The 57,671-nt window shown below is 57.0% G+C and carries 50 protein-coding genes, 1 tRNA gene and 3 pseudogenes (1 of these 54 cut by a window edge); 22 read left to right on the top strand and 32 right to left on the bottom strand.

Annotated elements, in window-relative coordinates; translation table 11 throughout:
* The 8 genes from E4P82_RS06535 to E4P82_RS06505 all read right to left on the bottom strand — a co-directional run.
* Positions 1–221: the start of an ISAs1 family transposase gene (locus E4P82_RS06535; RefSeq protein WP_169248136.1), read on the bottom strand. It extends 334 nt beyond the left edge of the window; 221 of the gene's 555 nt are visible here — the first part of the coding sequence; the start codon lies at positions 219–221; its stop codon lies off the left edge, out of view.
* A gap of 7 nt (positions 222–228) precedes the next feature.
* Positions 229–366 carry a hypothetical protein gene (locus E4P82_RS06530; RefSeq protein ID WP_169248135.1) on the bottom strand — a complete coding sequence of 46 codons (138 nt, stop codon included), beginning with the start codon at positions 364–366 and terminating at the stop codon, positions 229–231.
* A gap of 30 nt (positions 367–396) precedes the next feature.
* Positions 397–774 carry a transposase family protein gene (locus tag E4P82_RS06525; protein ID WP_169248134.1) on the bottom strand — a complete coding sequence of 126 codons (378 nt, stop codon included), beginning with the start codon at positions 772–774 and terminating at the stop codon, positions 397–399.
* Positions 775–811: 37 nt separating this feature from the next.
* Positions 812–1,261, bottom strand: a complete 450-nt coding sequence (locus E4P82_RS06520; protein ID WP_312914276.1) for an FMN-binding negative transcriptional regulator — start codon at positions 1,259–1,261, stop codon at positions 812–814.
* Positions 1,233–1,409, bottom strand: a complete 177-nt coding sequence (locus E4P82_RS23100; protein WP_312914294.1) for an FMN-binding negative transcriptional regulator — start codon at positions 1,407–1,409, stop codon at positions 1,233–1,235. Before E4P82_RS23100 ends, E4P82_RS06520 begins: the two co-directional genes overlap by 29 nt.
* A 474-nt stretch (positions 1,410–1,883) precedes the next feature.
* On the bottom strand, positions 1,884–2,495 hold the full coding sequence (locus tag E4P82_RS06515) for a BRCT domain-containing protein (protein WP_169248133.1): 612 nt from the start codon (positions 2,493–2,495) through the stop codon (positions 1,884–1,886).
* 643 nt (positions 2,496–3,138) lie between these two features.
* The gene (locus E4P82_RS06510) at positions 3,139–3,345 is read right to left on the bottom strand and encodes a hypothetical protein (protein ID WP_169248132.1); all 207 of its coding nucleotides are present in this window, start codon (positions 3,343–3,345) and stop codon (positions 3,139–3,141) included.
* Between the two features lie 86 nt (positions 3,346–3,431).
* Positions 3,432–4,223: a restriction endonuclease gene (locus E4P82_RS06505; RefSeq protein ID WP_169248131.1), complete on the bottom strand. Its 792-nt coding sequence runs from the start codon at positions 4,221–4,223 to the stop codon at positions 3,432–3,434.
* A 325-nt stretch (positions 4,224–4,548) separates the two neighbouring features.
* Here E4P82_RS06505 and E4P82_RS21840 point away from each other — a divergent pair, with 325 nt between their 5' ends.
* The 9 genes from E4P82_RS21840 to E4P82_RS06465 all read left to right on the top strand — a co-directional run bounded on the left by E4P82_RS21840 (position 4,549) and on the right by E4P82_RS06465 (position 14,587).
* Positions 4,549–5,319: a glycoside hydrolase family 108 protein gene (locus tag E4P82_RS21840; protein WP_246327393.1), complete on the top strand. Its 771-nt coding sequence runs from the start codon at positions 4,549–4,551 to the stop codon at positions 5,317–5,319.
* Positions 5,217–6,251, top strand: coding sequence for a glycine cleavage system aminomethyltransferase GcvT (gcvT, locus tag E4P82_RS06500; protein ID WP_312914292.1), 1,035 nt, complete (start codon positions 5,217–5,219; stop codon positions 6,249–6,251). The genes E4P82_RS21840 and gcvT overlap by 103 nt, the downstream gene beginning before the upstream one ends.
* Positions 6,252–6,316: 65 nt before the next feature.
* Positions 6,317–6,727: a glycine cleavage system protein GcvH gene (gene gcvH / locus E4P82_RS06495; protein ID WP_169248164.1), complete on the top strand. Its 411-nt coding sequence runs from the start codon at positions 6,317–6,319 to the stop codon at positions 6,725–6,727.
* Between the two features lie 17 nt (positions 6,728–6,744).
* The gene (gcvPA, locus tag E4P82_RS06490) at positions 6,745–8,100 is read left to right on the top strand and encodes an aminomethyl-transferring glycine dehydrogenase subunit GcvPA (protein ID WP_169248129.1); all 1,356 of its coding nucleotides are present in this window, start codon (positions 6,745–6,747) and stop codon (positions 8,098–8,100) included.
* Between the two features lie 64 nt (positions 8,101–8,164).
* Complete coding sequence (tpx, locus tag E4P82_RS06485; protein WP_169248128.1) at positions 8,165–8,665, top strand: thiol peroxidase; 501 nt, start codon at positions 8,165–8,167, stop codon at positions 8,663–8,665.
* Between the two features lie 53 nt (positions 8,666–8,718).
* The gene (gcvPB, locus tag E4P82_RS06480) at positions 8,719–10,173 is read left to right on the top strand and encodes an aminomethyl-transferring glycine dehydrogenase subunit GcvPB (RefSeq protein WP_169248127.1); all 1,455 of its coding nucleotides are present in this window, start codon (positions 8,719–8,721) and stop codon (positions 10,171–10,173) included.
* 5 nt (positions 10,174–10,178) lie between these two features.
* Complete coding sequence (locus tag E4P82_RS06475) at positions 10,179–10,541, top strand: diacylglycerol kinase (protein ID WP_169248126.1); 363 nt, start codon at positions 10,179–10,181, stop codon at positions 10,539–10,541.
* Between the two features lie 140 nt (positions 10,542–10,681).
* The gene (locus tag E4P82_RS06470) at positions 10,682–11,869 is read left to right on the top strand and encodes an ATP-binding protein (protein ID WP_169248125.1); all 1,188 of its coding nucleotides are present in this window, start codon (positions 10,682–10,684) and stop codon (positions 11,867–11,869) included.
* Positions 11,870–14,587, top strand: coding sequence for a tetratricopeptide repeat protein (locus tag E4P82_RS06465; RefSeq protein WP_169248124.1), 2,718 nt, complete (start codon positions 11,870–11,872; stop codon positions 14,585–14,587).
* Here the strand turns inward: E4P82_RS06465 and E4P82_RS06460 are convergent.
* Both E4P82_RS06460 and E4P82_RS06455 read right to left on the bottom strand, forming a co-directional pair.
* The gene (locus E4P82_RS06460; RefSeq protein WP_169248123.1) at positions 14,532–17,651 is read right to left on the bottom strand and encodes an efflux RND transporter permease subunit; all 3,120 of its coding nucleotides are present in this window, start codon (positions 17,649–17,651) and stop codon (positions 14,532–14,534) included. The genes E4P82_RS06465 and E4P82_RS06460 overlap by 56 nt on opposite strands.
* Before the next feature lies 1 nt (position 17,652).
* On the bottom strand, positions 17,653–18,672 hold the full coding sequence (locus E4P82_RS06455; protein ID WP_169248122.1) for an efflux RND transporter periplasmic adaptor subunit: 1,020 nt from the start codon (positions 18,670–18,672) through the stop codon (positions 17,653–17,655).
* Positions 18,673–18,943: 271 nt separating this feature from the next.
* Here E4P82_RS06455 and E4P82_RS06450 point away from each other — a divergent pair, with 271 nt between their 5' ends.
* Positions 18,944–21,682: an ExeM/NucH family extracellular endonuclease gene (locus E4P82_RS06450; protein WP_169248121.1), complete on the top strand. Its 2,739-nt coding sequence runs from the start codon at positions 18,944–18,946 to the stop codon at positions 21,680–21,682.
* Positions 21,683–21,796: 114 nt separating this feature from the next.
* Here E4P82_RS06450 and E4P82_RS06445 read toward each other — a convergent pair whose 3' ends face one another.
* Positions 21,797–23,194 (bottom strand): MFS transporter, encoded by a 1,398-nt coding sequence (locus E4P82_RS06445; protein WP_169248120.1) that lies wholly within the window; start codon positions 23,192–23,194, stop codon positions 21,797–21,799.
* Between E4P82_RS06445 and E4P82_RS06440 the strand changes: the two genes are divergently transcribed.
* The 6 genes from E4P82_RS06440 (at position 23,184) to E4P82_RS06415 (ending at position 27,465) form a co-directional block, all read left to right on the top strand.
* Positions 23,184–23,627, top strand: coding sequence for a hypothetical protein (locus tag E4P82_RS06440; RefSeq protein ID WP_169248119.1), 444 nt, complete (start codon positions 23,184–23,186; stop codon positions 23,625–23,627). The two genes, E4P82_RS06445 and E4P82_RS06440, sit on opposite strands and share 11 nt — an antisense overlap.
* Positions 23,628–23,721: 94 nt before the next feature.
* A complete protein-coding gene (locus tag E4P82_RS23095) occupies positions 23,722–23,952 on the top strand; it encodes a colicin E3/pyocin S6 family cytotoxin (RefSeq protein WP_312914268.1) in 231 nt (76 codons plus the stop codon).
* A complete protein-coding gene (locus tag E4P82_RS06430; RefSeq protein WP_169247943.1) occupies positions 23,945–24,259 on the top strand; it encodes a hypothetical protein in 315 nt (104 codons plus the stop codon). The genes E4P82_RS23095 and E4P82_RS06430 overlap by 8 nt, the downstream gene beginning before the upstream one ends.
* Positions 24,226–25,227: an ImmA/IrrE family metallo-endopeptidase gene (locus E4P82_RS06425; RefSeq protein WP_169248118.1), complete on the top strand. Its 1,002-nt coding sequence runs from the start codon at positions 24,226–24,228 to the stop codon at positions 25,225–25,227. Before E4P82_RS06430 ends, E4P82_RS06425 begins: the two co-directional genes overlap by 34 nt.
* A gap of 281 nt (positions 25,228–25,508) precedes the next feature.
* Entirely contained in the window at positions 25,509–25,736 is a 228-nt protein-coding gene (locus tag E4P82_RS06420; RefSeq protein WP_169248117.1) for a hypothetical protein, read from the top strand.
* A gap of 112 nt (positions 25,737–25,848) precedes the next feature.
* On the top strand, positions 25,849–27,465 hold the full coding sequence (locus tag E4P82_RS06415; protein WP_169248116.1) for an RNA-binding domain-containing protein: 1,617 nt from the start codon (positions 25,849–25,851) through the stop codon (positions 27,463–27,465).
* Positions 27,466–27,669: 204 nt separating this feature from the next.
* On the opposite strand, the gene E4P82_RS06410 is transcribed toward E4P82_RS06415, so the two are convergent.
* The 4 genes and pseudogenes from E4P82_RS06410 to E4P82_RS06395 all read right to left on the bottom strand — a co-directional run bounded on the left by E4P82_RS06410 (position 27,670) and on the right by E4P82_RS06395 (position 33,116).
* Positions 27,670–27,924, bottom strand: a complete 255-nt coding sequence (locus E4P82_RS06410) for a hypothetical protein (protein WP_169248115.1) — start codon at positions 27,922–27,924, stop codon at positions 27,670–27,672.
* Positions 27,925–28,561: 637 nt separating this feature from the next.
* A pseudogene (locus tag E4P82_RS06405) lies at positions 28,562–29,847 on the bottom strand (ammonium transporter).
* A gap of 522 nt (positions 29,848–30,369) precedes the next feature.
* Complete coding sequence (locus E4P82_RS06400) at positions 30,370–31,788, bottom strand: mannose-1-phosphate guanylyltransferase/mannose-6-phosphate isomerase (protein ID WP_169248114.1); 1,419 nt, start codon at positions 31,786–31,788, stop codon at positions 30,370–30,372.
* The gene (locus E4P82_RS06395) at positions 31,785–33,116 is read right to left on the bottom strand and encodes a UDP-glucose dehydrogenase family protein (protein WP_169248113.1); all 1,332 of its coding nucleotides are present in this window, start codon (positions 33,114–33,116) and stop codon (positions 31,785–31,787) included. The genes E4P82_RS06400 and E4P82_RS06395 overlap by 4 nt, the downstream gene beginning before the upstream one ends.
* Before the next feature lie 137 nt (positions 33,117–33,253).
* Between E4P82_RS06395 and uvrD the strand changes: the two are divergent.
* The 3 genes and pseudogenes from uvrD to E4P82_RS06380 all read left to right on the top strand — a co-directional run bounded on the left by uvrD (position 33,254) and on the right by E4P82_RS06380 (position 38,067).
* Positions 33,254–35,438 (top strand): annotated as a pseudogene (gene uvrD / locus E4P82_RS06390) (DNA helicase II).
* Positions 35,435–37,288, top strand: coding sequence for a GspE/PulE family protein (locus E4P82_RS06385; RefSeq protein WP_169248112.1), 1,854 nt, complete (start codon positions 35,435–35,437; stop codon positions 37,286–37,288). The pseudogene uvrD and the gene E4P82_RS06385 overlap by 4 nt, the downstream one beginning before the upstream one ends.
* A 179-nt stretch (positions 37,289–37,467) precedes the next feature.
* Entirely contained in the window at positions 37,468–38,067 is a 600-nt protein-coding gene (locus tag E4P82_RS06380) for an OmpW family outer membrane protein (protein WP_169248162.1), read from the top strand.
* Positions 38,068–38,125: 58 nt separating this feature from the next.
* Here E4P82_RS06380 and E4P82_RS21835 read toward each other — a convergent pair whose 3' ends face one another.
* The 6 genes from E4P82_RS21835 to E4P82_RS06350 all read right to left on the bottom strand — a co-directional run bounded on the left by E4P82_RS21835 (position 38,126) and on the right by E4P82_RS06350 (position 45,024).
* On the bottom strand, positions 38,126–38,674 hold the full coding sequence (locus tag E4P82_RS21835) for a heavy-metal-associated domain-containing protein (RefSeq protein WP_246327392.1): 549 nt from the start codon (positions 38,672–38,674) through the stop codon (positions 38,126–38,128).
* Positions 38,675–38,803: 129 nt separating this feature from the next.
* The gene (locus tag E4P82_RS06370; protein WP_169248160.1) at positions 38,804–39,298 is read right to left on the bottom strand and encodes a GNAT family N-acetyltransferase; all 495 of its coding nucleotides are present in this window, start codon (positions 39,296–39,298) and stop codon (positions 38,804–38,806) included.
* A gap of 119 nt (positions 39,299–39,417) precedes the next feature.
* Positions 39,418–40,164 (bottom strand): SAM-dependent methyltransferase, encoded by a 747-nt coding sequence (locus E4P82_RS06365; protein WP_169248111.1) that lies wholly within the window; start codon positions 40,162–40,164, stop codon positions 39,418–39,420.
* Between the two features lie 326 nt (positions 40,165–40,490).
* A complete protein-coding gene (locus E4P82_RS06360; protein WP_169248110.1) occupies positions 40,491–40,874 on the bottom strand; it encodes a hypothetical protein in 384 nt (127 codons plus the stop codon).
* A 392-nt stretch (positions 40,875–41,266) separates the two neighbouring features.
* On the bottom strand, positions 41,267–43,429 hold the full coding sequence (locus E4P82_RS06355; RefSeq protein ID WP_169248109.1) for an AMP-binding protein: 2,163 nt from the start codon (positions 43,427–43,429) through the stop codon (positions 41,267–41,269).
* A 2-nt stretch (positions 43,430–43,431) separates the two neighbouring features.
* Positions 43,432–45,024: a peptide chain release factor 3 gene (locus E4P82_RS06350; RefSeq protein ID WP_169248108.1), complete on the bottom strand. Its 1,593-nt coding sequence runs from the start codon at positions 45,022–45,024 to the stop codon at positions 43,432–43,434.
* A 2,105-nt stretch (positions 45,025–47,129) separates the two neighbouring features.
* On the opposite strand from E4P82_RS06350, the gene E4P82_RS21830 reads away from it, so the two are divergent.
* Positions 47,130–47,285 carry a hypothetical protein gene (locus E4P82_RS21830; RefSeq protein WP_246327391.1) on the top strand — a complete coding sequence of 52 codons (156 nt, stop codon included), beginning with the start codon at positions 47,130–47,132 and terminating at the stop codon, positions 47,283–47,285.
* A gap of 256 nt (positions 47,286–47,541) precedes the next feature.
* Positions 47,542–48,222 carry an SDR family oxidoreductase gene (locus E4P82_RS06340; protein ID WP_169248107.1) on the top strand — a complete coding sequence of 227 codons (681 nt, stop codon included), beginning with the start codon at positions 47,542–47,544 and terminating at the stop codon, positions 48,220–48,222.
* 93 nt (positions 48,223–48,315) lie between these two features.
* Here the strand turns inward: E4P82_RS06340 and E4P82_RS23540 are convergent.
* The 5 genes and pseudogenes from E4P82_RS23540 to pcnB form a co-directional block, all read right to left on the bottom strand.
* Positions 48,316–48,492 (bottom strand): annotated as a pseudogene (locus tag E4P82_RS23540) (IS982 family transposase); the annotation flags it as partial.
* A gap of 406 nt (positions 48,493–48,898) precedes the next feature.
* Positions 48,899–49,753: a pantoate--beta-alanine ligase gene (gene panC / locus E4P82_RS06330; RefSeq protein ID WP_169248105.1), complete on the bottom strand. Its 855-nt coding sequence runs from the start codon at positions 49,751–49,753 to the stop codon at positions 48,899–48,901.
* Positions 49,754–49,772: 19 nt separating this feature from the next.
* The gene (gene panB, locus E4P82_RS06325) at positions 49,773–50,591 is read right to left on the bottom strand and encodes a 3-methyl-2-oxobutanoate hydroxymethyltransferase (protein WP_169248104.1); all 819 of its coding nucleotides are present in this window, start codon (positions 50,589–50,591) and stop codon (positions 49,773–49,775) included.
* Positions 50,592–50,695: 104 nt separating this feature from the next.
* Positions 50,696–51,193 (bottom strand): 2-amino-4-hydroxy-6-hydroxymethyldihydropteridine diphosphokinase, encoded by a 498-nt coding sequence (folK, locus tag E4P82_RS06320; RefSeq protein ID WP_169248103.1) that lies wholly within the window; start codon positions 51,191–51,193, stop codon positions 50,696–50,698.
* Between the two features lie 17 nt (positions 51,194–51,210).
* The gene (gene pcnB, locus E4P82_RS06315) at positions 51,211–52,563 is read right to left on the bottom strand and encodes a polynucleotide adenylyltransferase PcnB (protein ID WP_169248102.1); all 1,353 of its coding nucleotides are present in this window, start codon (positions 52,561–52,563) and stop codon (positions 51,211–51,213) included.
* A 76-nt stretch (positions 52,564–52,639) separates the two neighbouring features.
* Between pcnB and E4P82_RS06310 the strand changes: the two genes are divergently transcribed.
* Positions 52,640–52,715: transfer RNA gene (locus tag E4P82_RS06310), tRNA-Glu, on the top strand.
* Positions 52,716–53,033: 318 nt separating this feature from the next.
* Here the strand turns inward: E4P82_RS06310 and E4P82_RS06305 are convergent.
* From E4P82_RS06305 to E4P82_RS06280, 6 genes are all read right to left on the bottom strand, one after another.
* Entirely contained in the window at positions 53,034–53,720 is a 687-nt protein-coding gene (locus E4P82_RS06305) for a putative bifunctional diguanylate cyclase/phosphodiesterase (RefSeq protein ID WP_169248101.1), read from the bottom strand.
* Positions 53,721–53,799: 79 nt separating this feature from the next.
* On the bottom strand, positions 53,800–54,024 hold the full coding sequence (locus E4P82_RS06300) for a diguanylate cyclase (protein ID WP_169248100.1): 225 nt from the start codon (positions 54,022–54,024) through the stop codon (positions 53,800–53,802).
* On the bottom strand, positions 54,017–54,460 hold the full coding sequence (locus tag E4P82_RS06295) for a diguanylate cyclase domain-containing protein (RefSeq protein ID WP_169248099.1): 444 nt from the start codon (positions 54,458–54,460) through the stop codon (positions 54,017–54,019). Before E4P82_RS06295 ends, E4P82_RS06300 begins: the two co-directional genes overlap by 8 nt.
* A 365-nt stretch (positions 54,461–54,825) precedes the next feature.
* Positions 54,826–54,957, bottom strand: coding sequence for a HAMP domain-containing protein (locus E4P82_RS23535; protein ID WP_420887068.1), 132 nt, complete (start codon positions 54,955–54,957; stop codon positions 54,826–54,828).
* Positions 54,958–56,088: 1,131 nt separating this feature from the next.
* A complete protein-coding gene (locus tag E4P82_RS21825) occupies positions 56,089–56,364 on the bottom strand; it encodes a type IV pilin protein (RefSeq protein ID WP_312914288.1) in 276 nt (91 codons plus the stop codon).
* Between the two features lie 875 nt (positions 56,365–57,239).
* Complete coding sequence (locus tag E4P82_RS06280) at positions 57,240–57,455, bottom strand: hypothetical protein (RefSeq protein ID WP_169248097.1); 216 nt, start codon at positions 57,453–57,455, stop codon at positions 57,240–57,242.
* Positions 57,456–57,671: the final 216 nt, after the last annotated feature.

Genomic DNA, 57,671 nt, shown 5'->3' with positions numbered 1-57,671 from the left:
TCGACCAAAGTGCAAAAATGAGCGTGCCAATCCTCGGTGCCGACCTCAAGCGGTAAGTACCAAGTCTGAGTTAAACGCCGTTCGATACGGTGATGGCGACCGATCTCGTGGGTGTGGTGCCGGTCCTGGGGTGGCTGTGCGAGATAGGTCTCGGTGAGGTGTTGGAGCAGCGTGGGCTGGTTGGCTTTCACGGGTACCAGGAGGTGATTACCGGTCGCCATGACGGATTCAACTGTTTTTTTGGCAATGCAACGCGTCGAGGGTGAACAGCCGCCCGGTGAGACCGAGTTCGTGAATGAGTTGCCGCGCCGCCGGAATTTCATGGGACTTGTCGGCCGCGCCGATCAGCACATGCCCCAGGATCAACGTCCGGTCCGTGGTCAGGGCGCTGAGAACTTACAGCGCCTTCTGATCCTGGAACCGATCAAAACTGCCGCGCAAGGTTTTGCCATCCAGCGCGATCAGGGTCCGGTCAGCCGGTGAACCGGCGAGCACCGCCGCGTGACCCCGAAAAGCGCTTTCAACATCGACGGGGTCTAACCCCCGCAAGGCGTAGCGGATCGCGGTATGGGCCGGCGCTCGTTTCCAGTGCAGCCCGCAGAGTGCGTTCAACTGCGGTAGCCGAGCCGCGATGAAGCGCTGAATCTTGCGGTACGACGTGGCGTCCGACAGGATCGCGAGAATGCTGAACAACAACAAGTGCTCCAAGCCATACCGCCGACCTTGGGGACGGCGATGATCGGGTATCGCGGCGAGAAAGATCGGCAAGAGCATCAGTGCATCCTATGATCTGAAAAATCCGTAGAATGCATCAGTTGAGAAGCATTGAACAGCCCTGTGTTTCTACCAAAGCAGCCATTGCTTCTGATTCCGGAAGGCTGCTTGCCTTCAAACCTGAAATTACGCCGACTTGATCTTGCGCTGGTTGGTTCTGGCTGACTTTCCATTTACCAAGCAACTTTGTGATTACCATTTCTACACCAACTATGGCCGCCATGATTCTTTCGATATATTCAGGTGGTGCGTCGGAGACCGCCCATGGTTCTGGAAAGGACGATTCATTGTGCTCGGTGAGAGCATCAAGTTGTGCACGCAACCACGACGCATTATCTACGACGCGCAGAACGCCATAAGCATGCACGACGGCATAATTCCAGGTGGGCACAACCTTTCCGATGGCGTACCACGAAGGCGTTATGTAGGAGTCGGGACCATGGAAGATGGTCAACGTTTCAATGCCATCGGAAATTTCTCCAAACAATGGATTCGCTCGGGCTATATGGACCCTGCAACGCGCCATAGGGTGCTGGCGACTGAGACAAATGCAGCGGAATGTGATTTGCGTTTAGCCCATTTGAAGAGTGTGTAACCAGAGTCGCCAACAGATATGCACGGATAAGCTCGTGCATGACATCGATTCGCGGCTCTTCAAATTGCTTAGGAATATACATGCTCTATCCTTTGCTCGCTAACGTCGAACCAAGCGGCCGGCATGTCAGCGACGGTCGGCTTCAGCGAGGGGTTAGGTGCCATGCTATGCCCAGTTGTATGTGGAAAGAAGCATAAATGCCAACGCTGTAGGAATTGCGCAAACGATAGCCCACATCAAGCTATGCCAACCCATAACGACCGACACCAGGACCAAGAATCCGGAAACAAAAGCAGCGGCGCAAGCGGTAAACCCGAAGATATATGGATCTATGTAAGATGCGATGGCCAATCCCAACGCAGATATCAACGCCCAAGCCAAATAGAAAGTACGACTGGAAAGAATCGCTCTGATCTTCACCGATACCGCACTTCATAGCACCTAACGATCAAGCTCACCTGGCGAAAACTATATCGCGGTTTTTGGTCTGGTGGAGCGCCTCGTTAGGCGATATTTATGAAAGACCACCTTCATTTACCCAATGCTCTTCAGTGATAATTACAAGGGGCATACCTTCTTCTCGATATTGCATGGCTTTTTCTATTTTTCTGCCATATGTTTCATGCGCCCAGCTATCGGTAACATAAGTACCCAGTACTAGATAATTAAGTTTCTTTGTTACCCCTTTTGCATTTACTCCGCCAAGTGACTCTATTGCAGCCTGACATTGTTTTCTCGTGCCATATGCACAAGTGCCTGTAAAAAGAAATTCCATACCTTCAAATGTTACAGATGGGAGTGGACGGTCTATTGGGAGAGATGTTGTTTTTGCTAACTCACCTATTTCAGATGGTTCGCCATTAATTTTATGCAGGATACTGAGTAGCTCGGCAGATTCATCTAGATCTAAGACCCCATCCTCCAGCATAGAATTAACTTTATCTAGTAGATTTATTATTACCGGGTTGTCTGTATTTTGACGGGCTTGAATTAGCCAGCTTAAGAGAAATTCGGCTTCTAATTGATTTATTTTACCATCAGCCACGAGACCTTTACTTATCCCTATAAGTGTATCGATTTGTCTGTCATCGATACTTTTTCGGTTAAACTTGGTAAACAAATCCATCAAGAGCCTCCAATTTTCTTGCGCCTAACAAATTATTATACGGTTCTGCTTATCTTGCTCCATGGCAAGATAAACGGATCGGACCAGGATCGAACCCCGAACTGCGCCCCTCACCCCGAACCGCACCGGGCATTGTTCGTTCAGTTGACGACTGTCCAATCATAGCCCCGCGCGGTGACGCTTTCTAGCCACTTTTTTCCCGCTCCTCATTCATAACCGTCACCCTCCACAGGCTTTTTTTCGTCCCGCCCGCCGAAAACTCGCTTGTCAAGTTGAAATGAACATCGTTTAATTCATCGTCGTTCAATTGATGGGGAACGCTGATGGAAACCTTTGACCGTTGCGTACGCGCCATTTTGTCGGAGGAGCGCAGTGGAATTTGCGATCCGTGTTGATTTTCTTTGTTAGCCAATAATTCACGCTAATTTATCCGAATGGGAGCCAACAACCCAAACAACAAATAGAATTGCAGAAAAAAGTGAAGGCAATGACCTGTGCTGGAATTAGCCTATTTGTCCATTTGCCGAGAATATCCGTTTGGCTCCTCAATGCATCAATTTCCACTTCTTGTTCTTTTGAATCGCGATACCTAGCGATTCTGGCAGTTAAGCGTGCATCGCGTAACCGAACCAGAACGACAACGCTACCAATCACAAGTGAAAAAAATAGCTAAGAAACCACTAAAGATATATGCATATGACCAATCTATTTTTGCTACATCTTCATCAACTAGAACTGACGCCTGAAACGCTAGTATGGCTGCGGCATATGCCAAAAAATGAGAATTGACGGCTGTACGGCTTTCTCGTGCATACCCTTGCCAACGAATCATTGCTTCTTTATCTAACATGCTTTTTTCTTCCAATGGCTAACGCCCACCCTCAACGGTTGCCGGAAGCGCGCGAGCGCTGGAGGCAATCCGATTGCAGGGCGTTGTTAGGGTTGTCTTTCAATTCCATTGTCACGGAAGGAGAATCGTTTCCATGGTTCGTAAGGAAAGATCGGCTTCAGCTTTAGCATTGAAATCACTTCGTCAAAGGCAACAAGTTTCATGTCGTATGGAACCGACGTCGGTGTGGCGATCTGGGTGCTCTCATGGGCTCTCGGCGTGAACGCATGAGCGGTTGTGATGACCATGCCCCTCGGTATTCCCTCTTTAAATAGGACACCATTCAGAGAGCGTACGACCTCCACTCCTTCTTTTCTATCTAGAAAGCTACGCCTCTTGACTTGCACGAGATAGCACGCGTCGTTGGCAAGAATGAGTTTAAGATCTATTCCGCCGTCGTCACTGCGGCCAACGTGGATTACCTCGCATGGATTGAACGCATCTCGTAGACAATCTGCTATTAGTCTCTCAAAAACCTTTGGATCAACGTGTACGATGTCTCGTGGATGGCGCATAAGATAGCTTCGGAGTGCTCGTATGGGAACATCAAGAGAGCTAACTTTGAACTCCTTTGCGATTGCAGATATTGATTGTATGTCTTCGGCGCCAAAACCATGAGACACCTCTTTCAGGTCTAATAGTTTCCACCAGCCGCAATACCCGCACTGACAGAGTCCTTCGTCATCCGTGTGCTCTGGGAATTGAATGTATGAAGACTTGCAGTATGGGCAGATCCTGAGACTATCGATATCCCTGATTTCACAAAAGTCATAGACCGTGACCCTATCGCGAGTTGCTTCCGCATGCTCGTAGGCGATGACAGGAATAGGATGCTTCATGGCGTCTCTTCAGCCCGTCTCTTCGGCCCTAACAAATTATTATCCCGTTCCACCCATCCCACACCATAGCAAGATAAGCGGATTGAAACAGGATCAAACCCCGAACCACGCCCCTCCCCTCCAACCGCACCGGGCATTGTTCGTTCAGTTGACGCCTGTCCAATCATAATCCCGCGCGGTGACGCGTTCTAGCCATTTTTTCACGCTCATCATCCATAACCGTCACCCTCCACACGCTTTTTTCGTCCCGCCCGCCGAAATCCCGCTTGTCAAGTTTAAATGAACAGCGTTTAATTCATCATCGTTCAATTGATAGGGAACGCTGATGGAAAACTTTGACCGTTGCGTGCGCGCCGTCTTATCGGAGGAAGGCGGTTTGTCGGACCACAAGCAAGACCCCGGCGGTTTGACGAAGTGCGGCATTTCCAGGCGCGCTTATCCAGACCTCGATATTCGGCGCTTGACGATGGATGACGTGATTGAAATCTATCGCCGCGATTACTGGAATCCGGTGCACGGTACCGACCTACCGGCTTCGTTGGCCCTGCTGGTGTTCGATAGCGCCGTGAACCAGGGCGTGGGAACGGCCGTGCGCTTGCTGCAAAAAGCGATGGGCGTGACGGAAGACGGGAACATCGGCCCCGTGATCTTGCGCGCCGCTCTCGCTCTGCCGCTGGAACAAGTGCTGATCGACTTCTGCGCGGAGCGCGCCTTGCGCTACGAGTTCAACCGGAATGAGGAAGTCTTCGGGCGCGGCTGGTATCGGCGCCTGTTTCGGATGTACGCCACCGCATTGGGCAACCGCCTGCTTCAGGTCATACTGGCACTGGCTTGGCGCGATTCCAACCCCATGCAACCGAACGATTCACCGTTCCGGCTATACCCCACTCGCACAATTCAGGCTACCATGACGCATCCAATCCCACCGGGATTCTCCGCATGGCCAAACGTACTCCTCTGTATGCCCGCCACGCCGCCCTGGGAGCGAAGCTGGTGGACTTCGGCGGCTGGGATATGCCACTGCATTACGGCTCGCAGCTCGACGAACATCATCGGGTGCGCCGCGTCGCCGGCGTATTCGACGTGTCGCACATGACGGTGGTCGATTTCGCCGACCCCGACCCGACCCGCGCCTTGCTCCGCCACTTGCTGGCCAACGACGTCGCCCGCCTGTATCCCGGCAAGGCGTTGTACACCTGCATGCTGAACGAAGCCGGCGGGGTAATCGACGACTTGATCGTCTACGACCGGGGCGAAACTGGTTACCGATTGGTGCTGAACGCCGCCACTCGCGATAAGGATCTGACCTGGATCGCGCCGCATGCCGAACGCTTCGGCGCCGCTTGGCGCGAACGCGACGATCTGGCGATGCTGGCGGTGCAAGGTCCCGAAGCACTGGCTCGACTGGAAAGCGTCCTGGGCGCCGACACCCTGACGGCCGTGCGTGCGCTCAAACCGTTCCATGCCCTGGAAACCGACCACGGATTCATCGCCCGTACCGGTTACACCGGCGAGGACGGAGTGGAAATCCTGCCGAGCGCCGCCACCGTACCGGAACTATGGGACCAGATCGTCGCCGCCGGCGTCGCGCCCTGTGGACTGGGCGCCCGCGACACCCTGCGCCTGGAAGCCGGCATGAATCTGTACGGCCGCGACATGGACGAAACCACCACCCCGCTGGTATCCGGGTTGGGCTGGACCGTGGCCTGGGAACCGGCCGAGCGCGACTTCATCGGTCGTGCCGCGCTGGAACGGCAACGCGCGACCGGTGCGCCGCAAACCTTCGTCGGCCTGGTGCTGGAAGAACGCGGCGTGTTGCGTGGCCATCAGCACGTTTTCGACGACGGGCGCGAGATCGGCCAGATCACCAGCGGCACCTTTTCCCCCACCCTGAACCGCGCAATCGCCCTGGCTCGGGTCGACACCGGTGTCGGCGCGCGTTGCCAAGTGGAGATTCGCGGCAAACGCCTGCCGGCGCGAGTGGTCAAGCCGCCATTCGTCCGCCATGGCCGCGCCCTGATCGAATGACCCCACCCCAGAACCCCCCGTTGTTGAGGAATCGAACCCCATGAGCAGCAACATCCCCCGTCGATCTGTGTTACAGCGAATCTCACGAATGGGCGCGCGCCAACGACGACGGCACCGTCACCGTCGGCATCACCGATCATGCCCAACACCTGCTGGGCGATCTGGTGTTCGTGGAAATCCCGGAAGTGGGCCGCGCCGTGGCGGCCGCCGAAAGCTGTGCGGTGGTCGAGTCGGTCAAGGCCGCTTCCGACGTCTACAGTCCGCTGGAAGGCGTGATCGTGGAGGTGAACGAGGCTCTGGCCGACACCCCGGAACTGATCAATGAAGATCCGTACGGCGAGGGCTGGATTTTCCGACTCAAGACCACCGCCACGCTGGACGGATTGCTGGACGCGGCCGCCTACGAAGCCATCGCCATCGCCGACGATGAGGACGAAGACGCCAGTTCACTAGCCAATCCCAGGCTGGTCGAGTAAGGCGGGGCGAGATCGTCATGCCGTTTATCCCCCATACCTCGGACGATGTCCGAGCGATGCTGGCCGCCATCGGCGCGCCAGATCTGGACACACTGTTCGAGGAAATCCCGTCGGCGCTGCGGGTCGGCGAACTACCGGCCCTCCCGGAGGCACTGAACGAGTTGCAGGTCACCCGGCTGATGGAAGCGCGAGCGGCGGATTATCCACGCCCGCTGTGTTTCCTGGGCGCCGGCGCCTACGAGCATCACATCCCGGCGGCAGTGTGGGAGATCGTCGGCCGTGGCGAATTCTACAGCGCCTATACGCCCTACCAGCCGGAGGCCAGTCAGGGCACCTTGCAGGTGCTGTACGAATATCAAAGCATGATGGCGGGCTTGACCGGCCTGGCCGTGTCCAATGCCTCGCTGTACGACGGTGCTTCGGCGCTGGCCGAGGCGCTGTTGATGGCGGTGCGCGCCAACCGCAAGTCCAAATCCAAGCGGATACTGATCCCTCGCGCCCTGCATCCGCTATATCGGCGGACCGTGCATGCCATCGTGCACAATCAGGGCATCGAACTGGTGGAAGTGCCCTACGATCCAACCGGAGGCCATACCCCGGTCGAAGCGCTCGCCCCCTACGCCGGACAGGATTTCGCGGCGCTGGTCATCCCGCAGCCCAATTTTTTCGGGGTGCTGGAAGAGGTGGACGCACTGACCGATTGGGCGCACCAACACAACGCATTGGCGGTGGCGGTGGTCAATCCCACCGCATTGGCGATTCTCAAACCGCCCGGCGAATGGGGTGACGCCGGCGCCGACATCGCCTGCGGCGATGGTCAGCCACTCGGTTCGCCGCTGTCTTCCGGCGGCCCCTACTTCGGCTTTCTGTGCTGCCGGCGGGAATGGGTACGGCAGATGCCCGGTCGGCTGGTGGGTCGCACCGTCGATCTGGACGGCAAGACCGGTTTTACCCTGACCTTGCAAGCCCGCGAGCAGCACATTCGTCGATCCAAGGCCACATCCAACATCTGCACCAATCAAGGCTTGATGGTAACCGCCGCCACGCTATATCTGTCGCTGCTGGGTCCGCGCGGCCTGGAGCAGGTTGCCGCCGCCTGTCATGCCAATACCCGCGTACTGGTGGAACAACTGACGCAAGTGCCGGGGGTCAGCCGGGTTTTCGACCGGCCGGTGTTCCACGAAACAGTATTGCGACTGCCGCGCCCGGCGAGCGAGGTGCTGGACGGGTTGCTGGCGCGCGGCATTCTCGGTGGCTTCGATCTGAACGACGATTACCCCGAGCTGGGCCATGCCCTGCTGGTGTGCGCCACCGAAACTCGGGAGGAAGCCGACCTGCGACGCTACGCGGCGGCGCTGGCGGAAATCGCGTGAAAATCAATTTTTGCCGAACGCGCGGCAATTTTTCCCAAGCGTCATCAAACGGAGGACATTGCTCATGGCAAACATTACCTTCAAAGGCAACCCCATCCATACCAACGGTGAACTACCCACTGTCGGCGCGGCCGCGCCCGGTTTCAAGCTGGTCACCGCCAGCCTGAGCGATGTCACCCTGGCCGATTTCCCCGGCAAGAAAAAACTGCTGAATATCGTGCCCAGTCTGGATACCTCGGTGTGCGCGCTGTCCACCCGCAAGTTCAACGAACACGCCAAGGCCCATCCCGACACCGTCATTCTGGTCATCTCCGCCGACCTGCCCTTCGCTCAACACCGGTTCTGCGGCAATGAGGGCCTGGATAACGTGGTCACCCTATCGATGATGCGTTCGCGCAAGTTCGCCAAGGATTACGGCGTGCTGCTGGAAGACGGACTACTGGCCGGCCTTACCGCCCGCGCCGTGGTGGTACTGGACGAGAACAACACCGTGCGCTACACCGAACTGGTCCCGGAAATCGCCCAGGAACCGGATTACGACGCGGCGCTGGCGGCGTTGGGATAATAATTCCGCGTCGAAAAAACCATGACGATTCCTCAAGCCCTGGTGTTCCCTTCATGCTGATCTTCGACCAGTCCCGTCCCGGCCGACAAGCGGTCATCCCCGCCATCGCGCCCGACGATGCCTTGTCCGACCTGCCCGCTTCCCTGCGCCGCCGCCGCGCCGCGCCGTTGCCGGAAGTCTCGGAACTCCAGGCGGTGCGCCATTACACCCGGCTGTCGCAGAAGAACTTCTCCATCGACACCCACTTCTATCCGCTGGGTTCCTGCACCATGAAATACAACCCGCGGGTCTGTCACCGGTTGGCCTCGCTGCCCGGTTTGCTGGCCCGCCATCCACTGGCGCCGGAAGGCATCAGCCAAGGTTTTCTGACCTGCCTGCACGAATTGCAGGAGATGCTGCGGGAAGTGACCGGCATGCAGGCGGTGTCGCTGACACCGATGGCGGGCGCTCAGGGTGAATTCGCCGGGATGGCGATGATCCGCGCCTATCACGTCTCTCGCGGCGATCACGCTCGTCGCGAGGTGCTGGTACCGGACGCCGCTCACGGCACCAATCCCGCCACCGCCATCATGTGCGGTTTCACGGTTCGGGAAATTCCCACCGACGCCGCCGGCGATGTGGATCTCACCGCCCTGCGCCAGGCGGTCGGCCCACAAACCGCCGGACTGATGCTGACCAATCCGTCAACTCTGGGCGTATTCGAGCGGAACATCGCCGAGATCGCCGCCATCGTCCACCAGGCCGGCGGTCTGCTGTACTACGATGGCGCCAATCTCAACGCCATTCTCGGCAAGGCCCGACCCGGCGACATGGGCTTCGACGTAATGCACATGAATCTGCACAAGACCTTCGCCACTCCGCACGGTGGCGGTGGTCCTGGCGCCGGTCCGGTCGCGGCCAACGCCCGCTTGGCGCCGTTCCTGCCGATTCCCATCGTCGGCAAGGAGAGCGAGCGCTATCGCTGGTTGAGTGAAACCGATCGCCCCCAGAGCATCGGTCGCTTGTCGGCGTTCATGGGCAACGCCGGAGTGATTCTGCGCGCCTACGTCTACGCCCGCTTGCTGGGCCGCGCCGGCATGGGCCGGGTCGCCGAATTCTCCACACTGAACGCCAATTATCTACTGGCGGAACTGATGAAGACCGGCTTCGACGCCGCATTCCCCCAACGACGGGCCAGCCACGAATTTATCATCACCCTCAAGCGGCAGGCCAAGACGCTGGGCGTAACGGCGATGGATTTCGCCAAGCGGTTGCTCGATCTCGGGTTTCATGCGCCAACCACCTACTTCCCGCTGCTGGTGCCGGAGTGCCTGTTGATCGAACCGACCGAGACCGAATGTAAGGAAGAACTGGACGGCTTCGTCGCCGCGATGCGCCAAATCCAGCAGGAAGCCGAGAGCAGTCCCGAGCAAGTCCAGGGTGCGCCCCACCACCGACCGGTGCGGCGTTTGGACGAGGTACGCGCCGCCCGCGACATGGATCTGGCCTGGCGGCCGGTCGAGTCCTGATCCCGATGGCCTTTCAAAATCACACGGGTTGGCGCCGGTTAATCAACGCCACCGGCTATTCCTGGGCTGGTCTGAAAGCAGCCTGGCGCAACGAAGAAGCGTTTCGTCAGGAAGGGTTTTTATGCGCGGTACTGACCCCGCTGGCCCTGTGGTTGGGGCACAGCCCGGTGGAGCGGTCGCTACTGATCGGCAGTCTGCTGCTGATCGTGATCGTCGAACTGCTGAACACTGGCATCGAGGCGGCGGTGGACCGCATCGGACCGGAACACCACGAGCTATCGGGTCGGGCCAAGGATATCGGCTCAGCGGCGGTGTTTGTGGCGCTGCTGAACGCCGCCGTGGTGTGGGTGCTGATCCTGCTCACGTAAAAGGCCACTTCCGCTCATAAAGGCGGAAGCACGCATCGCTGCAATCAAGAAACGCCATCAAGAATTTGTGTTGACATAAATTTAATTACGTCAATAATGACGTACGTCTATTTTGACGTAATTTCTGATGGGCGTATGCCATGAAAGCAAATCCTGGTGGGGCGGTTTCTCCTGAAAACGTCATGGGGCGAGACCACCTCATCGACCGCCTTTGGGCCACCCTGAAGCACCAAAGCCTGGTGTTGGTGGCCGAACGGCGTATGGGCAAGACCTGCATTATCAAAAAGATGGAGGCGCAACCACCAAACGGCATAACGATTCAGGTTCGAGATGTCGGTGGCGTCAGCACCCCTATCGAGTTCGTGGAACGAGTCGCCGAGGATGTGGAAAAACACCTTAAGCTGTTCCAGAAAACGGCAACCAAAACCAAAGAGCTCTGGGCCGCCTTGGGAGGCACCCAAATCCTCGGTGTAAAACTGCCCACAACTGCGGCTCCCCACTGGAAAGCACTGTTGGAACGGATTCTGGGCGATCTTGCCCAACACAGCGACCGACAAGTCATTTTATGCTGGGACGAGTTGCCCTGGATGTTGCAGAAGATCGCGCGTTCAGAAGGGGAAACGGTCGTCATGGACCTCCTGGATACGCTGCGTGGCCTGCGCCAAACCCACGCCAATCTGCGCATGATTTACACGGGCTCCATCGGCCTGCATCACGTCGTGACCGCCCTTCGCGAAGAGGGCTACGTCAATTCTCCGGTCAACGATATGCGCACGGTCGAAGTGCCGCCTCTGGATGATGGGCACGCCGAAGCCTTGGCCAAGGCGCTGATACAGGGAGAAGGGCTGACCAGCGGCACCCTGGATAAAACCGCCGCCATCATCGCAAGGCGCGTGGACGCTATCCCCTTCTATATCCATCATGTGGTCGCCGCCATGGCAGATCGAGGCCAAGCCGCGACACCCGAGATCGCGGAAACGATCGTCGCCGAGGCGCTTGCGAATGCCCAGGATTGGGATCTGGAACATTTTCGCAGCCGGCTGAGTAGCTATTACGGCGAGCGCGCCGAAGTGGTCCGGGCGCTGTTGGATCAGTTGGCCGAGACTGAACCGCTGATTCTCGACGAGTTGCACGAGCGGCTTAAAATCAATCTCTCCCGACTCGGCACAAACGCCCAGCGCATGGTCGAAGGCGACCGGGAAGCGCTCCGCACCCTGCTCAAACTCATGCAGCGGGATCATTATCTGCATCAGGATCAGGATGGCGGTTACCGGTTTCGCTTCAGTCTCATCCGTCGCTGGTGGCGTTTGGATCAAGGTCTCGCCTGAATGAACGCGCCCTACCATTCGACATTCACGCCCAGCCAAAGCGATCCCGAAACGCTGGAAGATCTGTTCGTGGCGCGGGAGAAACTCGCTCAGCGCATCCTGGATGGCATTCAGGAGAGCGCCACCGGCGCTAACAAGCACCAACGGCTCTTGATCGGTCCACGCGGCATCGGCAAGACCCATCTGGTGGCTTTGCTCCATCACCGAGTACGGCGCGATGCCGAACTGGACGACCGATTGCGGATTGCCTGGCTGCCGGAAGATCCGTACATCGCCGGCTATCACAACCTGTTGCTGCTGATTCTGCAAACCCTGCAACAGACTTACGCGCTGGAAACCCTGCGCCAGCGGCTGGAGGACGTGCTCGACCTGGAAGATGCCAACCAGGCCGAACCTCTGCTGGAGCAGTTGCTGGTTGAATTTGTCGGTGATAAGACGCTGCTGCTGATCGTCGAAAATCTGGATGATCTGCTGGCGAATCTCAAAGAAACGGGCCAGCGCAAGCTGCGCGCCTTTCTGCAAAATCACCCGATAACCACGCTTCTCGCCACCGCCACCAGCCTGAGCGAAGCGGTGGCCGAACGCGAAAACACCTTCCACGGCTTTTTCAAAATCCACACGCTCGACCCGTTCACCGTCGAGGATGCTGTGCGCCTGCTGACCCGCATGGCCCAGCGCGCGGGCAGTGACGATTTGGCCAATGCTCTCTGTAGTCCGATGGGTCGCGCCCGCGTCCGCGCCGTTCATTATCTGGCTGGGGGCAATCCACGCATCTATGTGGTCTTTTACGACTTTCTCACGCGGGAGTCCTTGGACGACCTGGTCCGGCCGTTCATGAAGCTGATCGATGAACTGACCCCTTATTACCAGGCGCGAATGGACCGGCTTGCGCCTTTACAGCGCAGCATCATCGATATCATGCGCCGGTTGCGCGGCGCGGTCACGATCAAGGAAATCGCCCGCCAGGCCATGAACACCTCCCAGACCATTTCCGCCCAACTAGGCAAACTCAAAGACCTGGGTTACGTGATTCAGGCCGCTGCCCTGGGACGTTCCAATTACTACGAGTTACGCGAGCCCTTGATGCGATTCTGTCTGGAAGTCAAGGAACAACGTGGCCGCACGGTGGAGCTGTTCGTACAGTTCTTGCGGGTCTGGTATTCGGCAACGGAACTGGCACGGTTGGCGCCTGATGGCGTCATCAGTCTCGAACAAACCCATTTGCGGGAAGCCATGCAGCGGGCGCAATCTGAGCTAGATCCGGTGTGCTCGATGCTGAAAACCGACTTCCAAACCTATTTGATCGCCGGTAACCATCAAGCCGCTCTGGAAGCGGCGGAACTGGCGATTCAGCGGGATAACGATGATAAGGAAAGTTGGTTTTGTAAGGCCCTGTGTCTGGAAAAACTGGACCATGATCTCGAAGAACAACTGGCCTGTTGGCGGCAGGTGACGGAGATTGATCCAGAGAATGGTCTTGCTTGGCTGAGTCAAGAAATCATTCTTAGTCAATTGGGGCGTTTTGAAGAAGCGCTGCTTGCCTCGGCCAAAGCGCTGGTGCTGAAAGCTGATAATTATTTTTTCAATATCAGTCATGCTTGGTCTCTCAAGCGAGTGGGACGTCATGCCGAGGCGCAAACATATTTTGATAAGGCCCCGGAACTAATAGGAGAACCGAAAACCGCCCATGCATGGATTCAAAGTGGGCTCGTCTGGGTAATGGATCGACCGGAGGAAGCCTTGCGTGCCTTCGGCAAGGCGCTGGAGTTGAATCCACGCGCTATCGATAGTTGGGGTTTTATTTGGGATTTATTTGAAGAACAGGGACGCTATCGACTCTGGCACCGGATGGCGGAGCAAATGACGGCTCTTTTGCCCGAAGAACCAATATTCTGGTTTTCATTCGGCATCGCCAACGCAGAACTGGGCCGATACGAAGCGGCGCTGACGGCTTACGATCGAGCGCTCAAGATCGATCCCGAGCTAAACAAAAAAGGGATACCTGCTGATCTTCACCGTACCGTAGTGTTAAGCAACCTTGGCCGCCACACTGCCGCCCTGGAGGTGCTGGAATCAACCCCGGCGCCTGCTTCTGAAATCATACAATTCCGGCACGACCTTGTTCATGCCGACACTCTGATGTGGCTGGACCGCTGGGAAGAGGGCTGCGCGGAACTGGACGATGTTTTGAATCGTTTTGCACCGGGTCTCTGGACAGGCTGGGATTTATATATCATTACCAAGCTCATCAGAGGCACGCAAAACCCGGCCATCTGGAAGCGCTTCATCTCGGTCTGGCTGGAATTGTTCGCACGCCACGAACGACTCACGAAACTGGGCCAAGGCTTGGTCTGGCGCATTCGTGCATTAACGCTGCCCTGGATCAGCGACTCGGTGGCCCGCGCCTGGCATGACACTTGGCAAGAGCTGGCCGGTGATCTCGAAGAAATGGCCCTACCCTTGCGGCTCCTCAAGGCCGGCGTGGACTACAAGGCGACCCGCAATCCCCAAGTCTTGCTGGCATTGGCTCAGGAGGAACGTCGGCTGCTGGAACCCTGGCTGATCAACCTGTTCAAGGAAGAACCCGATGAAATCGACCGCGAGATGGAAAATCTGCTGCATGTGGTGAAACAGCGGCTGACGCGAGCGGTGGACTCAGAACTTATGCCCCGCGCCGCCACCACCAACGCCGCCGACCCACCGGCCGCCGATGCATGAAGAACCGGTACAGCACCGGGATCACGAACAGCGTCAGCACGGTGGAAAAGGCCAGTCCCCAGACGATGCTGGCCGCCACTGGCCCCCACAACAGCGACTTCCCCGCCAGCCCGAACGCCAGCGAAAACAATCCCGCGATCGTGGTGCCGGTGGTCATCAGAATAGCGATCACCCGTCGGCGCGCGGCGTACAGCGTGGCGTGCAGGGTAGACATGCCGACGGCCCGGCGGGCGTTGGCGGCATCGATCAGCACGATGGCGGCGTTCACCGCGATGCCGGTCAGGGCAATGATCCCGTAAAGCGTATACAGCGACAAGGGATTGCCCGACACCAGCAGACCCAATGTCACGCCGGTGAAGGCCAGTGGTACCGTCACCAGGATCAGCAGCGGCTGAAAGTAGCTGCGAAACTGCGTCGCCAAAATCAAATAGATCAGCCCCACGCCGAGCAGAAACAACGGCCCCATCGCTTCCAGCGATTCGTTGATGTCGTCCAGCTCGCCGGAAAAATCGAGATTGGTGGCGGGGTAACGCGCTCGAATCTTTTCCCACTCCGCGCGCAACCGATTGTTCGCCGCCAAGGTATCGGTCGTCTCCTTGTCAAGATCGGCCTCCACGGTGATAGCGCGGCGCAGGTTCCAATGCCGGATCAGGCCAAGACTCTTGCGTTCCTCCGTCACCAGCAGCGCGGCCAGGGTCGTGGTCCCGCCACCGGGCAGGGCGATGGGATCGTCCAGCACCTCCCGCACGCGCGCTACCGTGCGCGGGGCCGCGCGAACCCGCAATTCCACCTTCTCGCCCCGGTCACGCAGATCGGCCACCACCTCGCCGTCCAGGTGCAACCGGACCAAACGGGCCACCGTGCCGGGGTCCAATCCGGCGTTGCGGGCAGCGTTCACGTCCACCCGCAGATTCAGCTCGTCGCGGCCCGGCGTGTCGTTGTCCGTCACGTCATGGGTACCGGGAATGTTCGCCACGATGGTCTTGACCGCGTCGGCGGCGGCGCGCAGCTCCGCGCGGTCGTCGGCGCGTACCTTGACGCTGATCGGCTTGGCGGTCGGCGGACCCCCGGACAGCTTGAGGAAGGAAATCGTCGCCCGGCCCGGCGTTTGAGTCACCGACTCGCGCATTTCCTCGATAATATCGTCCAGTCCGCGCACGCCCGGCGCGGCCGGATTGAGCGAAACCGCGATCTGGCCGTACTGGTCGCCATAGAGCGGTTCCATCTCAGTAAATTTGATGCCGGCCAGCGAGGTCACCGAGCGCGCCTCGCCGGCGCGCAGCCCGGCGCGTACCCGCTCTTCCACCTTCAGGGTCTGGCGCAGGGTTTCCTCGATGGGCGCATCCGGCGGCATGTCCACGTTCACGTAGTACAAGCGGATCGGGTCGAAGGCGAAGAATTGGAATTTCACCAGTCCGGCGCCCACCGCTGCCGCCGCGCCGAGGAACAACGCAAAGGCCAAACCCAGATACGTTTTCGGGTAGCGCATCACATGAATCAGCAGCCGGGTGTACTTGACCCGCAGCAAATGGGTCCACTTCTCGCGAAGTGCCTGTGTCCGCGAGCGGCGGCTGATGGCGCGTTCCCCCAGCGCCACGACATGCGCCGGCAACATCCAGAATGCCTCGATCAGACTGACCGTCAGCCCCACCGTCACCACGAAGGGGATCACGAACATGAACTTGCCGACGATGCCCGGCAGCAGCATCAATGGCAGGAACGCCGCGATCGTGGTGGACACCGCCGCCAGCACCGGCCAGCCCACCTCGCGTATGGAATCCAGCGCGGCGTCGAGCGCTTTCATCCCGCGTTCCATGCGGAAATACATGGCCTCCACCAGCACCACCGCATCGTCCACCAACATGCCGAGCACGATGACGATACCCAACAGCACCGAAACGTTGAGCGTCGAACCGACAGCGTTCAGCAGCACAAAGGCGCCGGCGACGGAAAACACCACGCCCAAGGCCACCATGGTGGCGATGCGCGAGCCGAGGAACAACCAGCACACGCCCAGCACCATCAATAAACCGATGGCCGCGTTATTCTGCATGATGCCCAGCGCCGAGCGAGTCGCCACGGTCTGGTCGTCGGCCAGCACCAGTTTCAGACCGCTCCCGGCCAATACCGCGTTCTTGCGATCGATGTAGTCGCGGATGTCGCCCACCAAGTCCAGGGTGTTGGTATAGCCGATCTTGCTCACCGATAGCATCACCCCCGGTCGGCCCGCCATGCTGGCGAGCTGGCGGGGGTCGTCGCGCCCGCGTCGTATCCTGGCCACGGCGTCCAGTGGCACCCGGGCGTCGGCCGCGCCCGGCGGTTGCAGGTAAAAATCGGCCAGCAATTCCGGGTCGGCGGTGGTGCCGTTCACCCGCACCAGCCACTCGCCGCCGCCGGTCTTGATCTTGCCGGCGAATACGTCGCGAAACCACAGCCGCAGCGCCTCGGCCAGATCGGCGGCGGTCAGCCCGCGCGCGGCCAGCGCCGGTGGGCTGAATTCCACCAGCAGTTCCGGGTCCTGAAAGCCCAACGCCAGCACCTGATCGATGCCGGGAATCTGTTCCAGATCTTCCTTGACCGTGCGCGCGGTGGAACGCAAGGTTTCATCATCGGCCTGACCGGTCAGCACCACCATGGCGGTGGGAAACCCATTGGAGCTGGTGATTTCGAGGATTTCCGGGTCCAGCGCCTCCACCGGCAGTTCGGCGTTGGCCTTGTTCTGGATTTCGCGACGCAGATCGTTGACCCGTTTGTCGAACACCCGCACCGGGATGTCGCGGAAACGCACCAGGATGTTGGAGACACCCTCACGCGAGGAACTGACCACGAACTTCACGTCCTGAACGTTGCGGATCGAATCTTCCAGCGGGTTGGTGACGCGCTTTTCCACATCCTCGGCGGAAGCACCGGGCAGAGCGGTGGAGATGTTCACCCAGTTGAAATTGATTTCGGGGTCCTGCTCGCGCGGCATGTGCGTGTAGGCGAGCAGCCCCATCAGGATCACCACCACGAAGGCGATGTTGGCCAGCGGATGGTTGGTGATCAGCGCCTGGAAAAAGCGCATGTCAGCGCGTTCCGTCGGTGATGGTCACGGCTTGGCCGTCGGTCAAGCCTTGCTGGCCGCGTACCACCATCGGGGTTTCAGGCGACAAGGCCATGGCGAAGGGTCGGCCTTCCTGGGCGGCGGGCGCCGGCAGGAAGCGAGCATGGCCGTTCTCGACCACGAACGCGCCCAAGGTTTGGTCACGCTTGACCAGCAGTTCGGGTGGCAGCAACACCCCCGGCGCGAGCCAACGCAAGGTACCGCTGCTGCCGGCCGGGGCAGCCGAATCGCTGAAAAGCAGCCGGGCGACACGGGTACGAGCCGCGACATCGACCACCGGCGACAATCGCAACAACCGGGCCGGGTAGGATTTACCCTGGCTTTCGAACACGATTTCAGTCGCTGCTGGGAGTTCATCGGCCTGGGCCGCCTGAATCTGAGCTTCGATCTCGGGCGGCGCTAAATCCACCAAGCGCAGTAGTGTCGTACCCGGTGCGGCGGTCGCGCCGACCTGCGCCTGACGCTCCAGTACCACGCCGGTGAACGGCGCCAGGATGCGGCATTTTTCCACATTACGAGCGGCCACCGCCCGCTGCGCCTGGGTCACGTCCAGATCGGCCTCGGCGGCTTGCACTCCGGTTTGCAGTTCCAGCACGGTATCGTCGGACACGAACTGTTTCTTGCGCAGCGACAGCGCCTGCCGTAGTCGCTGTTCGGCCAGCGCCACTCGCGCCCGCGCCGCCGAAACCTGGGCATCGGCTTGGGCCAACGCCAGCCGGTAATCGGTGGCGTCGAGCTCCAACAGCGGTTGCCCGGCCTTGACCGTGCCACCGACCTCGGCGTAAACCCGCGCCACCTTGGCCGTAACCTCGGCGGCGATCCGACTGTCGTTGGGGGCGATCACGCTGGCCGGCGCCGTGCCCCGATCGGGTATCGCCACTTCCCGCAAGGGTCGGACGCCAACCTCCACCGGCGCGACACCTTGGGCCAGCGCGATCGCGCAAAGGAGCAGGCCGAAGATTGACAGGGAAAGTCGTGACATGGAGAGGCATTCCAAGATGGCGACGAATGGCGAATTTTGCGGGGAACGGCAAGAACACTCAATCCAGAAATGTGATGCGGGATCGAAAGTGGCTCGTCCCCAATCCAATTTCCTGGATATTGGAACCACGCCGCACCTGCCCCGCAACCACTCGTCCAATCCGACGAGAATTCATATTAACTTTTTTATTTTTAAATAAAAAATGTCAGAAAATTATCATACTGTGCCTCCTTTCGTTGCAAGCCCCTAGCCCACCGAAGGGAGATATGTCATGTCCGTGCGCATCTGGACCGGAATCGGTCTGACTTTGCTCGCTCCGAGCGTATTGGCCGCCAGTTCGGTCTTCATCAGCGAATTCCACTACGACAACGCGAGTACCGATACCGGCGAATTCATCGAGGTGACCGGACCGGCCGGAACCGACCTGACCGGTTGGAGCCTGGTTCTGTATAACGGCAATGGCGGTGCGGCATACGACACCGCTTCGTTAAGCGGGGTGATTCCCGATCAGTGCAGCGGTTCTGGCACGGTCGCGGTCGATTATCCCAGCAACGGCATTCAAAACGGTGCGCCGGATGGCATCGCCCTGGTCGATGCCAGCGGTGCCGTGGTGCAGTTCTTGAGTTACGAGGGCACATTCACGGCGGTCGGCGGTCCCGCCGATGGGCTGACCAGCACCGATATCGGTGTCAATGAAGGTGGTAGCGATCCGATCGGTCTGTCGCTGCAACTGACCGACAGCGGTTGGCAAGCCCCGGCGGCCAATACCAAGGGCGCTTGCAACACCGGTGGCACTCCGCCTCCGCCCGTCGCCTGTAATTTATCAGCCACGCCGATCGGTTTGATTCAAGGCAGCGGCGCGGCCTTCGACCCGGCTCATGGCGGCCAGCAGACGGTTCGCGGCGTGGTGGTGGGCGATTACGAAGGCTCTTCGCCGAACCTACAGGGTTTCTACCTGCAAAACCTGCCTGCGGATGCCGACGGCGACCCAGCCACTTCGGATGCGATCTTCGTTTATAACGGCGCCAGCGATTCGGTGAGTTTGGGCGAGATCGTGCAAGTCACCGGTACCGTCTCCGAATATCAGGATCAGACCCAGCTTTCCAACCCGGTGATCGCCAATTGCGACGCCACCGGCTCGGTCGATCCCGTCGATATCGACATGCCGTTTGCCAGCGCCGACGCGCTGGAGCGTTTCGAAGGCATGTTGGTGCGGTTTCCGCAGACGCTGTTCGTGACCGAACACTACCAATTGGGGCGCTTCGGCCAGGTGGTAATGAGCGCGGGCGACCGCTTGCCGCAACCGACGAATATCGCCTTACCCGGTTCCGATGCCGCCGCCGTGCAAGCGACGAACGATCTGAATCGCATCATCGTCGACGACGATTCGAACGGACAAAATCCCGACCCGATCCGGTTTGGTCGGGGCGGCAATCCGCTCAGCGCCGCCAACACCTTGCGCGGTGGCGACACGGCGACCGGCTTGGTCGGCGTGATGACCTATACCTGGGCCGGCAACAGCGCCAGCGGCAATGCCTACCGGCTGCGTCCGGTCGGCGCCTTGGGTGGCGGCGTGCCGAATTTTCAGCCCGTCGATCCGCGCCCGGCGGCGGTACCCAGCGTGGGCGGTTCGCTCAAGGTGGCGAGCTTCAATGTGCTCAATTACTTTGTGACGCTCGATTACGCAAGCGGCGATCCGCTGGACAATGCCTGCGGTCCCTCGCGGGATCAGGAATGTCGCGGCGCGGATTCGACCACCGAATTCGAGCGTCAGCGCGCCAAGCTGATCGCCGCGCTGACCAAACTCGATGCCGACGTGGCGGGTTTGATCGAGTTGGAAAACACGGACGGTGCCGAGCCGTTGGCGGATATCGTCGATGGCTTGAACGCCCAGGTCGGCACCGGTACCTATGCCTATATCGACACCGGTACGATCGGCGGCGACGCGATCAAGGTAGGCTTGATCTATAAACCCGGCGTGGTCGTGCCGGTCGGGATCTACAAGATCCTCGACAGCGGCGAGGACGGTCGTTTCATCGATACCAAAAACCGCCCGGCGTTGGCTCAAACCTTCCAGCAAACCGCCACCGGCGGAAAATTGACCGTCGTGGTCAATCATCTCAAATCCAAGGGCTCCGACTGCAACGATGTCGGCGACCCGGATTTGGGCGACGGTCAGGGCAACTGTAATGTCACCCGCACTCAAGCGGCGCTGGCGCTGATCGACTGGTTGAACAGCGATCCGACCGGTAGCGGCGATCCTGATCTCCTGATCCTCGGCGATTTGAACGCCTATGCCAAGGAAGATCCGGTTCGGGTGCTCGAAGATGCCGGCTATGTCGATCTGGCGCCCAAATTTCTTGGCGCCGATGCCTACTCCTACGTGTTCGATGGCCAATGGGGTTCGCTCGATCACGCGCTGGCCTCGGCGAGTCTGAGCGCACAGGTCACCGGCACGGCGGAGTATCACATCAACGCCGACGAACCGAGCGTGCTCGACTACAATACCGAGTTCAAGAGCACCAGCCAGCAGACCAGTCTGTATGCCGCCGACGAGTTCCGCGTCTCGGATCACGATCCGGTCGTGGTGGGTCTGAATCTGGAGACGGCATCGGCGGTGCCCGTCGCCTTCGGTGGCTTCGGCGTCGATCAGCTCAGAATCAACCTACGCCTCAAGACACTGTTCCTGGTGTCTCATTTCACCTTGGGCGGCGAGAGCGACGGCATCGACCCCACGACGGAGCCGGTTACGTTGACGGTGGCCGGCTATACGGCGACGATTCCGGCGGGCACGTTCCGCAAGGGACGGTTGGGCGTTTATAGCTATGTTGGCAAGATCGACGACGTCTGGATCGAGGCGTTGATTACACCCTTGGGCGGCAATCGCTTCGGGTTCCAAGCCGCCGCTTACGGCACCAACCTGGCCGGAACCACGAATCCGGTGACGGTGGAACTCGCGATCGGCAACGATGGCGGCAAGAGTTCGATCGACAACGCCGTCATCCGATAAAACCTTCCATCCATCACACCAAGCGCGGTGAAGCCGGTCCGGCTTCCCGCGCTTGGCCGCGATTCGGTTTCGTCTCGGACCCAGCGCCCGCTCGACTGTACCGGATGGCTCAATTCAAGGTGGAGTTTCCCCGATGGGCACATTCAGACGATCCAATGCGTGGGATCGTCTCCCGCGCATCCACACCGCCACGACAGCGGCAAACAGCGAGCAAGCCAGCGCGCCATATCCCAGCAGCCACGGTAGGGAGGCATGGAATATCGCGATCTCGCTTTCAGGTGAAACCGCTTCTTCGCGCAACACCGCCAGCAATCCCGCATACAGCAAGCCGAGCGCGCCGTAACCGAGATTGAAGGTCAAACCCTTGAAGCTCAGCACCGTCGCGCGTTGAGTGGAATCGGTGATCGCGTTGAGATAGTGGCTAACTAGGAAAGAGGTCAGCAGCATCGCCACATGGAGCAATACGACCGGTAGCAAACCCAAGCCGAACGGTAACGCCAATGCCGCACCGGCCAAGCCCAGCAGGCATAACAGCGTCAGCAGCACGAAGTTGAAACGCGGCGAGCGTCGGCCCAATGCCGCGGCTGGTCGGGCGATGGCGACGCCCAGTAAGGCGATCCCGGCGCCGATCAAGCCGAAACTGGCGTCCGGTAAACCGATCAGCCGGAAATAGGTGCTGTTCAGCGTCACGAACAATCGGCAGAGATGATCGAACAACATGCCCCCGACGATGACCGTCAAGGCCAGTGGCGTGTTCAGAATCCAGCGGCCGGCGTTCAGCGTCAGGCGAAAGGCGGCCAGGATGGCTTGGAGCAAGCCGTTCTTCCGTTCGGGCCGCTCGCCCGGCTCCGTCATCCCCAGTGTCGCCCACCACGCGCCGAGCGCGGTGATTAGGGTCAGATACAGCGGAAAACGCATCGTGGTTTGTTGATCGAGCGTCAGATCCCAGCCGAGTCCCCGCAGCAATTCTTGTAAGGTCGCGGCGTCGTAGACCAGCGCACCGAGCGCCAGCGCCGCGACGAAGGCCAACGAATTCCAGCGCATCAGCGTGGCCAGCACGCGCGGCCAATCCGCCGCCCGACCGCACGCTTTCAGGCTATCGTAGGCCAGCGCCTCGTCGGCGCCGCTGGCCAATGCCTCGGCCAGACCGCTGAGCAAGCGGTTGAGCAAAAACACCGCGAACACCAGTTGCGGATTGCCCAACGGGACGAAGCAAAGCAGCGCGATCTCGACGACCATGAGCGCGCCGGCCGCCACCAGCAGCGCGCGCCGACCGAGTGCGTCCGCCAGGGCGCCGGACGGCACTTCGCAGAGGACGATGGCCCCCGCCCAGATCGCATTCAATACGGTGAACTGGCCGATGCTCAAGCCGAAATCGAGAAACAGCACCGCGAACACGGGGTAGTAGAAACGGACTCCGAACAGTAGCCGAAAAGCCAAAAATCGACGGATGTTCGGGATGGCAAAGATCGTGACGGGCGGGGTGGTTGGCGGATCGCCGATGGCGTTCATGATCTTCCTTCATGCGGCCCGAGGACCGATGAACTATAGCAATCCTGTTGGGATAGTCGATCGCTTGGGCAACCGCCATCCAAGGAAAGCGACCGAATCAGCAATATGGCTCTCTACTCAGTCGGTGAAGAAGATATCCACTCGCAATGCAGCGGTGGCAGCGCTTCGACTCGATCCAAGAACCCCGCTAACCCCATGTATTGCCGATATCTTGGAGGCGGCGAACCGTGTTGCGCCGGCAATCCCAAGCATCGAACCGAAGCTCCCTTCTCCGTTCCCTTCGCTTCGAACTTTCGGAAAAGAGATTGGGGAAGTGCAAGAACACGAAAACGCACTAACAGGGCGGGGGGGGAGCAACTTGGAGATTTCAACTTATGCTTATCAAGGCGTAGGGATCAAGGTGGGGATTGGAAAACGCGCTTCCTTTGTCTAAAATTTAGACAATTTTCTCGGTTTGCAGGGTGCCGTTTAAATTGGCCGAGGGGAGACATATGGAATTTTATATTATAAAATTAACGGCTTAAATAGTGCCTATTCCAATCCCAAGACCCTCATTTCTCGATTCCTGCGAGCTTTTAGGTGCCTTTAATGGTGAAAGAAGGTGGCGATCCAAAGACGGAGATCGGTTGTATACCTGGGACTCATTGCACGGTGAAATTGAGGTTTTCAACAAACGTGGAAAGCATCTTGGTGTAATAGATGCAATACACGGCAGACTGATCAAAGAACCCGTGAGAGGAAGAAAGATCGATGTCTAACTTTGTCGAACTTTGCCTACAAGGCGAGTGCCTGCCTGAGGAGATTGACAATTACGTCGATACTTGGCACGAACACGAATCCGATGTGCCACTGCACAAATTCTTGGGCATGACAAGAGAAGAGTACAGCTTATGGGTTACTGAACCTAGTGCACTCTATTTTATCTTGGATGCTCACCGTACTGGTAGAGATGCAGTTGAACTAATTAGAGATTTCAACGCATTGCCAATAGCGGCGCGCGCTGAGTCCACCAACAAGGCACAACAGCTGGTATGCTGGCTCCAGAGCAACGGATTGTGGGAATAGTCCTGACAGTACCCGCCAAGTTCGCTAAGCGGCTCGCTGAGGTATATAAGCTTACACCGCCTGTTGACGTTCGTTCATTACTCAGGCAGTACGCCGATGTTGTCGATGCTGTGATCTCGATCAATGGAGTTGACGGCGTTTGCCTCAATCTAAAGGTTCCTGGCAAGAGAGCGAGAGTAGTAATCAACTCCTCGAATCATCGACTACGGCGGAGATTTACTGAAGCCCACGAGCTAGGTCACATCGTCATTCCCTGGCATTGGGGAACGATAGTTGATCACCTTGATCCCAACCATATCGAAGCCAAGGGCGAATACTGGGTTCACGAGGACGAAGCGAATCAGTTTGCCGCAGAGATCTTGATGCCGTCAGGTTGGCTATCTCGTCTGCTGACCTCGACCCAAGACCTCAGCGAGTGTCATGTGCGTCTATGTCATGACTGCGAAGTATCGGCACAGGCAGCAGCGAAACGGTTGAGTTCACAGCTCCCACCTAACATTATCTTCGTGTCCGAACGAGGTGGCATGGTCGAGTTCTCTGGGCGCACTTCGGGAACACTGGCTAGTGCACCCATCTGGGGGGTACCATTCGAGCCTTCTATATTTCATTATGCTGATCTTCATCAAGTCTCGGTTTTCGGACACCGTCGCTTGCACTGGTGGACGTTACCACACGAAATCAAATGCTCTACAACTGATTTGCGCCCGTGGCGAGAAGTACTTGATGCAATCACCGCAGATCTAGATGTGCCATTGGAGAAGCGCAAGCGCTTCAAGATGTCTGTAAACGGAGTACTGTCGTTAGCGAATAGCACGGTGAAACGAGAGGGTACACATACAGCCGAAGCCGTCGTCGCTGCCTGCTTACAGCGCTTCAACGGTAGAGATGATCTCTTCGGGATTGCCAATCACCCGAATTTCATGGACTTCGTGATCAAACGTGCAGAAGAGCTAACCAAGCCAAAGTAGGTTGGGTGAAGTACGCACTACCCCAACCACCTAGACTCCAAGCTTCCAACACTCCCGCTTCCCTGACCCTCTCGCTCAAGCTCTTCCAATTCACTCTGTCTCGCCAGGAAATTTCATCATAAATTCAGGTTGTTGCAGCAAGGTACGAAGCTGAAAGAGTCTTGAGCGCGTGGCGCGCTCATCGGGAAACGATTCCTTTATTGCCCGCTTCCCGGAGTAGGAGGTGAACTGGCCTTGGGACATCCTCCACCCGGCTGTTGCTGGGCCGCCCGGTGGCGGGAATGCTGCCGAACCTTGATCCCGATGGCGCCAACACCCTGTTTTGGAACTTCGCTTTGACAAGCGCCCTGTTTCTGGCGAGGCAGGCTGGAATGGCAACAGCGGCCACAGCGCCAGACTTTGATTTCCTCTTCCTCGGAGCGGTGTTTTGGGCAGTGCTGAGGCATACACATCGGGATAAACTCGTCAGGTCGAAAGGGTCGATCGCCATGCGTCAATCCGATGATTGAACGAAAGGCGGCGCATCCACCAGAATTCTACTGCAGGTCGCGTTCGATCGATCCTGAAAAAAAAGTTGCTCCACCCATTTTGTTGCCATCGTTTATGGACCCGCCAACCACCATGTGGACCTCCTCAATCCAACGCCGCAAACCGCCCCGCCTCGGTCCGCGCAAGCGTCTGCTCCGCGACCTGCTGCTGCTGCTCGTTCTGACCATCGGGAGTGTGCTGGTCGCCGTGTTCTTTGCCGGCGAATCGCTGCGCGACAAGCTGGCCCAGGAACAATTGCAGGCACTGGCCCAGAAAACCAGCAACGACCTGACCGGCTTTCTGCAAATCCCGGAAAACAGCCTACGCATAGCCCAGGGCTGGGGTGCGGCGGGCGCCCTGAATCTGGACGACGCGGCGGCCCTGGTCGACCGCTTCATTCCGGTCCTGGAAAATTTGCCCCGAATATCCGCTCTGGTGCTGGGCGATTCGGACGGACGGTCTTTCTACCTGGCCCGGAAGGACAAGGCGTGGCTCTCCCGCAGTGTGGACGCCCAGGGAAACGCGGTCTGGCGACGCTGGAGCGGTCCCGGTGTGCAAATCGAGGAACGCCGGGGACAGGAAGACTACGATCCGCGCTCCCGAGCCTGGTTCAAGGGCGCTCTGGCAATGACGGATGCCAGTGGCGTCTTCTGGACCCACCCCTATCTGTTTTTCACCGAACGCACGTCCGGCATCACCGGTGCCGTGCGCTTCCAACGTTCGGACGAACCCGGCCGCAATTACGTGCTGGGACTGGACTTACCGCTGGGTAACGTCCTCGGCGCGCTGGCGGGATTGAAAGTGAGTTTAGGCGGCGCGGCGTTCATCACCGAAGCCAACGGCGCCGTGCTGTTGCCGCCGGCCATGGACGAGAACACGAGTTCCGCCTTCCCGGTCAGCCTATCGCCCGAGCAGTTGGACGCCGGACCGGTGTTCGCCGCGGCAAAGGCTTGGCTGGCGGCCGGCCGCCCGGCGCGGCAACCGCTGACCTACCCGAGCGGCGGCGGCAACTGGTGGGCCTGGCTGCAACCGCTGAGTAATCCGGACAAGGGGTTGTGGCTGGGCATCGCGGTGCCCGAACTGGATTTTCTCGGTGCCCTGCAAGGCGGCTGGACGCTGGTGCTCACGGTGGGAACGCTGGCGCTGGCCGCCGGTTTGCTCGTAACCCTGCTGCTCACCCGCCACTACGGCCGCCAATTCAAGGCGCTGCCCTCCCTGACCGACCATCCGGCCGAATTCGAGGAAAAGGTACTGGCCCTGATCCGCTACGGCGAAAGCCCGAATCTGGAATTCAAATCCACGCTGCGCACCAACCTCAAGACCGGCAAGGCGGGCAAGGAAATCGAACTGGCCTGGCTCAAGAGCGTGGTGGGCTTTCTCAACACCGACGGCGGCGTGCTGCTGATCGGTGTCAACGACGGCGGCGAGGTGGTTGGCATCGCGGCGGACCAGTTCGAAAATGACGACAAGTGCCTACTGCACTTCAAGAACCTGATCAACCAGCACATCGGCGCCGAATTTAGCAAGTATCTCCATGCCGAAATCCGCCCCGTCGCCGGCAAGACGCTGGTGGCGGTGGTCTGCGAAAAGGCCAGGGAACCGGCGTTTCTGATCGTCGGCGGCGGCAACGAGGAATTTCATATCCGCAGCGGGCCGTCGAGCATCAAGCTCACGCCTCGGCAGATGTTGCAGTATCTCAGCGCACACTGAATGGGGCGGGTCCGAGTTGCGTTTCACTCCGCATGGCCGTGGCTTTACCTACGCAAGGCGATGCCGAAAACCGTTCCCAATGCGGCCGGATCGCGCTCAAGCCGCGTGCTCAGGACCAGATGATGACCTTCGGCGGTGGTTTCCGCAGTCGCGGGCTATCGCGCATAGCCTCCCATTTCAGATGGCGACGTGGAATTCCACCGTTTAGAGCAGTCGCCGTACCGGAAACGATGAGTTGGTCGCCATTTTTTCGACGGTCAACACAGCATTGTGGAGCATGTGGTCGGCCTTGATCGGTCCTTCGTATTCACACAGAGCAACATAAGCGAGATTGACGATACGGGTCAGCACGGATTCCGCGATCGATACGGAAATAGTGTTCTGTTGCTGGTTGAGCCAAGCGCGTAGGGCTGTTTGAACCGCCTCGGGTTGGCGCAAGGTTCCTAGATTGTTCAGCATATAGAGGCGGACCCCGCCGCTTTTTTTCCGGGGACAGACCGCGCATGAGCGTGTCCACGAGCAACATGCAAGTCCAGGTGGCATCCTGTTGGGGCACGCGGCTTGATTGCGCCACCTTGACAGGAAGTTCGGCATTTAGTTGAGAGGCACGCACGGGTGACGAGGATGAAAGATTGGTCAGAGTCTGAATCAGTGCTTGTAGTACCTTGCCACGTTGTACTTGCAACGCCGTGCTATCGCATAGCTCGTTGACAAACCGTGTCAGACCGAAAATCGGCTCATTGGAGTATTTCTCTTCCCAGATTTGCAGGGCGAGGAGCAGTCGTTCACCGTCAAGAAAAGGCATCAATCCTTGCTCAACGGCGATCCTTTTTTTCTTCGAATCTTAGGGTTTCGAACTTCATACCAATTTCTCGGAAAGTATTTGCATGTCCAGTCGTCGAGATGGTGATATCGAACTGGAACTTGCGCTTAGCCTGCCTCCAGGGAATGGCAATTCGTCTTCGTGGCTTGAGCGAATCCCGAACAACGATCGGGCACGCGGGCTCGGTTGCGCCACGCACAGATGAGATCGTGTGACAAACCCCTCCCCAAGCTCTTCATCGGCGGCGAAAATCGCCCAAGATGACGAGCAACCCTAACGGTTTAAACTATCCGGGTTAAAGGCATGCAGTTGTTGAAACTCGGGATAGCCAATTTCGTTATGCTCGGTCAAATCGAGGCCGCGCTGCTCATGGATCGCGTTGGAACGGATACCCATTATGCGAGCGAGTAGCAGATAGGTGATCGAAGCGGTGCCGAATCCCCAGATGAAAGCGGTTGCGATACCAATGGCCTGGATCATGATGCGGTATGTATTGAACAGGTCTCCGCTGTAAAACAGCCCAGCCGCCAGCGTTCCCCAGACACCGCAGAATGCATGAACGGAAACGGCGTCCACCACGTCATCCAGGCGCATCCTCGTCAAGATGGCGGGTCCTATCGTCGCGATGATGCCAGCGACAGCGCCAGTGAGCACCGGCGTAGGGGGGGGTCCATCGTGGCGCAACCAGCGGTGATGGCCACCAATCCACCGATGCTGGCGTTGACGGTCGCCGTCATCAGGATGGGCCGACCCAGGAACATGCTGAGCAATGCGGCGCTGGTGGCGCTGGCGCAAGCGCCCAGATGGGTATTGATCAAGATTTTGCCAATGCTGACGTCGGCCGCGAGCGTAGAACCGCCATTGAATCCAATCCAGCCGAACCAGAGAATGAACCCCCCCAATACGACCAGGCTCAAATTATGTCCAGGAACGGGGCGTAGTTCCCCGTTCGGGCCAAACCGTCCTAAACGCGGTCCTAGAACCATGATCCCGGCCAAGGCGCACCACCCGCCGATGGAATGCACGACGGTCGATCCAGCGAAATCGACGAAGCCCAATGCCTTGAGCCAGCCATCGCCACCACCGTAACCACCCCAGGCCCAGCTACCGAAAATCGGGTAAATCAGCCCGGAAATGACACAAGCACCAATGAGATAGGCGCTGAAATGGACGCGTTCCGCCATTGCCCCGGAGACGATGGTCGTGGCGGTCGCGGCGAACATCATCTGAAACAGCATGAAAGTCCAATCCCAAGGGGATGCGCTGGACAAGGCGAAATGGCTGGTGCCAAACCAACCGCTGGGATTGTTGCCGAACATGAGGCCGAAACCGACCAACCAGAAGAGGATGCCACCCACGCAGACATCCATGTAGTTTTTCATCAACACGTTGACGGCATTCTTGCTGCGCGCCATGCCACCTTCGAGCAAGGCGAATCCCGCCTGCATGAAGAAAACCAATCCCGCGCTGATGGCTAACCAGATGGTATCGACGGCGGATTGGGAAGCGGTGGTATCGGCGGCCAGCGCCGGCGAACTGATCAAGACGCAGACGAGCAGCCAGCGCCAACGGTGCGTGAGCCATAAGGACAGCACGGACGACCCCCTTGGTAACAAGACGAATTCGTTGAAATTTCTAACAAACGGATTGGGTAATTACCGTTGCAATACGATGAATAGTTTTAGGAGAGGATATGCAAGCTTCAAACCAATGGGATTGTGGCCGTGCGATTGCGAAAGACCCAAAGCATGGGAGCAACACGCAAGAGATTAAAAAAAGTCAGCAAAAACTCAAGCGTCCTTAGCAAATTGCAATACGGAAAAAGTTATCTTGCCTTGTGTGGAAGGCATGGGACGCCCCGAACAGCAAAATAATTATTTTTTGTATGAGTTATGGTTTATTAAAGCCGCACCAGAAAAGAGCAATGACTTTAGGTGAGCGCTTTATTTTAGTGCTTTCGTCTCGAATATTAAGCAAAACTCCGCATCGTCATGATGCGGAGTTTTGCTTATAATCAATATAGGCGCGTGAAGATGTTCCAAGGTTGTGACCCATAAGCCGATCAGCAGACAAAGGTCCGATTAGCGATTGCCGCGCCCGTACACGTCCTCGAAGCGGACGATATCGTCCTCGCCCAGATAACTTCCCGATTGCACCTCGATGATTTCCAGCGGAATCTTGCCGGGATTGGTCAAGCGGTGCTGGACCCCGACCGGAATGTAGGTGGATTGGTTCTCGGTCAGCAGGAACTCCTCATTGCCCCGGTGTACGCGGGCGGTGCCGCTGACCACCACCCAGTGCTCGGCGCGATGATGGTGCATCTGCGCGGAGATACATGCGCCGGGCCGGACCATGATACGCTTGACCTGAAAACGGGCATCCAGATCGATCGAATCGTAGCAGCCCCAAGGGCGATAGACCTTGCGGTGCATGGAACCTTCCGGGCGGCGGCTGGCTTTGAGCTGGTCGACGATGGCCTTGACCTCCTGCACCCGATCCTTGCTCGCCACCAGCACCGCATCGGCGGTCTCGACCACCACCAGGTGCTCGACGCCCACGGTGGCGACCAATCGCGAGGCGGCATCGATGTAGGAATCACGAGTGTCGATGTTGATGACGTCGCCGCGCTCGATGTTACCGTCGGCGTCATGCTGGCCGACTTCCCACAACGCCGTCCAGGAGCCGACGTCGTTCCAACCCACCGCCAGTGGCATCACCACCGCATGAGCGGTCTTTTCCATCACCGCGTAGTCGATCGAATCCTTGGGGCAGGCGGCAAACGCTTCCGGTCCCAGCCACAGAAAGTCCCGGTCGGCCTGTTCGGTGGCCAGCGCCTGCTGGCAGGCGGCCAACATCGCTGGAGCGAAGCGCTCCAGTTCCGCCAGAAAGGCCGAGGCCCGAAACATGAACATGCCGCTGTTCCAGTAGTAATGGCCGGATTCCAGGTAAGTCTGGGCGGTGGCGACATCGGGTTTTTCGACGAAACGCTCCACCACGCCGATGCCGGAGTCGTCCAACGGCGCGCCGGCCTTGATGTAACCGTAACCGGATTCCGGAGCAATGGGGACAATGCCGAAGGTGATCAGCCGACCGGCTTCGGCGTGAGGCACGACCCGCCGCACGGCGGCTTGGAAACCGGCGATATCGGCGATGACGTGATCGGAAGGGAGCACCAGCAGGATCGGGTCGTCGCCGGCGGCCTGGGCGTGCAGGGCCGCGACCGCGACCGCCGGCGCGGTGTTGCGGCCGATCGGCTCCAGCACCACTGCCGCCGGCCGCACGCCGGCCGATCGCATCTGCTCCGCGACCATGAAACGGTGCTCCTGGTTGCAGACCACCAGCGGCGCGGCGACATCGGCCAAACCAGCCAGCCGCAACGCAGTGTTCTGCAGCATGGTGTTCTGGTCCACCAGCGGCAGGAACTGCTTGGGATAGGCTTCACGCGACAGCGGCCACAACCGGGTACCGCTACCGCCGGACAGGATGACGGGGACGATCATGCTTGTTCACCTCGACCGATGGCGTAATAGGCGAAACCTTGTTCGCGCAGGTAATCGGGATCATATAGATTGCGGCCGTCGAAGATCACCGGCTGTTTGAGCGCCTGGCGGATGGCGGCAAAGTCCGGGCTGCGGAACAGAATCCACTCAGTGACGATGACTAGAGCATCGGCGTCGGCCAGTGCCTCCATCGGCTGTTCGCATAGCTGGAAATTGGGCCGTTCGCCATAGATGCGCCGGGCTTCGCTCATCGCCGCCGGATCGTAGGCGCGCACCGCGCAACCGGCATTCCACAATGCCTCCAGCAAATTACGGCTGGGCGCCTCGCGCATGTCGTCGGTGCCCGGCTTGAACGCCAGCCCCCAGACGGCGAAGGTTCGCCCGCGCAACTCGCCCTGGAAGTGGCGACGGATCTTGTCGAACAGCACCTGTTTCTGCCGCTCGTTGACTGCTTCCACCGCTTGCAGCAGGGTGGCTTCGTAACCCGCCGCGCGAGCGGTGTACTCCAGGGCCTTGACGTCCTTGGGAAAACAGGAACCGCCGTATCCCGCGCCCGGATAGATGAAGTGGTAGCCGATGCGCGGGTCGGCGCCGATGCCCACCCGGACTTTCTCGATGTCGGCACCGAGCCGCTCGGCCAGGTTGGCGATCTCGTTCATGAAGCTGATCTTGGTGGCGAGCATGGCGTTGGCGGCGTATTTGCTCAGCTCGGCCGAACGCACGTCCATCTCGATCAGTCGGTCGCGGTTGCGGTTGAACGGCGCGTACAGGTTGCGCAACTGCACGGTGGCGCGATGATCGTCGCTGCCGACGATGATGCGGTCTGGGCGCATGAAATCCTGGATCGCCGCGCCTTCCTTGAGGAATTCCGGGTTGGAAACCACCGAAAACGGAATGTCCCGGCCGCGTTCGGCCAGCACGGCGGCGATGGTTTCATACACCACGCCGGCGGTGCCCACCGGCACGGTGGATTTGTTGACCACCACCCGATACTCCTCCAGGTGCTGGCCGATGGAACGGGCCACGGCGCGTACGTGCTGCAAGTCGGCGGAACCGTCCTCGTCGGGCGGGGTGCCGACGGCGATGAACTGGAACAGGCCGTGAGCGACGCCTTCGGCCACATCGGTGGTGAACCGCAGCCGGCCGGCGGCGCTGTTGCGTTGCACCACCTCATCGAGGCCTGGTTCGTGGATGGGAATTTCGCCCCGTTGCAGCATTTCGACCTTGCGCGGGTCCACATCCACGCACAGCACGTCGTTGCCCACCTCGGCAAAGCAGGCGCCAGTGACCAGCCCGACATAGCCGGAACCAAAAATCGTGATTTTCATGCGTGCAGCACTTTTCGTCAGTTGAAGAACGCGGGTGTTTGTAGTCGATGACGGCCGGATCGTACCAAAAACCTAAAACAATATTGAGACTGTAGCATAGCAATCAGGATCGCCTGGTTTTGCTAGAATCGCCGACCATGGACATTTCCTGGATACTCGACGATCTCAACGAACCCCAGCGCGCGGCGGTCACGGCGCCGCCGGGTCCCTTGCGGGTGCTGGCCGGGGCCGGCAGCGGCAAAACCCGGGTACTGACCCGGCGCATCGCCTGGCTGCTGGCGGTGGAACACGCCTCGCCCTGGTCGATCCTGGCGGTGACCTTCACCAACAAGGCCGCCACCGAAATGCGCGGCCGGGTCGAGGAGCAGATGGATCAAGCGGTTGGCGGGCTTTGGATCGGCACCTTTCACGGTATCGCCCACCGTCTGCTGCGCCAGCACTGGCAGGAAGCCCGGTTGCCGCGCGCCTTCCAGATCCTCGACAGCGACGATCAGACCCGGTTGATGAAACGGGTGCTGCGCGACCTGAATCTGGACGAAAAAAAAATGGCCGCCGTCGCAGGCCGCCGGCTTCGTCAACCGTTGCAAGGACGAAGGTCAACGCCCGGCCGATCTGGCCGGCGACGATCCGGTCCAGCGCCAGTACCAGCGCATCTACACCGTCTACCAGCAGGAATGCGAACGCGGCGGGCTGGTGGATTTCGGCGAGCTGCTGCTGCGCGCCTACGAACTGTGGCGCGACAACCCGGAATTGCTGGCCCATTATCGGGAGCGGTTCCAGCATGTGCTGGTGGATGAGTTCCAGGACACCAACACCATCCAATACCGATGGGTACGGCTGCTGGGCGACGGCCGAGGCGACGTGTTCATCGTCGGCGACGACGACCAATGCGTCTACGGCTGGCGAGGATCGAAGGTCGAGAATATTCAACGCTTCGCCGACGACTTCCCCGGTACCACCACCATCCGGCTGGAGCAGAACTACCGCTCCACGCACAACATTCTGAAGGCCGCCAACGCCCTGATCGCGCAAAACACCGCTCGGCTGGGCAAGAACCTGTGGACCGCCGACGCCGACGGCGAACCGATCCAGATCTACAACGCCCTGAATGAAGTGGACGAGGCGCGTTTCGTCGCCGGGCGTATTCGTCAGTGGATGGAGACGGGTGGCCGCTACCGCGACGCGGCGATCTTGTACCGCTCCAACGCCCAGTCGCGGCTGTTCGAGGAAACGCTGATCGGAATGGCGATGCCCTACCGCATCTACGGCGGGCTGCGCTTCTTCGAGCGAGCCGAGATCAAGGACGCCCTAGCCTATCTGCGGCTGGTCGCCAATCGCGACGACGATCCGTCCTTCGAACGAGTGGTCAATGTCCCGGCGCGCGGCATCGGCGGGCGAACCCTGGATCTGCTGCGTGAAACCGCGCGCGCCCAGGGCGATTCGCTGTGGCGAACCGCGGCGGGCTTGCTGACGGCGGGCGGGCTGAGCGGACGGGCCGCCAACGCCGTGCGCGGTTTCCTGCTCTTGGTTGAGGCGCTGGATCGTGACAGCCGCGACCGGTCGCTACCCGGCCGAATGGAACATATCGTCACCCATAGCGGCTTGTTGGCGATGTACGAGCAGGACAAGGCCGACAAAGGCGAAATGCGGGCCGAGAACCTGGAAGAACTGATCAAGGCCAGCGCCGATTTCACCGCCAACACCGACCCGGTCGTGGTCGGCGCCGACCCGACCGAGCCGGACTGGCTGAACGCCTTTCTGGCACACGCCGCCCTGGAATCCGGTCAGGGACAGGGCGCGGCCGGCGAGGACTGCGTGCAGTTGATGACGCTGCACATGGCCAAGGGCCTGGAATTCCCGCTGGTGTTCCTGGTGGGGATGGAAGAAGGTCTGTTCCCGCACAGCCGCTCGATCGCCGAAACGCGCCAGTTGGAGGAGGAACGGCGACTGGCTTATGTCGGGATCACCCGCGCCCGCCGCCAATTGTACGTGTCCCACGCCGAGCGACGCACCTGGTACGGCCGCGAAAACTATCCACCTCCCTCGCGCTTCGTCGATGAAATTCCCGAGGAACTGACCCGCGACGTACGCGCCCGCGCCAAGCGGCCGGAAAAGAAGATCCCGCCGCCAATACCTCGGATCGATACCACTCCCACCGGTCTGCGACCCCGGCAACGGGTGCGTCACGCCCGTTTCGGCGACGGCGTGGTGCTGGAAGTCGAAGGTGCCGGCTACCACGCTCGGGCACGGATCGATTTTCCGGCATCGGGCGGCGCCAAATGGTTGGTGGTGGCCTACGCCAAATTGGAAACACTATCATGAGTCCCCTGGATTTCACCACGCCGGTTTCCCGTCCCACCTCGAACGCCGATCCCCAATCCGGTCCCTCGTCCCGGCCGCGCGTCCCACCGCATCGGCTGGGCCTCAAGGAAGTGCTCAGCGAACTGGTGGCTGATGGGCTGTTGGCCAAGGCGGACGCCGATCGGGCCGGACTGGGCGCCCGACCGGAGGGTGACGAGCTGCATCCGCTGGTGGTGATTGCCAACAAGCAATTGCATCAAATCCGGCCGCCGCATCGGGTGTTGAGCCTGGAGTTGCTGACCGAGTGGCTGGCCGGCAAGGTCGGACTCCCGTACCTGCGCATCGATCCCCTCAAACTGGACATCGCCGCCGTCGAGCGCCTACTGCCATTCGTGTCCTACGAGTACGCCGCTCGCTACCAGATCCTGCCGGTCGCGGTGGACGCGACCCGAGTCGTGTTCGCCACCACCGAACCGTATCTGACCGAGTGGCAGGATATCCTGCGGCAGACCCTGCGTAAGGAGATCGAGCGGGTCATCGCCAGCCCGCTGGATATCAACCGCTATCAGATGGAATTCTACGGCGTATCGCGCTCGGTGCGAGGCGCGATGCAAGGGTCGCTGGAACCGGCTTCTGGCATCCTCAATTTCGAGCAGTTGCTGGAACTGGGCCGGCGCGGCGAGATGAGCGCCGACGAACGGCCGATCGTGCAAATCGTGGACTGGCTATTGCAATACGCCTTCGCCCAGCGTGCCAGCGACATTCATCTGGAACCGCGTCGCGAGCAGGGCCATATCCGCTTTCGCATCGACGGCGTGCTGAACGCGATCTACCAGTTGCCGCCGGTGGTGATGAGCGCGGTCACCAGCCGCATCAAGATCCTGGGACGGATGGATGTGGCCGAAAAACGCCGCCCGCAGGACGGCCGCATCAAGACCCGCACCCCGGCCGGTCGGGAAGTCGAACTGCGGCTATCCACCATGCCCACCGCCTTCGGCGAAAAATGCGTGCTGCGCATTTTCGATCCGGATACCGTGACCAAGGGTTTCAGCCAGCTTGGCTTTGCACCGACCGAGGAGGCAGTGTGGCGCAAGATGATCGCCCGGCCGCATGGCATCGTGCTGGTGACCGGTCCGACCGGCTCCGGCAAGACCACCACCCTGTACACCACGCTCAAGCAGTTGGCGGTTCCGGAGGTCAATGTCTGCACGGTTGAGGACCCCATCGAAATGATCGTGCCGGAACTCAATCAGATGCAGGTACAGCCGGCCATCGATCTGACCTTCGAACAAGGCATTCGCACCCTGCTGCGGCAAGATCCCGACATCATCATGGTCGGCGAAATCCGCGACCTGGCCACTGCGGAGATGGCGGTGCAGGCGGCGCTGACCGGACATCTGGTGCTGTCCACCCTGCATACTAACGACGCCATCTCGGCGGTGACCCGCCTGCTCGACCTGGGCGTACCGTATTACCTGATCCAAAACGTGCTGATCGGCGTCATGGCGCAACGCTTGGTGCGCACGCTTTGCCCGTATTGCAAGACGAGTGGCCAGATCGAAGACGGGCTGTGGGAAGCGCTGGTCCGGCCCTGGCCGTTGCCGAAACCCGATACCGTCGGCGTGCCGCAAGGTTGCTCGGAATGCCGCAAGACCGGTTATCTGGGTCGCGTGGGTTTATACGAACTACTGATGGTGACGCCGGAACTACGCCGCTTGTTGCGGGCTGAAACGGACGAGGAGCTCGTGCGGCGCGGCGCCTTCGAACAGGGCATGCGCCCGCTAAGGGTCAGCGCCGCTAGTCAGATCGCCGCCGGTCTGACCACTTTCGAGGAGGTCATGCAGACACTGCCTCCCCTGGACGAGGGATAGACACATTGCTTTTCTTGATTGATACACCTCATTTTTTTTTGACGAAAGTGTTGTGAATAGCACACAATAACCTTGCTGTAATACAGTTTTTTATTCGCCATTCACATACACCATCGGTTCAATAACAATAGGAAACGCATCATGTCTTCGAAACTGGTTAAAAGCGCGGTGGCGGCGGCCTGGCGGGCGCTTTTCTGGCGGGTGCGGCGGCGCGGGCTTACGAGGCGGGCGACTGGGTGGCCCGGGCCGGTATCTGGGGAGTGTTTCCCAAATCGGATAACCTGACCAATCTCCTGGGCCAGCCCGGCGTCAATATCGATGTGGACGACGGTTACAGTCTGGGTTTCAACTTCACCTACATGGTGAATCCCAACATCGGTATCGAACTGCTCCTCGCCCTACCGTTCAGGCACGACATCGAACTGACGGGCGCCGGCAAGGTCGCAGATACCTTACAGTTGCCACCGACGCTCTTCGTGCAATATCACTTCATGCCGACCAGCAACATCCGCCCGTATGCCGGCATCGGTTTGAACTACACCTTTTTCTTCAACGAAGACACCACCGGCGCCTTATCCGGCACCAGCCTTTCGCTGGATCCGTCCTGGGGTCTGGCGGGGGAATTGGGCGTCGATATCGACGTGGCGCCGAACTGGTTCGTCAACGGCGTCGTCAGCTATATGGACATCGACACCAAGGCCAAACTGAACGGCGTCAGTCTCGGTACCGTGGAGATCGATCCCTGGGTGGTCGGCATCAACATCGGTACCCGTTTCTAATCGCGAGATCCTATTTGCCGCGGCACGGAGGCCGCCTTGCTTCCCGCCGTTTCGTTCTTCAAGCGGTTTTTTCGGGATACCCCAGCGCTTGCAGCGCCGCGCGCAGTTCCGCTCCGATATCCCCTTCGGTTTCCACACTCACCCGGCCGGTCGGCACGTCCACCGCGACTGCCTTGACGCGGGCATCCTGGCTCAAGCCGGTTTGAATCGCGCTGGCGCAGCCGCCGCATTTCACATTTTCAACCAGAAATTCGACTTTCATTTCGATCAACCTCGTGACGATGGTGTTCTTGATGGATGGGCACGTCCTGGGTATTTCGAGGGCAGGGATTTCCAAATGCCCCCTGATCTTTCTTGTTCGGAACAAAATATTAGTGCTTTTCTGAAACACTTCTCCGCTCTTATGGGTTTTTTTCATTTCATCAAAGCAGTTACCGAGTGCCATCCAAGCTTGATGATCTTCTGGCCAGTAATCAAGTGCTGCTTTAAACTCATTTTTTGCCAAGCTATAGAGGCCTTGTTCAAATAGCTTGACACCACGCCCGTAGGCCTCATGGTTCTTATCTGAGGCTGCATCTTCTAGCGATTTCTTGGATTCCGTTTCCATTTCTTTCTACATATAACGGGGCGGCGGATAAGCCGCGAGGATGGAAAAGTCGAAGGCTTTGACGGCCGATGTCGACTTGATCCGCGTGGTTGTGCGGCGTGGAGCGCCAAGCAACCATGTGGTTTGATGTTAGGCGGCGGTTTGCAGTGACAGGCAGTAGAACTTGGTGTCTACCGACATGACCGGGAACGAGTCAGGTAGGTCTGATTTCGCGATTTGGAGAAAGCCGTTCTTCTCATAGAACCTGTGTGCGGCAAGGAACTGCTCCGTGGTGCCGAGATAGATGCGCCTGAGTTGCTTCTCTCCGGCCCACTTCAGCAACTCTTGGAGTAGGCGTTGCGCCACCCCGTGCTCCTTTCCGCGAAATGGCTCCGAGACGAACATCTTTCGCAGCGCGGCATCGCCATTACCAATATCGAGGAGGGCAATGGTTCCGACGATGCGACCCTCGACCTCTGCAACCCAGAAGTTGCCGCTCCCGTGTTGGTAGAACTCTTGAACGTTTCGTAGATCCGGCTGCGCCTCTATCGTGATTGGTATGCCAAATTCATGCTGCTGAATCGGCAGGATCACCGCTGCAATAGCGTCAGTGTCTGTTGGGGAATATGGTCGAAGTTGAATCATAGGGTCGGTGTGCCGCATTACGCCTGAATTAAGCCGCGCCGCGAAGTGGTGTCGGCTCGGATGAGTTGTTAAGTATGATTGGATTTCCCCACTTTCTGAGTCGTCCGGTAATTCCCTCATCAACGCGGCATCAGCGCGAACACGCCCCAGCCCAGGTATTCACGCGTATAAGCGGCGTAGCGCTCGGGTTCCGAGGTCAGTTGGGCTCGAACCTCTTTCGCGAGTTCGTCGTTGGGATTGTCTTCAAGCCATCGGCGCATGGTGAGCCACTTGGCCGCCTCGTATCGATCCCAGCCGTCTTGGTCAGCCAGAACCATTTCCACGACGTCGTAGCCAAGGTGGCCGAAAGAGGCGAGAAGTTCTGGAAGCATGAGAAAGTCGGAGATCGAGTGGGCAAGACATCCCTTGGCAACCTCTTCCGTCGGCGGTAACTGTCGCCAGTAAGGCTCGCCGATGAGGATGATCCCTCCGGTGCGCAGGCTCCACGCCAGGAGCTCGATCGTGCCGGCGACTCCCCCGCCGATCCAAGTAGCACCGACACAAGCTGCAACATCGACCTTCTCGTCAGAGACGTAGCCGGCCGCATCGCCATGGATGAACGTAACTTGATGGGCGACGCCAAGTTCTACAGCACGGCGTTTCGCTTGCTCGGTGAACAATTGGCTCATGTCGATGCCGGTGCCGATGACACCGTGATCGCGTGCCCAGGTGCACAGCATCTCGCCCGAACCGCTACCGAGGTCGAGCACTCGGGTCCCCGATTCCAGACGCAGCGCTGCGCCGAGAATGGCGAGCTTTTCGGGTGTGATCGGGTTGTGGATGCGGTGAGCACTTTCAGTGATATTGAATATCCGTGGGATGTCCATTTCGGGAAATCTCCTTATGGGTGTGAATAGATTCGGTCACTGCTTAACATCGCAAATAACCGGATGTAAAAGACGCGTAGCGGCTTTTGTAGTCCGTGTTGATTTGCCTTTTTTATGCCTTGAATATCTTGTTTATAAACTCTGCACATATTATTAAGGTTAAATATCCTTGAGGGGCAATTGTATTACTACCATGTGCGTACACGTTTCTCAGATAAGGAAGAGACTCAACAAGAACAGAGGTGTATCGCCCCTCTTCAGGGATACCTGCCTGAGGCTCTATATTGAGAAACCCCTTTAGCTGTTCAGCATGGGCCTTGTCTCGCTCAAGATTTTGTCGGTGAATATAAAAAATCATTATCCATTACCCAGCCTTCTTTTACCGCATGAGCTAAAAGCCTTTTTAACCCCCATTTCTTTTTACCTGTTTTTATCTTTAATGCGTATTCTAAGGATGCTATAGCATGAAACTCCGCAACAGGGATAAATCTATACACAAACCATGAATAAAGAACGAGATGCTTTGAGGTAACGAAGTGCGTTTTAATTGCATCTGGAACATGCTCGTTTAAATTAATCTCCATTAGTTTTCTATGGACGTCAGAAATTTCACGTTCTCTGAAGTCCCCCAAGGATTGATCATATATATGAAACATATGAGTCCTTGGATCAGGCTCGGTTATTTCATGTAATTCTTTAAATATCTCCATGACTCTTATTGGGCATAACAAGTAATTGTACAGTTTCTGTATATCTACCCGGATTTATGATGGTTGACAGTAATCACTTGATCTTGCTGGTATTTTCTAGAAACATAACATTCTTCGCGGCCTCGCCACCCTGAAAACCCCACCAATCTCATCGTCCCTCTGGAAAGCACCTGTCGCTACGAAGCACGGTTCGGTTGACACGGCAAATCTACTGGCTGGACAGCATCCACCCCATCCCTTGTGGCCGTGCTATTAACGGGACTTCTGTCACAAGTATAACCTTACCTCGACAGTTCGCTAGAGCTCGCCCGCTTTTCAGGAAAAACTCGATGAGCAGCCGCTGCATGGCTTCGACATCGCGGTTGTTCACCCCATCATCACGCCCAAATTGCCTATGCCATTACATCTTCCGCCAGCCGGCGGAGGCCCGGATAATCGGGCTTGCCGGAACCTAGTAATGGGATTTCCGGTACCGTCAACACCTGGCGGGGAATGTACAACTCGCTCAGGCCCATGCGCCGCGCGGCCTCGATCAATTCCTGGCGATCGGTATCTTGGCGAGTACTGAGCAGTATGATGCGCTCACCCTTGACCGGGTCCGGTCGGCTGAGGGCGGCGTGTTGATGCTCGGGCCAGCAGTTGGCGGCCAATTGCTCAACCGTGGCCAGCGAAATTTGCTCGCCGCCCAGCTTGGCGAAGCGCTTGATCCGGCCGAGAATGATCACAAAACCGTCGGCGTCGATCCGCGCGATATCGCCGGTATCGTGCCAACCCAAGCCGCGTTCGGTGCGCGGCGGGTACAACTGGCCCGGCTGTTCAGGCAACAGATAGCCCAGCATGACGTTCGCTCCCCGCACGCATAACAAGCCCCCGTCGGCGATACCCTCCACTGTTTCCATGGAGTGCTCGATGCCGGGCAACAGTTTGCCGACCGTGCCGTTGCGATGGTGGCGGCGGTTGTTGACGGCCAGCACCGGGCTAGTCTCGGTCAGACCGTAACCCTCGTTGATGCGGATACCGAATTTCTCGGCCCACAGTCGTTGGGTTTCCTCGCGCAAGGCTTCCGCGCCCATCACCACCAGCCGCACGTTGAAGAAATCGTAAGGGTCGGCGTGGCGACCGTAGCCCATCAGAAAGGTGTTGGTGCCGAACAGTACCGTCACATGGCGTTCGTAGGCCAGTTCGGGAATGACGTGGTAGTGCAGCGGTGAGGGGTAAAGGATTAGCCGGGTTCCCAGCAGCAGCGGGGTCAAGGTGGCGGCGGTCAGGCCGAAGGCGTGGAACAGCGGTAGGGTGTTCAGGACCACGTCGCGCGGCGTGATGTCGAACACGGCGCGGACCTGAGCGACGTTGGCCAGCAGGTTGCGATGGCTCAGCACCACGCCCTTGGGTTCCCGCTCGGAACCGGAGGTGAACAGGATCACCGCCGGATCGTCGGCCCGCACCGTCCCCGCCATGCGCCGAAAACTCCGGGTCGGTAGCCGCGCCCGTAGCAGACCGCGCAGCCGTGTCGGCAGNGTNGCCCGTGGCTGCAAGTCCTCTAGAAACAGCACCGTAACCTGTGCCGCCAGCGCGGCAATGTGCGCATCCAGATTGGCGGTGGCGACAAAGGCTCGCGAGGTGCAGACCGTCCGTACTTGGGCGGTACGGCAGGCGGCGAGCAGGTCGTGGCTCCCGGCGGTGAAGTTGAGGAGCACTGGCACCTGTCCCCGCAGATGCAGGCCCAGGATGGCGACGACTGCGGCGGCGGCGTTCGGCAGCAGCAGACCGACGTTGCGTTGTCCCGCGCAATCCGACTCCAGCAGTTCGGCGAGGATGAAGGCGCGTGTCAGCAAGGCGCGATAATCGAGACATTGCCGCTGGGCATCTTCCAGCACGATGCGACTGTCGCCGTGCCGCTCGCGGGCTTCCAGCAGTGCCAGGAACAAGGGCTGATCGATGTTCATCCCGACGTAGGCCAGTTCGACCATCAACTCGTCCAGTTGCCGGCCAAGCTGTTGGCGGCGGACGCGGCTGGCGCCGGGAGGCGCGCTCAATCGGCGCGGCGGCAACATGGTCAGGCGGATGCGCGGGAACAGGCGGCGGCGGGCAATACCGCCCAGCCGCGACAGCAGACTGTATTGCGCGCCTTCGATGTACACCGGCAGCAGGGCGGCGTCAGCCTTGTCGGCGGCCAGCGCCGGTCCCTCGTAAATTTTCATCAGCGCGCCGGTCAGGCTGAGCCGTCCCTCGGGGAACACCGCCACCCGTTCGCCGGCCTGGATGTGCTGGATCAGCGTTTTCAAATAATGCGGGGTGGTGGGATCGACGCTGATGTGGCGGGTGATGGCGATGAACGGCTTGACCCACCATTGACGGGCGACATGAGTGTTGATGACGAAAACCGGCAGATCCGGCAGGAATGCCGCCAGCAGCATGCCGTCCAGATAGGACACATGGTTGGCGACGATCAGCAGGCGGGGTTCATGGTGGGGATAGTGCTCCCAGCCGCGTAGTTCGACCCGGAACAGCCAGCGGCAGAGAAATCGGGTCAGGCGTTGCAGGACAAGACGCATCTTCAATGTCGCCCGTGTTCGCGGGTGGCGGCGAAACGCACTTCCGGCCAGCGCTCCTGCGTCAGTTGCAGGTTGACCCGGCTGGGGGCGATGTAAACCAGCTCGCCGTGATGATCCAATGCCAGATTATCGTGGAGCTTGGTTTTGAACTCCTCGAAGCGCTTGGCGTCGGCGCAGCTCACCCAGCGAGCGGTGGTGACATTGACGTTCTCGAAGCCGCATTCGACGCCGTATTCGCTGCGCAAGCGGAAAGCGGCCACGTCGAATTGCAACACACCGACCGCGCCCAGAATCAGGTCGTTGCTGTTGAGCGGCCGAAATAGCTGGGTCGCGCCTTCCTCGCAGAGTTGTTCGAGACCCTTTTGCAGCGCCTTCATCTTCAAGGGATCGCGCAATCGGGCGCGACGGAACAGTTCCGGGGCGAAGTCGGGAATGCCGGTAAAGGTGAGATCCTCGCCCTGGGTGAAGGTGTCGCCGATACGGATGGTGCCGTGGTTGTGCAGGCCAATGATGTCGCCCGGATAGGCGGCATCGGCATGCTCGCGTTCGGCGGCCATGAAGGTAAGGGCATCGGCGATCTTGACCTCGCGGCCCAGCCGAACATGGCGGAGTTTCATGCCAGGCTGGTAGGTGCCGGAGCAGACCCGCAGGAAGGCGATGCGGTCGCGGTGCTGCGGGTCCATGTTCGCCTGAATCTTGAACACGAAGCCGGTGAATGCGTCCTCTTCGGGCGTGATTTCGCGGCTGGCGGCGGCGGAGGGGCGCGGCGGAGGGGCATTTTCGACGAAGCCGTCCAGCATTTCCTGGACGCCGAAATTGGTCAGCGCCGAACCGAAGAACACCGGGGTCAGCCGGCCGGCGCGGTAGTCGTCGAAGTCGAAGGCGTGGCTGGCGCCGCGCACCAGTTCGATTTCCTCGCGCAGGGCGTTGGCCCGGTCCGCGCCCAATTCCTGATCCACCGCCGGGGTGTCGAGACCCTGGATAGTGTGGCCGGTGTTGATGCGGCCGTCGCGCGAGGGGTCGTAGAAGTGGATGAAATCCTGGTCGAGGTGATAGACACCCTTGAGTTCCCGGCCCATGCCGATGGGCCAGGTGATCGGCGCGCAGCGGATCTTGAGGATGTTCTCGACTTCATCCAATAACTCGATCGGTTCGCGGCCGTCCCGATCCAGCTTGTTGATGAAGGTGAAGATCGGGGTATCGCGCAGGCGGCAGACTTCCATCAGCTTGATGGTGCGTTCCTCGACGCCTCGGGCGCAGTCGATCACCATCAGCGCCGAGTCCACGGCGGTCAGGGTGCGATAGGTGTCTTCGGAGAAGTCTTCGTGGCCGGGGGTGTCGAGCAGGTTGACGATGCGGTCGCGGTAGGGGAACTGCATCACCGAGGAAGTCACCGAGATGCCGCGTTGCTGTTCCAGTGCCATCCAGTCGCTGGTGGCGTGACGGGTGGCCTTGCGACCCTTGACCGTGCCGGCCATCTGGATCGCGCCGCCGAACAGCAGCAGTTTTTCGGTGAGGGTGGTCTTGCCGGCGTCGGGGTGGGAGATGATGGCGAAGGTACGCCGGCGCTTGAGTTGGTCGAGGAAGGTGGTCATCGGGGGTGAATGGCTGATTCAGGTTGAAGTGTGACGCGATTTTACCCCAAGACAGGTGTGTTTCCGCCTCTCGACGAGCCTGATCACCGCATCGACCAGCCCTGATGGATACTGGTTTGTTTTATTTTTTGTGACTAAAAGTGCTTTATTTTGTCATTTTTTTCCAGATTGTTAGCTGAAAGCATGTCCTGTTTCTACTTCGGTTTTTTTTAGACTCTCCAAGAATAACCGGGATTGCATTGTAACAGTGGGGTTTGTCACGATAACTTCATGAATTTCCGAACTGAATGAAGCGGTTGCGGCTGATTTCTGAGATCAGGACAGTATTGAGCAGGATGCTGTAAGCGCCTCTGATCGGAAAAACGTGAGGTGAATCCAGATGTCTCTGCTAGGCGATTTAGCCAACATGGGCAGTGAGCGAGCTTAATCAATTAGTTGCTGATATTTGGTTGGATGAAGTGGCATCAAATGCAACGCAAAGTTGAGCGCTATTTGAAGGATCTGATTCATGGTAAGCAGCTTTCGTCTTTCGTATGTCTTGCCATGGTACAGAATATATTGAGCTGTATAATCAAGCTGGCATCGGCTGTCAAATCTTTCAGCTTTTCCGTTATCCCATTAGAGAGAGAAAATGAAGTCATACACAGAATCTGAGAAAAATATGGCTAGGGCACTTGTAATAGATCACGCTATAAAAAATCCTTACGAAAAAAACGGCTTGAATCAACACTCACGCGCCGCTCATATGTAAGAGATGTTAGGGATCATCTTGTACAACATGGAAATCCATACGATAAACATATTGCTTATCAGCTTTCTGATCAAACTATAGAAAGGTGGGAGTCATTCTACGATTCTATTGTCCAAACCAGATCATCTGCTAATCTAAAAAATCGCTTATCTATCTGGCCCAAATCCAGAAAATGACCTAAGGGTATTTAGTCAAGCTGGAGTGCTTCCTGAAAACATCTGGGCATTTTGAGTCAGAAAATTCGACTTATTCAGATGCGGTTGTTTTCTGCACTAAACTCTGAATTCCCATTTATTAAGATAATAAATGGTGGACTCGACAACTTCATTGAAGCATCACCACAAAAATTTGACGTTATATATCTCGATTTTTGCGGCCCTCTGCCAAGCAGAAACAGAAAACAAAAAAACACTGAGTGCTTTGACTAGAGTTTTCGCGAGGCACGCGCTTAACTCTCCCGGTGTTTTAATAACAAATTTTTTCTTTGCCCACAGAGGAACAAGATAAATCAGGCCGCTCGCTAATTGCAAAGCTTGTTTCGTGTTATCTTTATCCAAAACAATTTCTTGAAGATAGAAATTCAGGAAGCGGCCTTAATGAAGGCCCTGTTTCGCATGGATTTAATCATGAAAGCTGGCATAAGGTAGTATTAGATGATTTAGATTATTATTATGGCCAGTTTGTTACTCGTCTATTAATTGATCATGCTAGCTTAATCTCGCCTTACAACAGGTTTCCAAAAAATAATTTTCCGTATAAGAAATTTTTTTAATGTAGAAGGAAGTGTTCTGCTAAGAGAGCTAAAATGTAGATTTTTTCATTTTGATGACGAAGGCAGCGGTGGCGATGTTATTGTAGACTCAGATCTATGTCCTATATTGTGGTCATTAGCTGCATTAGACAAGGAGTTAAACGGGAAAGATTCTAACTATCCAAACATTGTATTTGAGGATGATGAATTCTCCAGGTTTTCAGAGCAGTTCCTATCCCAATTAGATGTTTCAGGAAATAAAAAGGAACTAATCAATACTTACGTGTTAACTTCTTATCTGCTATCTGAAGGCAGTGGCCAAGAGAATTATTGGTCGGAAACCATAAAAAAAACTATATGACAATCACAATATATGGAGCTTCCATCAATTTTGTGATCTAGTCTTATTTCATCAAATAATTGAAGCATTATTCCGCCAAGTTGCTGTTCCGTATCATGTAAACATTAGTGAAACAAAGCGCTGGAGTTATAAAAGCAAAAAGACACGCCGATGTTTATGGATATGTTAGTTCTCGATGAGTGTCGATATCTATATGATTGGATGCCAACCGCAGATATGTTTTCACATGCAGTAAAAAGATATTGAACGACAACTCAGCTATCGGTTCGTTCTTGATGGAGTTGCAAAGCATCGGCGCTGGTACAGCCCTGAGTATTTTTTTTGGCACAGCTATTGTTGATCAAGGTGAAAATGGCTTTACGGCGAAAACACTTGAACCAAGAAAATTAATTAAATAGTGATCTCTAACCAAAGCGTTGCTGTCGGACAAATTTTCCACCGCGCTTCAAGTTTGCCGCAGAACGCCCCGCATCGCGAACTCTTTGCGCCCGCGAAAGGGGTCGGCGGATTCCAATCCGCGTGGTTGCTTGGCGCTCCGTGCCGCACAACCACGCGGATCAAGCCGACATCGGCTGTCAAAACCTTCGGCTTTTCCACTCTTGCGGCTTCCCGCCGCTCCGTTAGACGTCGCACTTGAACGATGAGATTACACTTATGACGAAGACACTTACCGGTAGGCGAATTCTCGTTACGCAAGCAACCGATTTCATGGGGCCAACACTTTGCGAGGTGTTGGCTGAGCACGGTGCGGATATTGTCGCAAGCCGGGCACCACTGTCAGAGCCAACCGCCCCGGCAAGTATCATCGCCTCTGCTGGACCCATTGATGTGCTCATCGCCAACCTAGCGCTGCCCGCGCCGAGTACACCTGCATTAGAAGTATTGGATACCGAGTGGCGCGAAGTGTTTGCAGCATTGGTCGATCCTCTGCCTAAGCTTTTGCAAGCGGTTCTACCGGGAATGCTTGAACGCGGTCGAGGCAAAGTGGTCGTCATCGGAAGCGCGTCAGCGCTACGCGGCATGCGCAGAGCTTCGACTTATAGCGCGGCCAGAGGAGCCCAGCTTTCCTATGTTCAAGCCGTGGGAGTTGAGGTTGCCCACCAAAACATCCAAGTCAATGCCATCGCACAGAATTTCGTCGACAACCCCACGTACTTCCCTGCTGAAGTTCAGGCAAATCCGCGCTTTCAGGACAGATTGAAGCGTGAGGTCCCACTCGGGCGGCTTGTATCGGCAAGAGAAGATGCGGAATTCGTCGCGTACTTGTGTAGCGAGGCGGCAAATTGCTTCGTCGGCCAAGTATTTCCGGTTTGTGGGGGCTGGGTGTCGCGTTAGTTGGTGCGGTCGGTTAGTTCAAACGTTCACGATGTTGATTAAACGTGGAACGATCATTTACTGGAGCGATGAAGATAGCGCCTTCAATGCGAATTAAGTGCTTTGTGGCAAGACATTGTGCATAAACATAGCGGCGGCCAGGCGCCCGAAGACATGGACGAGAAGACCCTGGGAAGAACGCACCTTGCTGGCCATCTCAATGCTGGTTTTCTCCTCGATCCAATTGAAGAAGGACTCGATGGGTTGACGTACCCGCGAGACGGCGCGAGACCGATGAAGCGCGAACTCGGCAGCGTGCCGGGCTGAAAGTCGCCGACCACATGGACCTTCACGCCGTGGTCATACCGGTGTTGGGTCGGGCAGTACTGCTGGCCAGCTCGGGGGTGACTTTGGCGTTGCAGCGGCGCCCCTGCCGGGCGGGATCACCGGCATGGCGTCGACCAACCCGGCGAACGACGCCGTCTCCCCCGTCTCGCGGAACCGCTCCAACAGGGCTGGAAAGCAATCCGCAAGTCGATTCAGGCGCTGCCCATAGGCTCCATAGCCAGACAGCCGGGGGAATCAGTCCCGCCCATAGCGCCCAGCATGCCGGTTGGCGCAGGGGCCAGAACTCGCCGGCCCAGTCATCAAGTCATCAGCACCCATGGAAGCGCGGGATAAACACGGGTTGACCGCTCTAATCCAGCACCACCGCCAGATTGTCAATCAGCCGAGCTCGGCCCAGCCAAGCCGCCGCGAAGATTCGTAAATCGACATCCCCCGGAGTTGGTTTCCGCAAGGTGTCGGAACAGCGGATCTCGAAGTAGTCTGGACGGAAGCCGGCCGCCTCCAACTGTGTCTTCGCCGCTGCCTCCAGCACCGAACAATCCCGTTCACCTGCCCGCAGCTGCTCCGCCGTCGCCCGCAAGGTCGCGTACAGCGCTGGAGCCATCACCCGTTCCTCGGCCGACAAATAACCGTTGCGCGAACTCAGCGCCAGTCCGTCGGATTCCCGCACGGTTGGCACACCGACGATTTCAACCGGAAAGTCGAGGTCGGCTACCATCCGGCGGATGATGACCAGTTGCTGCCAATCCTTCTCGCCGAACACCGCCACGTCCGGCTGCACCATGTTGAACAGCTTGGCTACGATCGTGGTGACGCCACTGAAATGAATCGGTCGGCTGACTCCGCATAGGATTGCGGACAGCTCCGGCACCGTCACTTGAGCCATGTCCGTCAGCGGGCGCGGGTAGATTTCCGTCAGCTTGGGCGCGAACAGTAGATCCAATCCGACCGCTTCCAACTGGCGGCTGTCGTCCTCCAGGGTGCGGGGATAACCGGCATAGTCTTCGTTGGCGCCGAATTGCATCGGGTTGACGAAAATGCTGGCAACGGTGCGCGGCGCCAATTCGCGGGCACGCTCGACCAGATGGATATGGCCACGGTGCAGGTTGCCCATGGTCGGCACGAACGCCACCCGCTCGCCAGCCTGTTTCCAGGTCGCGATCCGGGCGCGCAACTCGGCAATGGTATGTACGGTTTTTTGCATGGCACGCGCTCTTGGGGAATCAGGCGAGGCAGTGCTCGGGGCCGGGGAATTCGCCGCTCTTGACAGCCTGTACGTAGGCTTCCACCGCCGCTTGCAAGCTGTCGCGACCGGTCAGGAAGTCCTTGGAAAACTTCGGCCGGCGGCCGGGCGTGATGCCCAACATGTCGTAGCTGACCAGAACCTGGGCATCGCAGCCCGGTCCGGCACCGATACCGATCACTGGAATCGCCAGTGCCTCGGCCAATCGTGCCCCCAGTTCGGCCGGGATGCATTCCACCAGCGCCACGTCGGCCCCGGCGTCTTGCAAGGCCAATGCCTCGTCGATGATCTGGCGGGCGGCGGCCTCCTCTCGACCTTGTACTCGATAACCGCCCAGCTTGTGGATCGATTGCGGCAACAGGCCCAGGTGAGCGCAGATCGGAATGCCGTTGCGGCTGAGTTGGCGCACTGTTTCCGCCAACCAGCCGCCGCCCTCCAGCTTCACCATTTGGGCGCCGCCTTCTTGCATCAGGCGGGCGGCGTTACGGAGTGCTTGTTCGACCGTGGCATAGCTGGCGAACGGCATATCCGCCATCAGCAGGGCGGTCTGGCGACCACGCGCCACCAGGCGGGTGTGATAGATCATGTCGTCCAGCGTGACCGGCACGGTGGTGTGCTGGCCCTGGACGACCATGCCCAGCGAATCGCCGACCAGCAAGACTTCCACGCCCGCTGTTTCCAGTAGCGTCGAGAAGCTGGCGTCGTAAGCAGTCAAAACCGTGAATTTCTCCCGGTCGCGCTTCATCTTCGCCAAGGTGGCAACCGTGATCGGCTTTCGGGTCGGTGCGTCTTTGTACATGGCGTGCTCTGACTGAGGCCGCGCCATTTTGCGAAAGGCAACGGCGGCGGCGAATTCGAAGGAGAAAAGTCTGTCGGGGAAACCGGCGGGAGTATCGTAATCGCTTATTCGGCGCTGTCCAGACGGACAAGGGCCGTTTGCGGGAATTTTGTGAGCAAATCGGTCAACAATCCGTGGCCGGGGATTTCCAGATCCGGCGCAATATCGTACAGGGGATACAGTACGAACGCCCGTTCGTGCAAACGGGGATGCGGCAGCGTCAAGCGTGACTCGTCAAGCACGAGTCGATCGTACAGCAACAGATCCAGATCCAGAGTGCGCGGTCCCCAACGCACGGTCCGAGTTCGTCCCTGCGCGGTTTCGATGGCCTGCAGCGCAATCAGCAGTTCGTCCGGCGCGAGCGTGGTGTCCAGGGCGGCGGCGGCGTTGAGGTAATCGGGCTGCCCCGACGGACCGCCGACCGGCACGCTGCGGTACAGCGGCGAACAGGCCACACAGCGGCTGGCGGGGAGTTCGCGCAAAGCCCGAAACGCGCGGCGCATCTGGAGGAGCGGATCATCCAGGTTGCCGCCGATGCCGATATAAGCTCGTGCCGGCCGCATGCGTTCGTCGCCGGAAATCAGGCTTCTGGTGCCGGCGGCGCGGCCGATGCGTCCTTACGGGCGGAGCGGGGCTTGCGCCGGCGGCGGGATTTGCTTTTTTTCGCTGGGGTCGCCGTTTGGGTCATCCGGTTCCGTCCGTTTTCATCCTGTGCCAGCAACCGGGTCCACCAATCGGCCAGTTCCCTCGCGGATTCGTCGGCCTCGCCCCGCAGCAGCAGAAAATCGTAGGCGGCGCGAAACCGGGGATGGACCAACAGTCGCAGCGGGCGCTTGCCGGTGATGCAAGTCAAACGCTGCTGCATCTCCCAGATTTCCCGCATCGGCAGACTGTAGCGACGTGGCAGGGAGGCATGGCGGATTTGCGCCTGGACCACCGCTTCGGCGGCAGCCTGTTGAGCTTCGTGCGCGTCCAGCCCTTCCGCTTCGAGATGTTGCAACCGTTCCCGAAAAGGCTCCCATAGCAGGGCGGCGAACAGGAAGGCCGGATGGACTGGTTTGCCTTCGGCCAAGCGTTGATCGGTGTTGGCCAGCGCGTGCACCAGCAGGGTTTTGGGGTAATGATGCTGCTGACGGTTCAGGCAACGCTCGGTCGCCGGGAACAACCAACCGAACAGGCGATAATGGCGCAGCAGCTCGAAGGTCTGGATGGCGCTGCCGCTCATGAACAACTTGAGGATCTCGTCGAACAGGCGAGCGGGCGGAATCTGCTCCAGCAGATGGCCCAAGCGATGTAGCGGTGCCTCCGTGGCGGGATCGAGCCGAAACCCGAGCTTGGCGGCGAACCGCACGGCCCGCAGCATCCGCACGGGGTCCTCGTGGTAACGTTCGCCCGGATCGCCGATCAACCGGATCAGACCCGCTTCGAGATCGGTCATGCCGCCCACGTAATCGAGCACCGCGAAATCGGCGATATCGTAATACAGGGCGTTGATGGTGAAGTCCCGCCGCCAAGCATCGTCCTCGATGCTGCCGTAGACGTTGTCGCTGAGGATACGGCCATCTTTGGTTCGTTCCACGGCGGGACCGTCGCCCTCGTCGCCGATTTCGCCGCAGGCACGAAAAGTGGCAACTTCGATGATTTCCTGGCCGAATTGAACGTGAGCCAACCGAAAACGGCGGCCGATCAGCCGGCAATTGCGAAAGAGGGCATGAACCTGCTCGGGCCGGGCGTCGGTGGCGATATCGAAATCCTTGGGCTCGCGGCCGAGCAGCAAATCGCGCACCCCACCGCCGACCAGACAGGCTCGATGGCCGGCGTCGCGCAGCCGGTACAACACCTTGACCGCGTTGGGGCTGATATCGGCCCGCGAAACGTTATGGGCGGGGCGGGGAATAACGATAGGTTGGGATTTCGAGCTTCTTGCTTCCAAGGAACGTTCGCAAACTCTTGTAAGTATTTATAACATTCGTATAATACTACTTTCCTTCCAAGACGCCAGTCATTCAGCTCCCTTCGTCTAGTGGCCTAGGACACCGCCCTCTCACGGCGGGAACAGGGGTTCGAAACCCCTAGGGAGCGCCAATCCCGGTGTTCAATCCACCATCGCCGTCCTTGTGTGGCGCTTAAGACCACACTCATCCTTGCTCCGCCCTGCTTCCAGCACCAAGGCAACTTGCGCGAGAATCGCGCCAGACTGCATTCGAATTACCACCTCAAATACCACCTGTGTTGGATCAATCGGAATTCGATGGGCAACCACGCTTGAGATCATTACCTCGTCATGATGAAAAAAACTGTCGTGATAAAATCAATGGAATATTGCTTTGCTTATTCTATTTAAAAAAATCAGTCACTTGCTCCGGCATGATCGATTGGAGCAACATTAGGTAAGTAGATGGATCATTCGACACAAAAAACAGTTGGTGAGCTTAGCATCTTGCTAAACTCATTTGCCGAGACGGGAGGGCTGAATAAGTAGCCTTGAATCTCATCGCAACCAAGGTTATCAAGATAATCAAATTGCTCTTTTGTCTCAACGCCTTCGGCAACGACACTTAATCTCAAGCTATGCGCTAAAGTAATAATTGATTTAACAATGGCCGCGTCTTCGAAGCTGGTGTCAAGATTACGAATGAATGATTGGTCAATCTTGAGAGTGTGAATCGGAAAGCGCTTCAAATAATTTAGTGAAGAGTAGCCTGTCCCGAAGTCATCAATGCTAAGATGAAGCCCCATATTGTTGAATGTGCCTAAGATTGCAATGGCTTTATCAATATCTTCCATGGTGGCGCTTTCCGTAATTTCGAGCTCCAGCTTGTCGGGGCTAAGCTCCATTATGTCTAGTGCATTCCTGATTTGTTTGATTAAATCAGGTTGCCGGAATTGTAAGGGAGAAAGATTGACGGCGATACGTAACGCTGGAAGACCTTGATCCTGCCAGATCTTGGCCTGCATACAAGCAGTATGAATTATCCATTCTCCAATCGTGATGATTAATCCAATCTCTTCACAGAGAGGAATAAACTGCGCTGGTGAGACCCGCCCCTTTTTTTGGGTGATTCCAACGTAAGAGAGCTTCGGCTCCACAAATTTTTTCTACTTTTTGACTTCTATTTTTGGCTGATAATATAATTCAAATTCACGCCGCTCTAATGCGTGGCGAAGGCTATTTTCCATATCCAGGCTTTCGAAAGCCGCGACATTCAATGCCTTGGAATAAAACTGATAATTGTTTTTTCCAATAGATTTTGCGTGATACATGGCTGAATCCGCATTTTTCAAAAAGCTCATTGATTGTTTGTCCGTCAGTTGGGTAACAAGCGATGCCAATACTGGCTGTTGAATAAACTTCATGGTTATTAATATTGAATGGTACTGACAGATCAGCCATAATTTTTTTTGGCAATAGCTGTCGTTACCGAAAATGATTCTTTGCTGTTTTCAAAGTGCGAAATTACGATAACAAATTCATCGCCTCCAATTCTGGAAATCGTATCTTCACTTCGTAAATTTCTACTTAGTCGTTGAGCTACCTCACGCAATAATAAATCGCCTACCATATGCCCAAGAGAATCATTGATATATTTAAAAACGATCCAAATCGATGAATAAAATAGCCACAAAAAGTTTTTTTGTCGTTCAGCCCTAGCTAGCGCTTGCTGTAATCGATCCTTGAGCAGTAGTCGGTTAGGTAGTCCGCTTAAAGCATCATAATGAGCCATATAATATAATTGTTCTTCCCAGCGTGCATTGGATAGCGCGACGGCTACACGATTGGTAAAATCGCAGGCTAGAAATATTTCTTCTTCCTTAACGGTGAAGGACATTCGATATCCAAGACAGATCATCGCAGACACTTTTTTCCTTGAGTATGACAGGCAATACCAAGAATGAAAGCGCGCCTAGTTGGAGTAATGACAAAAGGTAGCGTGGTGGATTTTTTTTGATTAGCTATGACTAAATATTTCTGGTTTTCCAAGAGTGTTTGATATTCTGACGATGTTATTTTTCAGCGTCTCTGTGGTTATTTGCTCTCTAACTGGGTTGCTCTGGGTATAAGTGCGACAAGATTCATCATGATCATGATCAATAATCGTCATGCTGATATAATCATAAGAAACAATTTCACGCATACGATTCAGTACAATTTTAATGATATCTTCGATTTTTTAATGTTGATAAAATAAGTTGATCAATATCCGCCATTGTAGACAAGGCATGAAAACTGCTTGTCTATTTGAATCGCCATATTGTTCACTGAAGTGGCTAGTTCTTCAAATTCATCACCACTATTCACCTCTACAGGCTTATCAAATTTTTTTATTGGTGATATAGTGAACTCCTTCCATTAGTTTCTCGAGTGGAATTAGACTCCTACGAATTTGATAAACGCTCAGTAACGCCACGATGGCAAGCGTTAACGTAATCACAAATAAAAAAAATGTTTCTGAAATTAGTTATGGGTGAGAATACGTTGGTCTTCGACTGGCTGCTGACTATCGTCCACTTTGGCACAAAAAAAATTAGGCTCCAGAAATAGAGACCAATAATTCACCAAAAAACTCCTCATTATTATAGTTATACCATGCAAATTGCTCTGAAGATGATGTTTTTTAATTTTATTAATTCTTCAGGGCTAGGTTCGTATTCTTGATGCGAACAAAATAATGCTCTATTGAATTCATCAAAAACACAGAGTTGTATTTCTGGATCAAGTGAATCAGCATTGCCCCATAAATAAGATTGATCAATTTCTCCAATCAATACCGCTTGCTTTGGGTATCGTGGATCAAGCATCCGAAGTAAAAAAAATTCTTGATGAGAAATGAGGTTGATAATCGCTGATGAGGATGCTGTTGCCTGCCTTGAGATAGTCTTGTTCTGCTTGAATGAGTGCTGCTATTTTTTGTGATGTTTGCCAATGGAAAGGTAGATTGGTTGGCGCTGTTAATCAATCCCATTCTTTTAAAGTCTTGACTCATTCTCAAGTTAAATTGATGGTTTTCTGTCAAGCGAACCGATAAATCCTCTTGGGCAAGACTTTGGGCAATCCAATTTATTTGTTTTTTTTAACAATAACAAGCGCTCAAATACTGTTATACCGTATTGCTTGTTGGTTTGCCTAAGTTGCTCATGTTGCTGTGTAGAAATCAGATTATTTACTTGCCTAAAAGCCAAAAGCATTAATAATATGACAGGAATTAAAGATGAAATAATAAACAGCGTGAATATTCTTCGTGCTACTTTGCTACGAAGAAAAGCTATTTCAATTTCCATGGCAAGTTAAAAATATTTTTAATGTCAGTATTCAGAAGCTAGCCCAATAAAACCTCCATTATTAGCTCGAATAATATCGTCTCGGCTTGCTTTAGCTGTCAGTGGAGATACGCTTTTCCCATCTTTTCCCATGCTGTAAAGATCATAATCGGTATTCAAGGGAACTAAGTTGTGATCCTTACGGACCTTGCCTTTTTCCTTTAGTAGTGGTGATGTTCAGATATTGGTAAGGGTTTCCCCATGGGTCCAACAGGGGAATTTGTCCTGTCAACTGGCTAAGGGATCCAGGATAACTTAAATTAATTGTGTAAAAACGCTCGAGCTCTGATTCAATAAGTAGAAGATCAGCTTTTGCTTGCCCGATTTTTAAGCGCTCCATATATGCCCCGTATGAATTTACCGCAATAGTCGCTAAAATACTGCTTATCAACAACGCCAATAATAATTCTACCAGCGTAAAGCCGCAATATTTTTTTCATATTTGTTTGTATATTCTCTATAAATCGACTAATCATAATTAATCATGATTTTTTAAATTGTCATTGATTTATATCAATTTTGAATATATGAGGCAATGGGGTGGCTTTGTATTCCAACAAGGCCCAATATGAATTGCAAGCAATTAGCTACCTTAGAGACCAGCAATTCCAAAAGGGGTCTAGGCAAGACTATTCTGCGGGTATGGGTGTTAACGCCGACCTGAAAACAGCCTGAGGAATAGCAGTTTTCTCGATGAAGATTCTCGATGGGGTTGCAATCAGGAGCGCAGTGACGACCGAAAGTCCTCGGCAACGGCGACATGGAAGCTATCGCCATCGCGCTGCGGTGGGAACATCAAGCCCTGTCAGCGCAATGCAATCGAAGGATAGTTTCGTGTTATTTGATGTCATCCCACTGGTTCTGGCGATTGCACATCGTCGGGCCAGACTTTCGCGTCAGTTTGGAACTTGTTCAGTGTACGCGTTCGCCCTGACCGGAACCCCTCGGTCTTACCTGTCCGAAATCCATATTGAGCCGGATTTTTTAAGCACAAATGATGCCAATCATATTTGTTACATTAATTCTTACAAGCAGGGGAGTAGGGATGATCAAGCTGTACGGTTCATCAACACTTCATGGCGTCGATCTACTGTCCCTATTGTTAGACATTAGTAGTACTAAAGACGGGTGATGGGTGCGCAACAAGGGTCGACGCGATCTCTTCGTCGTTGAGCGAAAAATTGCTTGTTATTTTCATAACGAGATTCGTACCCACACTGATTCATTCAATTCGATAATGTATTAAAAATATTTGTTACCAATATGTTAGCGAGTTTTGAGGCATGCTGCTCACTCTGGAAGATGGAAGGAGTATTTTTCCCGGTGACGATTCTGTTCTCTCAAATATGGTTCAGTCATGACGCTATAGGGCACATTGCTGTCTTCGATTGGATAACGAAACCTCAAAAAATTGTCAAGTGTCATGAGTTTGGCTTGTTCAGCGCCGCCAGGACGGACCGCGCCGATGCGTGCCGCGCTTGTTTTTTCGCCATCCACGTCCGCCAATCTGGTCAACACCTTGACGCTGCGGGCCGGCGCATTGTTCGATTCGAATTTGGTCAGCGCTTTCGTGAGCTTTTCGAATTATGAGAATGGCGATTGTTGCGTGTCCATTCAGGCGCTATCGCGTGAGCAGTGTTTTTGATCCGCCTTGGAATATCCTTTATTTTTTAGGCGGTTATTCGATGCGAGTTCTTAATAATACGCGTCGATTTTTCAGTT

Source organism: Candidatus Competibacter phosphatis, assembly GCF_012939995.1.
Taxonomy (GTDB): Bacteria; Pseudomonadota; Gammaproteobacteria; order Competibacterales; family Competibacteraceae; genus Competibacter; species Competibacter phosphatis.
Note: the sequence above shows the minus strand (reverse complement) of the source record. Positions and strands in the feature narration are given on the sequence as shown.

What these genes read in the sequence shown, in the direction of transcription:
- E4P82_RS06370 (WP_169248160.1), bottom strand. Translation starts at nt 39,298, where the DNA reads ATGATTCAACTTCGACCATATTCCCCAACAGACACTGACGCTATTGCA.
- E4P82_RS06395 (WP_169248113.1), bottom strand. Translation starts at nt 33,116, where the DNA reads ATGAAAATCACGATTTTTGGTTCCGGCTATGTCGGGCTGGTCACTGGC.
- E4P82_RS06425 (WP_169248118.1), top strand. Translation starts at nt 24,226, where the DNA reads ATGCTGGCTCCAGAGCAACGGATTGTGGGAATAGTCCTGACAGTACCC.
- E4P82_RS23100 (WP_312914294.1), bottom strand. Translation starts at nt 1,409, where the DNA reads ATGCACGAGCTTATCCGTGCATATCTGTTGGCGACTCTGGTTACACAC.
- E4P82_RS06300 (WP_169248100.1), bottom strand. Translation starts at nt 54,024, where the DNA reads ATGGCTGATCTGTCAGTACCATTCAATATTAATAACCATGAAGTTTAT.
- E4P82_RS06445 (WP_169248120.1), bottom strand. Translation starts at nt 23,194, where the DNA reads ATGAACGCCATCGGCGATCCGCCAACCACCCCGCCCGTCACGATCTTT.
- gcvPB (WP_169248127.1), top strand. Translation starts at nt 8,719, where the DNA reads ATGCTGATCTTCGACCAGTCCCGTCCCGGCCGACAAGCGGTCATCCCC.
- tpx (WP_169248128.1), top strand. Translation starts at nt 8,165, where the DNA reads ATGGCAAACATTACCTTCAAAGGCAACCCCATCCATACCAACGGTGAA.
- E4P82_RS06440 (WP_169248119.1), top strand. Translation starts at nt 23,184, where the DNA reads ATGGCGTTCATGATCTTCCTTCATGCGGCCCGAGGACCGATGAACTAT.
- E4P82_RS21835 (WP_246327392.1), bottom strand. Translation starts at nt 38,674, where the DNA reads ATGGAAACGGAATCCAAGAAATCGCTAGAAGATGCAGCCTCAGATAAG.
- E4P82_RS06450 (WP_169248121.1), top strand. Translation starts at nt 18,944, where the DNA reads ATGTCCGTGCGCATCTGGACCGGAATCGGTCTGACTTTGCTCGCTCCG.
- E4P82_RS06410 (WP_169248115.1), bottom strand. Translation starts at nt 27,924, where the DNA reads ATGCTGAACAATCTAGGAACCTTGCGCCAACCCGAGGCGGTTCAAACA.
- E4P82_RS06460 (WP_169248123.1), bottom strand. Translation starts at nt 17,651, where the DNA reads ATGCGCTTTTTCCAGGCGCTGATCACCAACCATCCGCTGGCCAACATC.
- E4P82_RS06340 (WP_169248107.1), top strand. Translation starts at nt 47,542, where the DNA reads ATGACGAAGACACTTACCGGTAGGCGAATTCTCGTTACGCAAGCAACC.
- folK (WP_169248103.1), bottom strand. Translation starts at nt 51,193, where the DNA reads ATGCGGCCGGCACGAGCTTATATCGGCATCGGCGGCAACCTGGATGAT.
- E4P82_RS06525 (WP_169248134.1), bottom strand. Translation starts at nt 774, where the DNA reads ATGCTCTTGCCGATCTTTCTCGCCGCGATACCCGATCATCGCCGTCCC.
- E4P82_RS06415 (WP_169248116.1), top strand. Translation starts at nt 25,849, where the DNA reads ATGTGGACCTCCTCAATCCAACGCCGCAAACCGCCCCGCCTCGGTCCG.
- gcvPA (WP_169248129.1), top strand. Translation starts at nt 6,745, where the DNA reads ATGCCGTTTATCCCCCATACCTCGGACGATGTCCGAGCGATGCTGGCC.
- E4P82_RS06385 (WP_169248112.1), top strand. Translation starts at nt 35,435, where the DNA reads ATGAGTCCCCTGGATTTCACCACGCCGGTTTCCCGTCCCACCTCGAAC.
- E4P82_RS06360 (WP_169248110.1), bottom strand. Translation starts at nt 40,874, where the DNA reads ATGGAGATATTTAAAGAATTACATGAAATAACCGAGCCTGATCCAAGG.
- panC (WP_169248105.1), bottom strand. Translation starts at nt 49,753, where the DNA reads ATGCAAAAAACCGTACATACCATTGCCGAGTTGCGCGCCCGGATCGCG.
- E4P82_RS06365 (WP_169248111.1), bottom strand. Translation starts at nt 40,164, where the DNA reads ATGGACATCCCACGGATATTCAATATCACTGAAAGTGCTCACCGCATC.
- E4P82_RS06515 (WP_169248133.1), bottom strand. Translation starts at nt 2,495, where the DNA reads ATGGATTTGTTTACCAAGTTTAACCGAAAAAGTATCGATGACAGACAA.
- panB (WP_169248104.1), bottom strand. Translation starts at nt 50,591, where the DNA reads ATGTACAAAGACGCACCGACCCGAAAGCCGATCACGGTTGCCACCTTG.
- E4P82_RS06430 (WP_169247943.1), top strand. Translation starts at nt 23,945, where the DNA reads ATGTCTAACTTTGTCGAACTTTGCCTACAAGGCGAGTGCCTGCCTGAG.
- E4P82_RS06420 (WP_169248117.1), top strand. Translation starts at nt 25,509, where the DNA reads ATGCTGCCGAACCTTGATCCCGATGGCGCCAACACCCTGTTTTGGAAC.
- E4P82_RS06465 (WP_169248124.1), top strand. Translation starts at nt 11,870, where the DNA reads ATGAACGCGCCCTACCATTCGACATTCACGCCCAGCCAAAGCGATCCC.
- E4P82_RS06470 (WP_169248125.1), top strand. Translation starts at nt 10,682, where the DNA reads ATGAAAGCAAATCCTGGTGGGGCGGTTTCTCCTGAAAACGTCATGGGG.
- E4P82_RS06350 (WP_169248108.1), bottom strand. Translation starts at nt 45,024, where the DNA reads ATGACCACCTTCCTCGACCAACTCAAGCGCCGGCGTACCTTCGCCATC.
- E4P82_RS06455 (WP_169248122.1), bottom strand. Translation starts at nt 18,672, where the DNA reads ATGTCACGACTTTCCCTGTCAATCTTCGGCCTGCTCCTTTGCGCGATC.
- E4P82_RS06400 (WP_169248114.1), bottom strand. Translation starts at nt 31,788, where the DNA reads ATGATCGTCCCCGTCATCCTGTCCGGCGGTAGCGGTACCCGGTTGTGG.
- E4P82_RS06505 (WP_169248131.1), bottom strand. Translation starts at nt 4,223, where the DNA reads ATGAAGCATCCTATTCCTGTCATCGCCTACGAGCATGCGGAAGCAACT.
- E4P82_RS21840 (WP_246327393.1), top strand. Translation starts at nt 4,549, where the DNA reads ATGGAAAACTTTGACCGTTGCGTGCGCGCCGTCTTATCGGAGGAAGGC.
- E4P82_RS06295 (WP_169248099.1), bottom strand. Translation starts at nt 54,460, where the DNA reads ATGTCCTTCACCGTTAAGGAAGAAGAAATATTTCTAGCCTGCGATTTT.
- E4P82_RS06510 (WP_169248132.1), bottom strand. Translation starts at nt 3,345, where the DNA reads ATGTTAGATAAAGAAGCAATGATTCGTTGGCAAGGGTATGCACGAGAA.
- E4P82_RS06475 (WP_169248126.1), top strand. Translation starts at nt 10,179, where the DNA reads ATGGCCTTTCAAAATCACACGGGTTGGCGCCGGTTAATCAACGCCACC.